Annotated in this window: 50 protein-coding genes, 4 tRNA genes and 1 pseudogene (1 of these 55 running past the window's edge); 33 read left to right on the top strand and 22 right to left on the bottom strand. The window is 45.1% G+C overall.

Annotated elements, in window-relative coordinates:
- Positions 1–645: 645 nt before the first annotated feature.
- A complete protein-coding gene (locus L0660_RS14255; protein WP_310589635.1) occupies positions 646–948 on the bottom strand; it encodes a cupin domain-containing protein in 303 nt (100 codons plus the stop codon).
- A complete protein-coding gene (locus tag L0660_RS14260) occupies positions 846–1,175 on the bottom strand; it encodes a hypothetical protein (protein WP_235160081.1) in 330 nt (109 codons plus the stop codon). The genes L0660_RS14255 and L0660_RS14260 overlap by 103 nt, the downstream gene beginning before the upstream one ends.
- 363 nt (positions 1,176–1,538) lie before the next feature.
- Between L0660_RS14260 and L0660_RS14265 the strand changes: the two genes are divergently transcribed.
- From L0660_RS14265 to L0660_RS14295, 7 genes are all read left to right on the top strand, one after another.
- A complete protein-coding gene (locus L0660_RS14265; RefSeq protein WP_255712343.1) occupies positions 1,539–2,018 on the top strand; it encodes a (2Fe-2S)-binding protein in 480 nt (159 codons plus the stop codon).
- A gap of 49 nt (positions 2,019–2,067) precedes the next feature.
- Positions 2,068–2,685 carry a hypothetical protein gene (locus L0660_RS14270; RefSeq protein ID WP_235160082.1) on the top strand — a complete coding sequence of 206 codons (618 nt, stop codon included), beginning with the start codon at positions 2,068–2,070 and terminating at the stop codon, positions 2,683–2,685.
- Positions 2,686–2,703: 18 nt separating this feature from the next.
- Entirely contained in the window at positions 2,704–4,959 is a 2,256-nt protein-coding gene (locus L0660_RS14275; RefSeq protein WP_235160083.1) for a xanthine dehydrogenase family protein molybdopterin-binding subunit, read from the top strand.
- A 256-nt stretch (positions 4,960–5,215) separates the two neighbouring features.
- Positions 5,216–6,190, top strand: coding sequence for an aldo/keto reductase (locus L0660_RS14280; protein WP_235160084.1), 975 nt, complete (start codon positions 5,216–5,218; stop codon positions 6,188–6,190).
- A 46-nt stretch (positions 6,191–6,236) separates the two neighbouring features.
- Positions 6,237–7,223 (top strand): aldo/keto reductase, encoded by a 987-nt coding sequence (locus L0660_RS14285; protein ID WP_235160085.1) that lies wholly within the window; start codon positions 6,237–6,239, stop codon positions 7,221–7,223.
- 25 nt (positions 7,224–7,248) lie between these two features.
- Positions 7,249–7,956, top strand: a complete 708-nt coding sequence (locus L0660_RS14290; RefSeq protein WP_235160086.1) for an NAD(P)H-binding protein — start codon at positions 7,249–7,251, stop codon at positions 7,954–7,956.
- Positions 7,957–8,011: 55 nt separating this feature from the next.
- Complete coding sequence (locus tag L0660_RS14295) at positions 8,012–8,857, top strand: aldo/keto reductase (protein ID WP_235160087.1); 846 nt, start codon at positions 8,012–8,014, stop codon at positions 8,855–8,857.
- A gap of 89 nt (positions 8,858–8,946) precedes the next feature.
- On the opposite strand, the gene L0660_RS14300 is transcribed toward L0660_RS14295, so the two are convergent.
- Both L0660_RS14300 and L0660_RS14305 read right to left on the bottom strand, forming a co-directional pair.
- Positions 8,947–9,570 carry a flavodoxin gene (locus L0660_RS14300; protein WP_235160088.1) on the bottom strand — a complete coding sequence of 208 codons (624 nt, stop codon included), beginning with the start codon at positions 9,568–9,570 and terminating at the stop codon, positions 8,947–8,949.
- Positions 9,571–9,597: 27 nt separating this feature from the next.
- A complete protein-coding gene (locus L0660_RS14305; protein WP_235160089.1) occupies positions 9,598–10,494 on the bottom strand; it encodes an AraC family transcriptional regulator in 897 nt (298 codons plus the stop codon).
- Positions 10,495–10,655: 161 nt separating this feature from the next.
- On the opposite strand from L0660_RS14305, the gene L0660_RS14310 reads away from it, so the two are divergent.
- The 3 genes from L0660_RS14310 to L0660_RS14320 are packed head-to-tail and all read left to right on the top strand — an operon-like array spanning position 10,656 to position 13,469.
- Positions 10,656–11,756 (top strand): aldo/keto reductase, encoded by a 1,101-nt coding sequence (locus L0660_RS14310; protein WP_235160090.1) that lies wholly within the window; start codon positions 10,656–10,658, stop codon positions 11,754–11,756.
- Between the two features lie 47 nt (positions 11,757–11,803).
- Positions 11,804–12,379 carry an NAD(P)H-binding protein gene (locus L0660_RS14315; RefSeq protein WP_235160091.1) on the top strand — a complete coding sequence of 192 codons (576 nt, stop codon included), beginning with the start codon at positions 11,804–11,806 and terminating at the stop codon, positions 12,377–12,379.
- A 34-nt stretch (positions 12,380–12,413) separates the two neighbouring features.
- Complete coding sequence (locus L0660_RS14320; RefSeq protein WP_310589634.1) at positions 12,414–13,469, top strand: NAD(P)-dependent alcohol dehydrogenase; 1,056 nt, start codon at positions 12,414–12,416, stop codon at positions 13,467–13,469.
- A gap of 78 nt (positions 13,470–13,547) precedes the next feature.
- Here the strand turns inward: L0660_RS14320 and L0660_RS14325 are convergent, their stop codons facing one another.
- Complete coding sequence (locus L0660_RS14325; protein WP_235160092.1) at positions 13,548–14,003, bottom strand: nuclear transport factor 2 family protein; 456 nt, start codon at positions 14,001–14,003, stop codon at positions 13,548–13,550.
- Positions 14,004–14,258: 255 nt separating this feature from the next.
- Here L0660_RS14325 and L0660_RS14330 point away from each other — a divergent pair, with 255 nt between their 5' ends.
- The 6 genes from L0660_RS14330 to L0660_RS14355 all read left to right on the top strand — a co-directional run bounded on the left by L0660_RS14330 (position 14,259) and on the right by L0660_RS14355 (position 20,385).
- On the top strand, positions 14,259–15,104 hold the full coding sequence (locus L0660_RS14330) for an SDR family oxidoreductase (protein ID WP_235160093.1): 846 nt from the start codon (positions 14,259–14,261) through the stop codon (positions 15,102–15,104).
- Between the two features lie 2 nt (positions 15,105–15,106).
- Positions 15,107–16,321, top strand: coding sequence for an MFS transporter (locus L0660_RS14335; protein WP_235160094.1), 1,215 nt, complete (start codon positions 15,107–15,109; stop codon positions 16,319–16,321).
- Between the two features lie 744 nt (positions 16,322–17,065).
- The gene (locus L0660_RS14340) at positions 17,066–17,497 is read left to right on the top strand and encodes a response regulator (RefSeq protein ID WP_233796357.1); all 432 of its coding nucleotides are present in this window, start codon (positions 17,066–17,068) and stop codon (positions 17,495–17,497) included.
- A gap of 48 nt (positions 17,498–17,545) precedes the next feature.
- A complete protein-coding gene (locus L0660_RS14345; protein WP_235160095.1) occupies positions 17,546–18,022 on the top strand; it encodes a hypothetical protein in 477 nt (158 codons plus the stop codon).
- A gap of 84 nt (positions 18,023–18,106) precedes the next feature.
- Entirely contained in the window at positions 18,107–19,141 is a 1,035-nt protein-coding gene (locus L0660_RS14350; RefSeq protein ID WP_235160096.1) for a fatty acid desaturase, read from the top strand.
- 341 nt (positions 19,142–19,482) lie between these two features.
- Positions 19,483–20,385 (top strand): manganese catalase family protein, encoded by a 903-nt coding sequence (locus L0660_RS14355; RefSeq protein ID WP_233797586.1) that lies wholly within the window; start codon positions 19,483–19,485, stop codon positions 20,383–20,385.
- 266 nt (positions 20,386–20,651) lie between these two features.
- On the opposite strand, the gene L0660_RS14360 is transcribed toward L0660_RS14355, so the two are convergent.
- Positions 20,652–21,074 (bottom strand): response regulator, encoded by a 423-nt coding sequence (locus tag L0660_RS14360; protein WP_235160097.1) that lies wholly within the window; start codon positions 21,072–21,074, stop codon positions 20,652–20,654.
- Between the two features lie 234 nt (positions 21,075–21,308).
- On the opposite strand from L0660_RS14360, the gene L0660_RS14365 reads away from it, so the two are divergent.
- The 3 genes from L0660_RS14365 to L0660_RS14375 all read left to right on the top strand — a co-directional run bounded on the left by L0660_RS14365 (position 21,309) and on the right by L0660_RS14375 (position 26,064).
- Positions 21,309–24,494 (top strand): CheR family methyltransferase, encoded by a 3,186-nt coding sequence (locus L0660_RS14365; protein WP_235160098.1) that lies wholly within the window; start codon positions 21,309–21,311, stop codon positions 24,492–24,494.
- 69 nt (positions 24,495–24,563) lie between these two features.
- A complete protein-coding gene (locus tag L0660_RS14370) occupies positions 24,564–25,583 on the top strand; it encodes a chemotaxis protein CheB (RefSeq protein WP_235160099.1) in 1,020 nt (339 codons plus the stop codon).
- Positions 25,584–25,629: 46 nt separating this feature from the next.
- Positions 25,630–26,064, top strand: coding sequence for a response regulator (locus L0660_RS14375; protein ID WP_235160100.1), 435 nt, complete (start codon positions 25,630–25,632; stop codon positions 26,062–26,064).
- A 554-nt stretch (positions 26,065–26,618) separates the two neighbouring features.
- On the opposite strand, the gene L0660_RS14380 is transcribed toward L0660_RS14375, so the two are convergent.
- Positions 26,619–28,157, bottom strand: a complete 1,539-nt coding sequence (locus L0660_RS14380; RefSeq protein WP_235160101.1) for an IS1182 family transposase — start codon at positions 28,155–28,157, stop codon at positions 26,619–26,621.
- A gap of 305 nt (positions 28,158–28,462) precedes the next feature.
- Between L0660_RS14380 and L0660_RS14385 the strand changes: the two genes are divergently transcribed.
- Positions 28,463–28,744: a hypothetical protein gene (locus tag L0660_RS14385; protein WP_235160102.1), complete on the top strand. Its 282-nt coding sequence runs from the start codon at positions 28,463–28,465 to the stop codon at positions 28,742–28,744.
- A gap of 463 nt (positions 28,745–29,207) precedes the next feature.
- Here L0660_RS14385 and L0660_RS14390 read toward each other — a convergent pair whose 3' ends face one another.
- The 12 genes and pseudogenes from L0660_RS14390 to L0660_RS14445 form a co-directional block, all read right to left on the bottom strand.
- On the bottom strand, positions 29,208–30,428 hold the full coding sequence (locus L0660_RS14390; protein ID WP_235160103.1) for a site-specific integrase: 1,221 nt from the start codon (positions 30,426–30,428) through the stop codon (positions 29,208–29,210).
- A gap of 252 nt (positions 30,429–30,680) precedes the next feature.
- A tRNA-Ser gene (locus L0660_RS14395) sits at positions 30,681–30,767 on the bottom strand.
- Between the two features lie 88 nt (positions 30,768–30,855).
- A complete protein-coding gene (locus L0660_RS14400) occupies positions 30,856–31,929 on the bottom strand; it encodes an asparaginase (protein WP_235160350.1) in 1,074 nt (357 codons plus the stop codon).
- Between the two features lie 36 nt (positions 31,930–31,965).
- Positions 31,966–32,718, bottom strand: a pseudogene (locus L0660_RS14405) (TatD family hydrolase); the annotation flags it as partial.
- Between the two features lie 5 nt (positions 32,719–32,723).
- Positions 32,724–33,725, bottom strand: a complete 1,002-nt coding sequence (locus tag L0660_RS14410) for a glycosyltransferase (protein ID WP_233797635.1) — start codon at positions 33,723–33,725, stop codon at positions 32,724–32,726.
- Between the two features lie 52 nt (positions 33,726–33,777).
- Positions 33,778–34,401 carry a polysaccharide deacetylase family protein gene (locus tag L0660_RS14415; protein ID WP_233797636.1) on the bottom strand — a complete coding sequence of 208 codons (624 nt, stop codon included), beginning with the start codon at positions 34,399–34,401 and terminating at the stop codon, positions 33,778–33,780.
- 119 nt (positions 34,402–34,520) lie between these two features.
- Entirely contained in the window at positions 34,521–36,029 is a 1,509-nt protein-coding gene (locus L0660_RS14420; protein WP_235160104.1) for a glutamate synthase subunit beta, read from the bottom strand.
- 64 nt (positions 36,030–36,093) lie between these two features.
- A complete protein-coding gene (gltB, locus tag L0660_RS14425; protein ID WP_409013404.1) occupies positions 36,094–40,677 on the bottom strand; it encodes a glutamate synthase large subunit in 4,584 nt (1,527 codons plus the stop codon).
- Between the two features lie 386 nt (positions 40,678–41,063).
- A complete protein-coding gene (locus tag L0660_RS14430; RefSeq protein ID WP_235160106.1) occupies positions 41,064–41,486 on the bottom strand; it encodes an STAS domain-containing protein in 423 nt (140 codons plus the stop codon).
- A gap of 56 nt (positions 41,487–41,542) precedes the next feature.
- Complete coding sequence (locus tag L0660_RS14435) at positions 41,543–42,475, bottom strand: phosphoribosylaminoimidazolesuccinocarboxamide synthase (RefSeq protein ID WP_235160107.1); 933 nt, start codon at positions 42,473–42,475, stop codon at positions 41,543–41,545.
- A 16-nt stretch (positions 42,476–42,491) separates the two neighbouring features.
- On the bottom strand, positions 42,492–43,211 hold the full coding sequence (locus tag L0660_RS14440; RefSeq protein WP_235160108.1) for a hypothetical protein: 720 nt from the start codon (positions 43,209–43,211) through the stop codon (positions 42,492–42,494).
- A 38-nt stretch (positions 43,212–43,249) separates the two neighbouring features.
- Positions 43,250–44,212, bottom strand: a complete 963-nt coding sequence (locus tag L0660_RS14445) for a VWA domain-containing protein (RefSeq protein ID WP_233797641.1) — start codon at positions 44,210–44,212, stop codon at positions 43,250–43,252.
- Positions 44,213–44,341: 129 nt separating this feature from the next.
- Between L0660_RS14445 and L0660_RS14450 the strand changes: the two genes are divergently transcribed.
- The 6 genes from L0660_RS14450 (at position 44,342) to L0660_RS14475 (ending at position 46,229) form a co-directional block, all read left to right on the top strand.
- Positions 44,342–44,428: transfer RNA gene (locus L0660_RS14450), tRNA-Ser, on the top strand.
- A 77-nt stretch (positions 44,429–44,505) separates the two neighbouring features.
- Positions 44,506–44,579, top strand: a tRNA-Pro gene (locus tag L0660_RS14455).
- Positions 44,580–44,651: 72 nt separating this feature from the next.
- A tRNA-Arg gene (locus L0660_RS14460) sits at positions 44,652–44,725 on the top strand.
- A gap of 140 nt (positions 44,726–44,865) precedes the next feature.
- The gene (locus L0660_RS14465; protein WP_235160109.1) at positions 44,866–45,291 is read left to right on the top strand and encodes a hypothetical protein; all 426 of its coding nucleotides are present in this window, start codon (positions 44,866–44,868) and stop codon (positions 45,289–45,291) included.
- A 321-nt stretch (positions 45,292–45,612) separates the two neighbouring features.
- Positions 45,613–45,825: a hypothetical protein gene (locus L0660_RS14470; protein ID WP_235160110.1), complete on the top strand. Its 213-nt coding sequence runs from the start codon at positions 45,613–45,615 to the stop codon at positions 45,823–45,825.
- 128 nt (positions 45,826–45,953) lie between these two features.
- Entirely contained in the window at positions 45,954–46,229 is a 276-nt protein-coding gene (locus tag L0660_RS14475; protein ID WP_235160111.1) for a hypothetical protein, read from the top strand.
- Here the strand turns inward: L0660_RS14475 and L0660_RS14480 are convergent.
- The gene (locus tag L0660_RS14480; protein WP_235160112.1) at positions 46,226–46,384 is read right to left on the bottom strand and encodes a hypothetical protein; all 159 of its coding nucleotides are present in this window, start codon (positions 46,382–46,384) and stop codon (positions 46,226–46,228) included. The genes L0660_RS14475 and L0660_RS14480 overlap by 4 nt on opposite strands.
- A 177-nt stretch (positions 46,385–46,561) precedes the next feature.
- The gene (locus L0660_RS14485; RefSeq protein WP_235160113.1) at positions 46,562–46,777 is read right to left on the bottom strand and encodes a hypothetical protein; all 216 of its coding nucleotides are present in this window, start codon (positions 46,775–46,777) and stop codon (positions 46,562–46,564) included.
- 299 nt (positions 46,778–47,076) lie between these two features.
- Here L0660_RS14485 and L0660_RS14490 point away from each other — a divergent pair, with 299 nt between their 5' ends.
- Entirely contained in the window at positions 47,077–50,211 is a 3,135-nt protein-coding gene (locus tag L0660_RS14490; protein WP_235160114.1) for a glycoside hydrolase family 9 protein, read from the top strand.
- A 16-nt stretch (positions 50,212–50,227) separates the two neighbouring features.
- On the opposite strand, the gene L0660_RS14495 is transcribed toward L0660_RS14490, so the two are convergent.
- Entirely contained in the window at positions 50,228–51,031 is an 804-nt protein-coding gene (locus L0660_RS14495) for a hypothetical protein (protein ID WP_235160115.1), read from the bottom strand.
- Between the two features lie 242 nt (positions 51,032–51,273).
- Here L0660_RS14495 and L0660_RS14500 point away from each other — a divergent pair, with 242 nt between their 5' ends.
- From L0660_RS14500 to L0660_RS14525, 6 genes are all read left to right on the top strand, one after another.
- Positions 51,274–51,642 carry a hypothetical protein gene (locus tag L0660_RS14500; RefSeq protein WP_026629875.1) on the top strand — a complete coding sequence of 123 codons (369 nt, stop codon included), beginning with the start codon at positions 51,274–51,276 and terminating at the stop codon, positions 51,640–51,642.
- 120 nt (positions 51,643–51,762) lie between these two features.
- A complete protein-coding gene (locus tag L0660_RS14505) occupies positions 51,763–52,116 on the top strand; it encodes a response regulator (RefSeq protein WP_235160116.1) in 354 nt (117 codons plus the stop codon).
- Positions 52,117–52,354: 238 nt separating this feature from the next.
- Positions 52,355–53,998: a TldD/PmbA family protein gene (locus L0660_RS14510; RefSeq protein ID WP_233797650.1), complete on the top strand. Its 1,644-nt coding sequence runs from the start codon at positions 52,355–52,357 to the stop codon at positions 53,996–53,998.
- 142 nt (positions 53,999–54,140) lie between these two features.
- Entirely contained in the window at positions 54,141–55,457 is a 1,317-nt protein-coding gene (locus tag L0660_RS14515) for a TldD/PmbA family protein (protein WP_233797651.1), read from the top strand.
- Between the two features lie 137 nt (positions 55,458–55,594).
- A complete protein-coding gene (locus L0660_RS14520) occupies positions 55,595–57,232 on the top strand; it encodes a TldD/PmbA family protein (RefSeq protein WP_235160117.1) in 1,638 nt (545 codons plus the stop codon).
- A gap of 6 nt (positions 57,233–57,238) precedes the next feature.
- A protein-coding gene (locus L0660_RS14525; protein ID WP_235160118.1) for a TldD/PmbA family protein crosses the window boundary here: on the top strand, positions 57,239–57,671 show its beginning. The gene runs 905 nt beyond the window's last position; only the first 433 of its 1,338 coding nucleotides appear in the window; it begins with the start codon at positions 57,239–57,241; the stop codon falls past the right edge of the window.

Here is a 57,671-nt window from a genome sequence, read left to right on the forward strand (position 1 = left end):
TTGCCAGAATCCAATTCTTTTAGGATTTTGACGATCTGAGTTTCTGTGAATGTGTTCCGTTTCATAGCAGATTAAAATTAGAAAATTTGTCTAATTCATCACCACTCTGTTTTTAGGGAAGCGTACAGGTATTTGCAACCCAAGCACCTTCACGTTTCTAAAATAATAAGCGTAAATCTTCAAACTTCTTATCCATAGACAATTTGCCATTCTACGTTTAATGGAATGTGGCAAATTGACAAGGTGCCTTGTATTCTCGCAATATATATTGAGTTATAAATTATATCTATGCAATTCTAGGTGAAAAAATTCGGTCGTTAAAGCGTAATTTGGACGATAACCTGAATCTTAGCTTTCAAGCTGATAGACCGTATATTTCAGTTCGCTAAACAGCAGGAGTACACCTTAATTCGTAATTCAACCTTCGAATCGCAGCATAGCCGTCTCACTTGAAGCTTGCAATATCATTTTTAACCGATAACTACTCGCTCAAAACAAATATCCAAGGGCTGCCAGTCTCACTAAACACTGAGATAGTTGGGTTTATAAAAAAAGCCTGGCCAAATACTGGCCAGGCTTTTTAAAGTATGTGTAAGTTTTAATCCTTGGGCATGGATGTGCCAACTTTTGACGGTCAAAGCCAAATCACTTTGTTTTCGTGTATTCAGCAGCTGTTACGGGTTGTAGCCACTGGACCCTTCCGTTAGCATGATTAGGCGTGACAGCCATTTGAACAAAGCCGGTTTTGGGAGAAGCGCCGTGCCAATGCGGCGTGTCAGGCGGACATTTCACCGCATCCCCTTTTCGAAGTATCTGGATCAGCTTACCTTTTTCCTGATAATAGCCTACACCATCAATGGCAATAATGCCCTGAACACCTCCATGTGAATGCCATCGGACCGCCGATGCCAGAATGTTCTGGCGCCTGGCTCGAAGGTGACGGATGATACGGGGATGTTGAAGACACTATCCGCTGAAATCAAGGGGTGAACCCATGCTTTTCCAGTAAAATTGCTAGCTGGGGCCAGCTGTCCTTTGGGAAAGATCGAGCTACTACTTTGTGATTCTGTGTTTTTTACCTGGGCGTTTACAGAAATATGAGCAAGCACCAGCAGCAATGCTAACTGCAAACGTACCAGTCCACGTGATCGCCGAATTTTCCCTTGGAAGTTCATTTAATTTGGGTTATCTCCTTCTTTGACTTGCAGTTGACAATCAATCATATTTGCGAGCGGGTGCAACGTTTCCCACTGATCAAATTCAGTGTATTAATTTACAGTCTCGAAACAAGTGATGTCTTCCCTAGTCTAAGAATTTTGTTAACCCGAAGCTACTGATTTGACTACCCCCTAAAAAATATGGAAGGGCAAATCAGTAATATTGGTAGACAAAAAGGTAATCTGTATACCATTTTCTCCCAAAGCAACGCCGAAATTTACGATTCAAATAACCTGTGGAAATGCCAACAGAGGGTCACCAATTCGAAAGCGAATAAATATAGTAACATCAACTCACCATCAATGTAAACACTATTCACCATGGCGAAAATCACATTAAACATTAACAAAAAGGATTACCCGCTGGAAGCTGATCCGCAAATGCCGCTTTTGTGGGCGATCCGCGATCTGGCTGGCCTGAAAGGGACGAAGTATGGATGTGGCGTAGCGCAGTGCGGTGCTTGCGTGGTGCATTTGGATGGAGAAGCAGTCCGTTCATGTGTGACCAGAGTGAGCCGCGCGGCAGGAAAAAAGGTAGTGACGATCGAAGGTTTGTCAGAAACAAATTCACACCCTGTCCAAAAAGCTTGGCAGGAAATTGACGTGCCGCAATGCGGTTACTGCCATTCGGGGCAGATCATGTCAGCTGCTGTGCTGCTGCGCGAAAAGCCAGAGCCCACCGACCAGGATATTGACGATGCGATGGCTGGTAACATTTGCCGCTGCGGCACATACCTGCGCATTCGTGAGGCGATCTATACAGCTGCCGAGTTGCAGAAGAAAACCAGTACGAAAGGGTAATATCATCCATTTTCAAATTCACTTTATGAAGCAAAAACCAGAAAATAGGATGAAGCAATTTGTTTCGAAAAAGGCCGCTGCAATGGTGTCTTTCTCCATTTTTATCATCGCCGTCGGAACATCCGCATTCAGAAAGGATGTGCCGGCAAAGGAGATTACATTCAATATTGTTAATCGTGATAGCGTGGCGTCTGTACAGGCTTTTGAGATCGTTTATAAAACGCTGATGAGCCCGCGCTGCATGAACTGCCACCCGGCGGGCGACGTGCCCCTGCAAGGTGACGACAGCCATTTGCATGCCATGGGACCCAAACGCGGCCTGGATGGGAAAGGCGTTTATGCCATGAAATGTTCCAATTGCCACCAGGAAAGCAACATCGCAGGCCTGCATATGCCTCCCGGAAACCCAGATTGGCACTTACCACCTGCTGCCATGAAAATGGTTTTTCAAGGAAAAAGTGCGCATGAGCTGGCCAAACAGCTGGTTGATAAAAAGCAAAATGGCAACAAGGATATGAAAAAGCTGATCGAGCATGCAGATGACGGACTTGTGCTGGCAGGCTGGAATCCTGGGGAAGGCAGAACATTACCGCCGGTAACGCACGCAGAATTTAAAAAAGCCTGGATCACTTGGCTACAAAGTGGCGCTTTTGCTCCCAAAAAATAACCTTAAACCGAAATCATCATGAACCAAGATAAAACAGGCCTGGACAGGCGCTCATTTTTGAAGGCTTCACTCATGTCCGGTGGTGGGCTGATGCTGACCGTTAGCTGGTTATCCAGCTTCAAATCTGCTGATAAAAGCGAAGTGCTGAACTTGCCTGAGCAGTGGGCGACATTGAATGGTTACATACATATCCTGCCTGATAATAAGGTAAAACTGATTTGTCCCAACCCTGAATTTGGACAGAATGTAATGACTTCATTGCCGATGATGCTGGCCGAAGAACTGGATGTTGATTGGAAAAATGTGAGCGTCGAAATGGGGCCACACGATCCGGCCAAACTCGGGGCGCAGTTTACAGGCGGAAGCAATTCCGTTCGCATGTACTGGAAACCGCTTCGCGAAGCCGGGGCCGCAGCCAGACAAATGCTGCGTGAAGCTGCCGCCCAAACCTGGAATGTAGCGGCTAGCGAAGTGACGACCAAGGCAGGAATCTTGTCGCATTCAAGCGGCAAATCAGCCAAGTATGGCGATATGGCCAGCAAAGCTGCCAGCGTGCCGGTGCCGAAAGATCTAAAATTGAAGGAGCCGAAGGACTTCACGATCGTCAGGAAATCTAAAAAGAATGTAGAAATACAGAAAATTACATCAGGCAAGCCGCTTTTCGGGTTGGATTATAGTGTGGACGGCATGCTCATTGCCATGATCCAGCACCCGCCCGCTTTCGGGATGAAACTCAAATCTTTCGATGCCGCCGAAGCATTGAAGATGCCTGGCATTAAAGATGTCTTCACCCTAAAATTATATGGGGATGATTTTGAACAAGGCGGTTTTGATACGCGCACGTTCAATGATCTGCTGGTGATAGTTGGTAATAGCACCTGGGAAGTGATCAGTGCGCGTAAGAAGCTCACTGCTAACTGGGAAGCCGCAGGTGATCGGAAAGAAATGATGGCAGGAAGGGACGGTAAGAAAAGAGAAATCACAGTCCCTGGTGCGCTGGAAAGTACAACCACACAAATGCAGCAAATGCAGGAATACGCAGCCCGACCGGCACAAGAATTGAGAAGGGACGGCGATCCGGAAGCCGCATTTAAGAATGCTGCCCAGGTGATCGAGCGGACATACAATGGGCCGTTCCTGGCGCATAATACCATGGAACCGATGAATTTCTTTGCCCATGTGACCGATGAAAAAGCCCTTTTGGTCGGGCCATTACAGGCTCCTGGCTGGACGGAGCCAACCCTGGCTAAGCTATTGAACCTTCCTGCCGACAAAATCGAAATACAAATGACGCGCATGGGCGGCGGTTTCGGTCGCAGGGCTTATGGACATTATCTTTACGAAGCAGCGCTGATTTCAAGAAAAGTTAAAGCGCCGGTGAAGCTGATGTATACCCGCGAAGACGATATGACTTATGGCATTTACCGCCCTATGTACACCGCTACTTACCGCGCGGCTTTGGATGCCAATAAAAACCTGATTGCATTTCATGTAAAAGGAGGCGGCATTCCCGAGCATCCGATACATGCAAACCGTTTTCCGGCCGGGGCTGTTGACAATTATCTGGCAGAAGGCTGGCAGATTGCGTCTAACATTACCATCGGCGCTTTCCGTGCTCCGCGTTCCAATTTCAACGCAGCTGCCGAGCAGTCGTTTTTGGATGAAGTGGCAGAAGCAGCTGGCAAAGATCCAATCGCATTCAGACTGGAACTTTTGAAAAGGGCAAAGGAAAAGCCCGTAGGCAAAAACAATGAATATGATGCAGACCGCTACGCGGGGGTGCTGAACCTGGTGCATGACAAATCAAACTGGGGCAAGCCTGGTAATGAAAAGTATAACCGTGGTGTGGCTGCTTATTTCTGCCACAATTCCTATGCAGCGCATGTGGTGGATATGGTAACGCGCGACGGCCAACCTTATGTGGAGCGGGTATTTAGTGCGATGGATTGCGGCATTGTTATAAATCCGGATGCTGCCACCAATATGGTCCAAGGGGCGGTTGTTGATGGGATCGGAAATGCATTTTACGGTCAGCTAACTCATAAAGAAGGTGCCGCCCAGCAAAGCAATTTTCATAATTACCGGATGATCCGGATTAACGAAGTTCCCAAAAGCATTGACGTTCATTTTGTCCAAAACGACCTAGACCCAACCGGGCTGGGGGAACCTCCGTTTCCACCGGTTTTTGGGGCAGTAGCCAATGCGTTATACAAGATGAAAGGCAAACGTTACTATAACCAGCCTTTTAAGGATGAAACGGAAAAGGTTATTTGACCGGAAAGGAATCAAAAGTTGGCGTCTAGTTTGGCAAGTGTAAAAGTAGAATTTTAGTTTACCCATAAAGCGCGATCGTATAATTATGTACGTCGCGCTTTTACTTTGGATTACATCTCACCGTTTTTTGAAATTATTTGCCCAGTAATATTGGTAGACATACCCGTAATCTGTGTAAGTCCCATCTGCGGGATAAGCCTGAAATTTGTGTCATCAAATTGAAATTTAAAAGGCTCAAACAAAAGACAATCATCATATGGAAACGCGAATATTAGGTAGTAGTGGACTGGAAGTTTCTGCTATCGGCATGGGATGCATGAATTTAAGCTTCGGCACTGGTCATGCAGTAGCGGTCAGCGAAGGCGTTAAAGTGATACGGGCGGGTTACGAAAAAGGCATTACTTTTTTCGATACTGCCGAAGCTTACGGGCCCTTAACCAATGAAGAGTTAGTCGGTGAAGCATTAAAGCCTTTTCGTAAAGAAGTAATCATCGCTACCAAATTTGGAATGATTTCCGACACAGGTATCAATAGTCAGCCTACTCACATCCGCAAGGTGGTTGAAGCTTCATTAAAGAGGCTCCAAACAGACTATATCGATTTACTTTACCAGCACAGGGTTGATCCCAATGTACCCATCGAGGATGTGGCAGGCACGGTGCGCGACTTGATTGCCGAAGGTAAGGTGAAGTATTTCGGGCTTTCAGAAGCGGGTGCTGATACGATCAGAAGAGCCCACTTGGTTCAATCTGTCACTGCTGTACAAAATCAATATTCAGCCTGGACGCGGGAACCGGAAGCTGCGGTAATTCCAACATGTGAAGAACTTGGCATTGGTTTTGTGCCATGGGGGCCGCTAGGAACCGGATTTTTAACGGGCACAATATCGCCGGACGCAACATTCGATGCTGCAACAGACCTTCGGGCGTCATTTCCCAGGTTTACAAAAGAAGCCATGAAGGCTAATATGCCATTAGTGACGATGCTGGCCGAGATTGCCGCACGGAAAGGCGCATCTACTGTTCAGATCGCACTTGCCTGGTTACTAGCTCAGAAGCCCTTTATTGTACCCATTCCTGGAATGGATAAGATCGCCTACATTGACGACAACATTAAATCCGCAGAAGTGTCGCTTACCGCAGAAGATTTGCGGGAAATCGAAAACGGGCTTTCACAGATCAAAATTCAAGGTGAAAGACTCAATAAGGACCTACTAAACTTGTCAGAATAGCAGTAATTAATTTCATCAATTCTTATCATTAAACTTAAAAATCAACATGAAAACCAGGAAGTTAGGAAGCAACGGATTAGAAGTATCCGAGATAGGATTTGGTTGTATGGGTCTGAATTTCTCATATGGTCACAGCATCAGTAAAGAAGATTCCATCTCCTTGTTACGGGCAGCCGTAGAAAAAGGAATCACCTTTTTTGATACCGCCGAAGTGTATGGTCCATATACCAATGAAGAAATCGTTGGCGAAGCATTCGCTCCAATGCGTGAGCAGGTGGTGATCGCGACAAAATTTGGCTTCAACATTCAGGACGGCAAAATGGCAGGCACCAACAGCCACCCCGAGCAGATCAGAAAGGCGGTCGAAGGGAGCCTTAAACGGTTGAATACTGATTACATTGATCTTTTGTATCAGCACCGTGTTGACCCAAATGTTCCTATCGAAGATGTCGCAGGAACTGTGAAAGAATTGATTGGCGAAGGGAAGGTAAAATACTTTGGACTCTCCGAAGCAGGTGCCGACACAATCCGAAAGGCGCATGCCGTGCAACCCGTTTGTGCTCTGCAGAATGAATATTCACTCTGGTTCCGCAAACCGGAAGACGAAATTATTCCGCTACTGGAAGAATTGGGTATTGGCCTGGTGCCTTATAGCCCGCTGGGCAAAGGCTTTTTGACCGGCGCGTTTGACGAAAAGACAGAGATTGCAGCCAATGATTTTCGTCAGAACTCTCCTCGTTTTAGCCCGGAAGCAAGAAAAGCAAACCTGGCTTTTGTTGACCTGCTCAAAGATTTTGCATCTACAAAAAGCGCCACACCAGCTCAAATTGCATTGGCTTGGCTGATAGCCCAGAAACCGTGGATTTCTCCAATCCCAGGCACGACGAAATTGCACCGGTTGGAAGAAAACATTGGCGCTGCCAGTGTAGAACTTACGCAGGAAGAAGTGAAGGCCATCACCGGGGAAGCAAACAGATTACAGGTAACAGGTGGTCGTTATGTCGAAAGCATTGAGAAAACGACCGGGCTCTAATATTCTTCCGACGGCTCAAATCCAAATGATAATATTCCTTAAAATTCAATCTCTGATAAAGCCCATTCTTAGTTTGGGCTTTATCTTCTTGTCACTGTTATCCTTTGCCAGTTCAGCCGGCCGGCACGATCAGTCAGTAAGCCAAACCAATTCAAAGGTCAGGACGAAAGTTCTTGTCATTGGGGCTAGCGGAAGCCTTGCCAGGTTTGTGATTGATACGCTGCAAAAGCGAAGCGATCTGCATCTAACGCTACTGGCACGCGACAAAAGCAAGATCAATAATAATACGTCCGGATGCACAATCGTGGAAGCGGATGTTTTTGATTACCCCAAGCTTAAAGCCGCCATTGCTGGTCAGGATGTAGTGTATATTAACCTGGCTGGCGAGCTGGAAGCAATGACAAAAAACATTGTAAATGGTATGAAAGAGACAGGCGTAAAACGGGTTATTGCTATCAGTTCAATAGGTATCTATCAGACGCCCCTGAAACCAGTTCTGGTACCGTACCGGAAGTTGGCCGATGTCCTGGAAGGCTCGGGCCTGACATACACCATTCTACGCCCAAATTGGTTTACAAATGGGAATGAAATAGATTATGTCCTGACGAAAAAGGGTCAACCTGAGATAGGTACAGCAATTTCCAGAAGAAGCATTGCTGCCTTCATTGCCTGGTTAGTTACAAATCCAGAAAAACATTTAAACGAAAATCTTGGGATTAGCAAGCCTAGGTAGGGTAAAGAATGGCAATCGTGTATGATTGCTAAATTGACAGATAAAACAAAACCATATGAAAACAGTAACATTAAACAACGGCGTAGAAATGCCAATATTAGGTTTGGGTGTTTATCAAATTCCTAACCATTCAGAGTGTCAAAAAGTAGTTACCGATGCTCTGGAACTTGGCTACCGCTCGATCGACACCGCTGCTGGTTATCAAAATGAAGAAGCAGTGGGAATAGCTATTAAGGATAGCGGCGTGAACCGGGAAGAGCTTTTTGTGACTACGAAATTGTGGATTTCAGACAATGGTTACCAAAAAACCAAAGCAGCATTCCAGACCTCATTAAACAAACTACAACTCGACTATTTGGATCTGTACCTGATTCATCAGCCCTATGGCGATGTGCATGGCTCATGGCGGGCAATGGAAGAGCTGTATGAGACTGGAAAAGTCAGGGCGATCGGCGTAAGTAATTTCTTTGATGACCGTGTGATGGATTTGATCGTCAACAACAAGATAGTCCCGGCAGTCAACCAGGTCGAAACACATCCTTTTTACCAGCGGGAACAGGATCTTGCATTTTCAAAGGAGAATGGTGTACAGCTGGAATCCTGGGCTTCATTTGCGGAAGGGTGTAATGAAATGTTCACCAATGAACTGCTTTCTTCGATTGGGGCAAAATATAATAAGTCAGTTGCCCAGGTTGTTTTGTGCTGGCTCATTCAACGCGGCATCGTGGTGATACCTAAATCGGTCCGCCGCGAAAGAATGAAGGAAAACTTCGAAGTTTTTGACATTGAACTGACCGCAGAAGATATGCATGCAATTGCAACAATGGACACAAATGAAAGTCTGTTTTTCAGCCACCGTGATCCATCAATCATCAAATGGTTTTCGACAATGATTAGGTAAGAGAATTATCGCCTGAAAACCAAAAACAGCCCGTAAGCATTTGGCTTACGGGCTGTTTGCATTACTGTACATATTATTCATTAAACGTATCAGGGCAGCTTTAAGCCCTGCAGCCATCGTGCAACCTGTCCATCAACCTGCACTTGCTTGTCACCCTGCATTACAAACAAGACGCCATCCCGCTCGATACCACCCTGCGTAGAGAAACCATCAAGCACATTGCTTTCAGCTGCAAGGCTCTTGACCTGATCGAAACTGGTACCGATACCATAGCCGGCATTGGTATTGAAGGGGGCGATCGTTTTTCCTTTAAGGTTATACTGGGCCAGAAAGCTCCTAATTGGCGGCGGCAGCTGCATTCCCCACGTAGGAAAGCCCAGGAAAATCATTTCATATTTCTCGATTGAATCGATCCTGGTCGCCAGTGGCGGCAAAAAGCCTGACGCATTTTCCCGGGCAACCTGATCGACCGTAGTCCTGTAATCGGCTGGATACGGGTTTTGTAATTCCAATGTAACCAGTTTTCCGCCCACCTTTTGCTGGATGATCTCAGCGACTGCCTTTGTGTTTTTTGTACGGGAAAGGTACACGATCAGGATCCGGTCCGCAGATACATTCATTGTCGGCGCTTGGGTAACGTCCGGCTGTCCGCTGGTCGAACATGAAAGCACCGCGAGCAGCAAAACGATCGACATTAAGAAACTACTTTTCATACAATTGTCAGCTCACACTTCTTTCGTTTAATTCAGCACCCGGTACTCATTAGGCGTACAGCCCACACGCTGTTTAAAAAGCCGCGTGAAATGCTGCGGATACTTAAACCCCAGATCATAAGCCACCTGAGCCACAGATTTTTCCAGATCAAAAATCCGTTCTTTGGCAATATCAATTACTTTGGCCTGAATGTACTCCTGGGCCGTTTTGCCGGTTTCTTTTTTAATAACATCACCGAAATAGTTTGCCGAAAGATTGAGCTCGGCCGCACACCAGGCTACGGATGGAAGCCCGTTTTCGTAAGGCTTTTCTGAGGAATAATAGCCATTCAATACACCTTCGAAGCGCTCGATGATGCTGTTGTTTGAATGATCACGTGTGATAAACTGCCGATCATAAAAGCGGGTGCAATAATCCAACAGCAATTCAATATTAGACGAGATCAATTTGCGGCTATGTTTGTCGATAGATTGGTCGAGTTCATGCTGGATTTTTCCGAAAAGGTCTAGAATAATCTGTCTTTCCTTGTCTGAAACGTGTAGGGCTTCATTGACGTCGTAGGAAAAGAACGAGTAATCCTGAATTTGCCTTCCCAGCGGTGTTCCCTTAATAAGGTCGGGATGGAACAATAGTGCCCAGCCCTTCGGCTCAAAAGTTTTGACACCAGGCAGCACGCCCATCACCTGACCTGGCGCGATAAATACAAGCGTACCTTCCTGATAATCATAGTGGCTGCGGCCATATTTCAATTCTCCACAATCCAGCTCCTTCAAATACACCGCATAAAGCCCAAAATTGAAGGTCTTTGCTGGCATGGGCTCTGCTTTGGACAAGTCCAGCAGGGTTACCAGCGGATGCTGCGTTTTTACTCCACGCATGTTATTGTAGGCAGCAACACTATCAAGCTTAACAATCTCTTCCATAATCTTTTATTGTTTACTGACTTAAAGTTACGCAGTAGGCTTGCTATCAAAAAGTCCAGGCATGCGAATCGGTAATAATGGTAGCTAAAACCGTAATCTGTATCCTACTTGACTAGCCGGAGCGAGTGAAATTTGCATTATCAATTCATAGCAACGAACAAATGGAAAGCAGGAGAAATTTTATCAAAGCTACGACGGCGCTGGGTGCTGGGCTTTTCGTGCCGTCCATACAGTCAAATGCACAACCGGCCAAACCGGCCGCCAAACTTAAAACAAGGACGCTTGGCAGTGGAAAGAATAAAATCGAGGTTTCTTCGATCGGGCTGGGTTGCATGGGCATGAGCTATCACCGCAGCTTTATTCCCGACAAAAAATACATGGTTTCCCTTATTCATAAAGGACTGGATATGGGCGTTACTTTTTTCGACACCGCAGAAGCTTACGGACCTTACCGGAATGAAGAGTTGGTGGGCGAGGCGCTAGGTGCGAAACGCAAGGACATTGTGCTGTGCACCAAGTTCGGTTTCAACATTCAGGATGGAAAGCTGGCCGGCACCAATAGCGACCCAAAGCATGTTCGTGCCGTGGTCGAACAATCTCTAAAACGACTGAAAACAGATTACATAGACCTTCTTTATCAACACCGGGTAGACCCGAATGTGCCGGTTGAAGATGTGGCCGGAACAGTTAAAGACATGATCAAAGAAGGAAAGGTTAAGCATTTTGGGATGAGTGAAGCAAGCTCCGAATCCATCCGAAAAGCACACGCCGTGCAGCCGCTCACCGCGCTGCAAAGCGAATATTCTCTAATGACCCGCCAGCCAGAGCAAGATGTGATCAAAACCTGCCAGGAGCTCGGGATTGGATTTGTTCCTTACAGCCCGTTAAGCCGTGGTTTTCTTTCCGGGTACATTACCCAGAATACCAAATACAATCCAGCCAATGACAACCGTCCATCGCTGCCCCGCTATCAGGCCGATGCGATTAATGCCAACTGGGTGATGATTGATACACTCAAAACTTTCGGCGACCAGCGGGGACTTTCCGCTGCCCAAGTCGCATTAGCATGGCTGCTGGCGCAGAAACCTTGGATCGTGCCCATTCCCGGAACGACCAAGCTCGCGCATTTGCAGGAAAATCTTTGGGCAATGGATTACCAGTTCACGCCTGACGAGCTTGGTGAATTAACTGCGGATCTGGACAAGATCACGATCGTAGGCGACCGTTACAGCGGCCAGTCCGCCGAGCGGGTAAATAAATAGGAATACACTTTGCATATTATGCAGAAGGAAGCTTTAAACAAATGGGAATGAAGAAAGTACTTATAATCGGTGCGAGCGGAAGCCTTGCCCGATTTGTAATCGATGCTGTTAAAGCGCTCGATGAGACCCGACTAACATTATTTGTTAGAAACCGCCGCAGATTGCACCAGGGTGCCGAGCAAGGAACCACCGTTATTGAAGGCGATGCGATAGATTTCCACAGCGTACGCCAGGCAATCAGCGGACAAGATATTGTATATGTGAACCTGGCGGGTGATCTGGAAACCTTGGGGGCCAATATTGTGAAAGCAATGCAGGACACCTATGTAGAGCGCATTATTGCAATCAGCTCTATTGGAATTTACCAAACGCCTTTACGTCCGGTCCTGACACCTTATAGAAAGTTGGCAGATATAGTCGAAAACTCCGGGTTGACCTACACGATCCTTAGACCCGATTGGTTTACCAGCGATAATGAGGTCGACTACAGGCTAACCCAAAAAGGCGAGCCTGAATCAGGCACCGCTATTTCCCGAAAAAGTATTGCTGCATTTGTTGCGAAAATTGTGGAGAACCCCGATTTGCATCAAAACGAAAACCTTGGAATCAGCAAGCCGGAGTAGCATTTCTGGCTTGTTAATCAAAACTTAAACTAATATGATCATGCAACAAGTAAAAGCATACGGAACAGAAGATCCTTCGACTCCACTACACGAGCTAACCATTAAGCGTAGAGCGCTTCAAGCCCACGACGTTCAAATGGAAATATTATTTTGTGGCATTTGCCACTCCGATCTGCACCAGGTAAAAGCCGACTTTGGACAGTATCCCCCGCCCATCGTACCAGGTCATGAAATATTGGGTAGAATAACGGCAGTCGGTGATCATGTCAAAAACTTCAAAGTGGGCGACCTGGCTGGTATTGGTTGTATCGTTGACAGCTGCGACCATTGCGAGTATTGTAATGAAGGCATTGAGCAGTTTTGCCAACAGGGTGTAACATTCTCTTTCAACAGTCCCGACAAAGTTTCAGGCGGGCACACGTTCGGTGGTTTTTCTAAGAGCTACGTTTGCAACGAGAGATATGTGCTGAAAATGCCTGCGTTCGAAAATTTAGCAGCTGCGGCCCCGCTGCTCTGCGCGGGAATTACTGTCTACTCGCCGCTGAAACACTGGGGTGCCGGGCCAGGCAAAAAGGTAGGCGTGTTGGGCATTGGTGGTTTGGGCCACGTGGCTATCAAAATTGCAAAAGCAATGGGTGCCGAAGTGGTTGTTTTTACCACATCAGAGAGTAAAGTGGAAGATGCCAAACGTCTGGGCGCTGACTTCGCTGTGTTATCGAGCGATGCCGATGCGATGGCGGCCTACACAAATAAGCTGCATTTCATCATTGATACTGTTTCAGCTAAACATGATGTGAACACATACCTTGGTCTTCTTCGCCATGATGGAACAGTCGTGCTAGTCGGCCTTCCCCCACAACCGCTTGAAATCGGTGCATTTAATGTAGTGATGGGAAGAAAGAGCTTCGCCGGATCCAATATTGGGGGCATTGCCGAAACACAGGAAATGCTTGATTTCTGCTTTGAGCACAACATCACTGCTGATAGAGAAATTATTAATATTCAGGACGTAAACACAGCGTTCGAGCGTCTTGAAAAGGGTGATGTGAAATACCGATTTGTGATTGATATGGCATCTTTGACCCAATAGCGGACCCAACAAATCAAAGCGGGGAAGAACCAAAATGTTCCCCGCTTTAAAAAAATACAAAACGATTATTCTAATATGTCAGAAAGTGGAAGCAATCGATTGTAAAATAATCCACTTGCCATTACGTTTTTCCAGCTTCATTTGCTGCTGCAAACGCCATGTATTCCTGCTGCCCCATATACGGGCGTCAACCATGTTCTTTACGGTTACGTCGGCATTATTACCATTTAACGTTATCTGATGGTCAACCTCTTTGGCAGAATAATACTTCATAGTCTCTTTTTGTACTTCGCCAAACCATTCTAATTTCGGTTGCACGTAGCCTGTCATGTGGGTCAGCGTATAATGCTCGTCCAAAATATTATTCATTGATGCCGTATCCCTTGCTACCATAAGCTGGCCTAATTGCCTCACTGTGGCAAGGACCGCCCCTTCTTCGTTTATTGTATTTTGCAGCATTGCTGGTTTTTTGTTTTGAGCTGGCACCTGAATTGAGCTGCCTAGTATGAATGCTATTAAAAGGATGTGTTTCATAAAACAAAAGTCCCCTTTTTACATCGCGTAGCTTATACTGATTACTTGAATCGCTACCATTTTTACTGGTATTCTGCCGGTATCTCGTACCCCCGACAACAATCTGATAATCTGGCAGAACCCCATAAATCTCACAGGTAATAATGGTAATTCAAACCGTAATCAGTATAACCATTTCGTTAAGGAATGCCTCGAAATTTGTTCCAGGATATTTGCTGAATTGTCAGCAAAAACATGATAAGCTTAAAACATAAAATGATGAGCACAACAAAAGATATTATAGTACTTACTGGTGCCGGCCAGATTGGAATGGCGATCGCCAGAAGAATGGCTTATGGAAAGAGAATTCTTGTAGCCGACTGGAAATTAGAGAATGCCCAGGCGGTTGTAAAAACATTGAATGAAGCTGGCTTTGATGCGGTTGCTTTCAAAGTAGATATCTCTTCCAAAGAATCCATTCTCGAATTAATTGAAGCGGCAAGCAAAGAAGGGGAAATCGCTATGCTGATCAATGCGGCGGGATTATCGCCTAGCCAGTCTACAAAGGAGCACATTCTTGAAGTAGACTTGTACGGAACTTCCGTATTACTCGAAGAGTTTGGCAAAGTGATCAAAAAAGGTGGCTCGGGCGTCACAATCTCCAGTCAATCCGGCCACAGAATGCCAGCACTTACCCCACAAGAAGATAGATTATTAGCATTAACTCCTGCCGACGAATTGTTAGAGCTCGAAATGCTCAAACCTGAAAACATCAAAGATACGCTTCATGCCTATCAGATGGCCAAGCGCTGCAACGCCAAACGCGTGATGGCCGAAGCTGTCAAGTGGGGCGAGCGAGGTGCCCGGATTAATTCAATTTCGCCAGGAATTATTGTCACACCGCTGGCCCTGGACGAGTTTAATGGTCCGAGAGGCGATTTTTACAAAAATATGTTCGCCAAATCGCCAGCCGGTCGCCCAGGCATTGCTGATGAAGTTGCCAACGTGGCCGAGTTACTGATGTCAGAAAAAGGTGCATTTATAACTGGTGCCGACTTTCTCATTGATGGCGGTGCCACCGCATCGTTCTTCTACGGCCCCCTACAACCTGAAAACAATTAAACATGCCTGGTAAACCAAAATTTCACTACGGCTACGTAATCGTAGTCTGCTGCTGCCTGATTATGGGCATTGACATTGGACTGGTCATGAGCTGTGCGGGTGTTTTCTACAAACCTGTAAGCTCCGACCTTGGCGTTTCAGTCGGGGATTTCGGACTTTACATGACTTTCATTTATGCTTTATCCTTTTTGATGCTCTCTCTTGCGGGGAAGATGATGGAAAAATTCAGCGCAAGGTGGCTACTCACGATCAGTTCCGGGATTTTAGGACTCGTATATATCAGTATGTCAACATTCCAGGCAGTGTGGCAGTTTTATGCTGCGGGGACGTTGATCGGTGTGGCACTTGCTTTTCTTTTATATCTGAGCTATCCCGTTTTAATCAATCGATGGTTTAAAGTTAGGGTCGGTTTTTTCATCGGCCTGTGTAGTGCTGCCTCGGGTGTGGGTGGGGTATTATTCAATCCACTCGCTGGTCGTTTAATCGCGGAATACGGTTGGAGAAATACCTACCTGATCTTTGGGATTGCCATTTTATTAATAGTAACCCCACTGCTTGCATTATTGCTTCGCAGCCATCCCCAGGACATTGGTTTAGCTCCTTTTGGAAGTGATCACCAACAAAACAGCGGAATGCCTATGGGAGTCACCTTTCAGCAGGCTACCAAGAGCCCCGTTTTCTATTTGCTGCTTGTGTTTGCTTTTTTTATGATTTCAGTCTCAACATTGAATTTGTTCCTGCCCACTTACATTACTAGCTCCGGATATTCGGTTCAGCAGTCGGCCCTGGTAGCTTCCTTGGTCATGTTGGGCGTCACCATTGGAAAGGTAGCACTAGGTTGGATAAATGACATAAGCCCTCTGAGGGGTGTTTTAACTTCTACAGGACTTGGAATTTTAGGATTAGTCTTCTTGCTAACGGGGCAAAGTAACATCGCATTCATGCTTGTTGGCGCTTTCCTGTTTGGCTGGGCATATGCGGGTGTAACTGTGGAAACAGCTCTGCTAGTCCGTTCAGTTTTTGGCAGCAAAGATTATGCTCGTATTTTTTCCATCATTTCCATAGCGCTGGCTGCAGGTGGGGCGGTTATGGCTGGGGGGTGGGGTTACCTTGCTGACTTTATTGATTTCAAATTTATCCTCATTGCTGGCATCGGGTGTTTAGTGATTTCAGCTTCAATCGGCCTTTACGCATTATTTAATAGAAAGATGTATTGAATAAATAAATGAGCTTATTTGAAAGCCAATCCGCCACGGGATCATTCATCGTCTCATAGTTCTTCCATTGTAGAAGCTGTATCCCCGGTATGTAATCACTATAAGGTGCATAAAAAATCGGTGGTTTAAACGAACTATTCTCCTTGACTGTTGATATAGTATTTGCAAGCTGTGAGAGCCCTTATTAGTTTAATCAATGAAATATGTGACACGTTTAACTGTAATCTTTCCCATTTAGCTTTACTGATAATTGATCTAAAATCCGTGCAACTTCCTTAATCCGCTCCACAATCCGGATATTCTTTTCTTGCAAAACAACCAATCGTTCGAAATTGTCGCTATTCCTAATATGCAGGGCCAAAATTCGGTCTTGTACTAAGGATAATCTCTCATTGTTGAAAGAATGGTATCTGGTTGAAGGGGTTGATTGTTTCATCTGAGATCTGGTGATAGTTCCCTGGAAGCTTCCAGGTTACCCTGATTACAGTGGTTTCCACTATCAGGAATAATTTTTTACTTGGCTCCGGCTTTGAATTATTCTTAATAGAATGGGACCAAACATACCCGGATTTGATAAACCTAATTTGGATAAACTTGAATTTAGAAGTATTGAAGAGTTAGAAGCCTATGAACAAATCCTTAATGGAAATAGGTTGAAATGTCAGCTTCAAATTGATCAGCTGACAAAAATGCTGTATCGGCTTTACAAGATCAAAGTCATGGATTAGCTGACCATTAACAGGTATGGATTTAAAAGGCCCGTTTTTTTACCAATCTGAATATATGGGCAATAAGCAACTTTTAGTGATGATCGACGATGATACCGACGATCATGAAATATTTAAAATGGCCATCAACGAGCTTAATGAACCATTGCAATGCCTGTTTTTTTTAGACTGTGAATCTGCAATAGCACATTTTTCAATAAACACGTCAACACCTCCCGGATATGTCTTCATCGATCTGAGGCTGCCCAGGATAGATGGTGACGAGTGTTTGGAAGAGTTGCAAAAGTTAAAACAGTTCGATGGGCCGTGGCTTGTGGCATATTCTTCTTCTATCCCGACGGAATACCGCAGCAAGCTATCCCGAATTGGGGTGGACCAGTTTATCGAAAAGACAGGGTCGATACAACAGCTTACCAGTCAAATACAGAATTTGCTCTTAACGAGCTAATTACAATTGATGTTGGATCATTCTTACACCAGCTGTTTACTCTTACAAATGGACAAAACAACCAATTCAACATGGCCGCAGGCCGATATCAAGTTGACAATACGAGAATTTTTGAAAGTTTATCAAAAAAACCCGTTGGCAATGGCTAAACTGCAGTCGCTTATTGAATCGCAACCAGCTCTTAAAGAAGGGTCACATCACTGGCGGCCCACCTCTGAGGACGGAAGGGAATTTACTTTACAAAGACCCCACACAGACAATCTTCCATACGTTCTGGCCTGGTCGCAAATATTAGATGATCGCGAAGTCTTATGTGCGATAAATTTGGACCAGCGTAAGCAAGCCGCATTGTATGTGACAATAGATCAAGCCATGTATGCCCAAGATGAAAAACTGTACCGCTTTTTAGGACCTGGACAAATCCCAGCGGAATTAAATATAGAGGATAGGAATGGAAAATCGGTCCGGCTTACCATACCGCCTAATACACTTGTCATTTATGGGAAGCGATCAATGCTTTTGTAGTTTTCAGAGAAAGTAAATGCTCACGGATGGATCGATAATTGCTAGGGCACCGCTTCGCAGAAATATTGGACATCAAAAAACTTTATGGCATTTATTGATAGAGTATTACAAACCCCATCATATGGGTGGTCTGATCAGGCAGGTGAGCTGATCAAACCAAAGGCAGGACAGATTTTAACGGAATTTTTTACCAGGTTGAATGTCTTTGCAGACCGCAGGAACTGGCTTCCCTTAATGAGCTGGGTCAAGGTGCTGTGCACAATACCATTACTGATGCTATTTCTTTTTAAGTTTATCAGCTTACCCTTATTTGCCGCAGCCTTTGTATATAGCATGATTATTATGGGCACGCACGGCACGATTTGGCATCACCGGTATTGTACCCATGGCGCATATAAATTCCGCAACAAATTCTGGCGGATTGTCACGCAAAATCTGACTGTCAGCATGATTCCAGAAGAGATCTATGCAATTTCCCATCATGTCCATCATGCCAAATCTGACCAGCCAGGCGATCCCTATAATGCACGGGCTGGTTTCCTTTACTGCTTTCTGGCCGATGTCAACCATCAGCCCATTGCAAAAGAGCTGAGTGAAGCGGATTACAACCGTGTAAGGCTGCTTATGAAACATACAGGCGTTGAAGGCAATTCCTACAAGCAATATCAAAAATGGGGCTCTTACGTTCCCCTAGGTCAGGCACTTTTTGCCTGGCTGCTAAACTGGTCGTTTTGGTACTTTTTATTCTATGCTGTTGGGGGGCATGCACTGGCTTGTTGCCTTTTTGGTGCTGCCGGCTTTTGGGCCGTTGGCGTACGTACGTTTAACTATGAAGGGCATGGTAAAGGCAAGAATCTGCAAGTTATCGGCGTAGACTTTAACACAAAAGATCAATCTATAAACCAGGTTTGGCCCGGTATCGTTGCAGGCGAATGGCATAATAACCACCATTTGTACCCCAAGAGTGCACGTAGCGGTTTTAAGCCTTACCAGGTTGACTTAGCATGGTACTATATCAAATTTATGTATATGATTGGCGCAGTTACCAGCTACAAGGATTCAAAGCAGGATTTTTTAAAGCGATACCATACGCCATATTTGCAAAATCAAAAGGTTTAACTTGCTCCGCATAGCATTTAATGCGTTGCTTATATACATCTGAGCTCAGTTCAACTGAATTTATGGTAGGATTAGAGCAGTAAGACTACAGTTGACATTTCAAACAACGTTTGTTAATGTGAATCAGCAAATCTATTCTTAGTATCACATCAATAATTGATTTTTCAATATCGGGGAAGCGATTGCCGATATCGGGGAAGTCAAAAATTTTAAATTTATACATATTTTATCTTTCCAGAATACTTAGGATACGTATAAGTGTTAGGTAATCCAGAATAGGCACGGTTTTTATGTATGGCGTTGACTTTCAAAAACTTATCGTACACTAAATTCCGCTGTTTATGATTTTAAAAATGGACAGGTTGCCCATCGAGCTGCCAACACCCAACAATCCATCACCCAATGATGCCGCCGCTCTTCAGGAATTGCTAGGAGGCAAGTTTGGAGAAATGTCTACTTTGATGAACTACACTTTTCAGTCGTTCAATTTCAGGGGAAAGAAACGTTTAAAGCCTTTTTACGACGTTACAGCCAGTATTGCAGGTGAAGAGTATAGCCACATTGAAGTCGTTTCCTATGCAATCAATCTGCTTCTGACGGGAACAACCAAAAGAGGTTTTGACCCTGAGCCTGGCCCATTGAATGAGAGCGTCAATGCGCGCATTTCCCGCCATTTCTTATCCAGCGGACAAGCGTCGCTGCCGATGGACTCTATGGGTGACTGGTGGACCGGACAAAATGTGTTTAGTAGTGGTAACCTTAAGCTGGATTTACTTCACAATTTCTTCCTGGAATGTGGTGCCCGTGCCAACAAAATGCGCGTTTACGAAATGGTCACCGATCCTACGGCACGAGAAATGGTCGGTTTCTTACTGGTTCGTGGCGGGCTACACGTAGTGGCATATGCCAGGGCACTGGAAGTGCTTACGGGTGTAGCAGTAACGAAACTTGTTCCTGTTCCCGATTTAAGCAACAAGGCATTTAAGGAAACTAGGAAATACGAAGAGAATGGTGTACACCGCAAACTATATACGTTTAGCAAAGAAGACTATCAGACTGCTGGCTTAATTTTTAACGGGCCGCATCCGGAAGATGGTCAGCCATTAGAGGTGATTTTTGGTTCCCCCGAAGGATACCCAATGCCAGACCTAGAGGAGGAGCCACAACTTAATTCACCTGGTGAAGACGGCATTGATCCTGAAATGTTTGCCGATATCGCCAAAAAGCTAGGTATAAAAATCTAAATGGTGCCAGATCCGAGAATAAATAAAAGGGGTCTAGTTATAACGAGGTTGCAAAAAGTAACCTCGTTATTTTTTATAAAATATACAAAGCTCTTTTACTAATGAATATTTATAAAGAAGTCTAAGTGTACTTTGTTAAAACTTCGATTTTTAAGACGGCCAAGTCATCAAGACGTGCGCTACCGGTATTGTTGTAAATTGCTTAAGCGGGTTATTTTACAAAAGACTTGCTGGATAGACAAAGCCAAGTTTTTTGGGTATTGCAATCAGAAGTTATTTGGGGCTGCACACCTTTTCCAGTAGTCGATCATCACTTTAATTGTTTCTTTAATTTCACCAAATTTACCGGGCTTAACAAAAAAGCCTTGTGCAGATGTGCTATATGCGTCGATAACTACCTGCTGGTTAATCGCAGTGGTAAAGTAAACGTAGGGAATGCATTTAAGGCTAAGTTCTGCATCGGTCTGCAGCTTTCTTCTAAGCTCCAGTCCATTTAGCTGTGGTAGGTTGATATCTGAAATAATAATGAAAGGTCGCTCTTGGCTTGAATAAAGGTAATCCAATGCGGACTGGCCATCTGAAAAATATATCCTTTGGTTAGGGTACCCGAGCTCATTGAAAACTTCTTCTAATACATACTGGTCATCTGCATCATCTTCTATGATGATAATTGGGCCATTTTTATCCATTGGGTAGTATCAGAAATTAAGGCTTAAAGTAGATGCAAACATATATACGCAGCTTGTCATTTTTAGATCACACTCACAAAAAGTAACATTTAAATAGGCGAGTGGTAAGTCACCGCTTGATTCCTTTAATGTTAAATACTGTGCTACCCTCAATAACTTTCTTTAAATTAAGCAACAATTATTTGGAAATGGGGCACTTACAGCCCGCATCCTGTACCTTACCTAACCTTTTTAATGAATTCAATTGAACCACATCATATTGTTGCCATCGGCGCATCGGCCGGGGGCCTTGATGAGCTGGTTGCCTTTTTTGAAAATACACCCCTGGATGGCGTCGCCTATGTTGTAGTCCAGCATTTATCTGCTGATTATGAAAGCAGGTTGGCAGAAGTCTTGTCCCGGTACAGCAAGCTGGCCATGGTTCAGGCGGTAGAAGGGATGGACTTGCGCTCCAATTTTGTCTATGTAATCCCCGGAGATAAGTTTATGACCATTGAAAGGGGCCACTTACATTTAAGCGATAAATCCAGTGTGCGCAGCCCGCACATGACCATCAACACCTTCTTATCTTCCCTTGCTGCGGACTGTGGTCCCAAGGCAATTGGCGTTATCCTGTCGGGCCTTGGCTCTGATGGCAGCGATGGCGTGAAAGCCATCAAAAAGGCAGGCGGGATGGTAATCGCCCGAAACCCGGATACCACCGAATTCAACAGCATGCCTTCCAATGCGGTTGCAACGGGAATGGTAGATTTTATTGTCGAGCCCCAGGCCATGCCGGCTACGATTCAAGATTACGTCCAGCGGGAAATTGATTTACTGGCGGCCAGCATTTCGGATGGAGAGAATATGGCCAGTTTGATTGAGCTTATTAGCCAGCAGCTTCCACTGGATTTCTCAGATTACAAGCAGTCTACTATTCTGCGCCGGATCAAAAGAAGGGCTGCCTATAATAACTTTGAGCAGCTCGAAAATTACCTCGAATTCGCCAAAGGTTCTCCCAATGAAATAGACGCGCTTGCCAAAGATTTCCTGATCAGTGTGACCGCTTTTTTCAGGGACACCGAAGCATTTGATGCGCTGGAAAAACGCATTCTGCCTTCCATCATTAAAAGTCTTTCTACTGGCCAGGAAATCCGAATATGGGTTACTGGTTGTGCTACTGGCGAAGAAGCCTATTCGATGGCAATCCTTCTGCGCGAGCTTTTAGCAGACAAGATCCAGGACCATGAAGTAAAAATCTTCGCTACCGATATTGACAGCGCTGCCCTTACGCATGCTGGTAAAGGCATCTACACTGCTGCCGTGGTGTCCAAGATGCCACAACCTTACCTGGAAAGGTACTTTGTGCAGCAAGGGGAAGATTACAAGGTAAGTGCTGCATTACGGAAGATGGTCATCTTTTCCAGGCATGATCTGGTAAAAAACCCGCCATACTGCAATATGCACCTGATCAGCTGCCGCAATTTGCTAATCTATATGACGCCTACCTTGCAGCAGAAAATTTATCACATGCTTCTTTTTGGACTTAAATCCGAAGGATACCTGTTTTTAGGGTCTAGTGAGAACCCTTCGCCCATATTGAAAAGCCTTAAAGTCATTGATAAAAATGCAAAGATCTATAAGAAACTGGATGCAGTCCCATCAGTAAACTTTGAAACATTTACCGTGCCGGAATATACATATCATAAGCCGGCCAGCTTAGCGGTTTCTCAGCCGGAAGCAAATAAAACCCCCGACCGCACCCTGGATAGTGCAATCCATGAAACGGTACTTAATGAAGAGCAGCGCCTGCTTGTTTGTGTTGATGAAAACAACAAGGTGCTTAAATCTTATGGTCCTACTGATAGGTTTCTTACCCAAAAGATCCTGACATCAGATTTGACAGAACTTCTGCCTGGCCCCTTAAACATTGCATACAAGACAGCCTGCAAGAAGGTGAGCGAAACCCATAAAAAATCGGTGGTAACAGGTGTTGTGATCCAGCAGGGACAACAGGCAATCCAAGTAAACCTGTCGGTTAGCCCGATGGTCTTCAAAGGAAGGCCTAATGGGTTCTTGGTTGTACAGTTGACCGAGGATGAAGGTCCCGGCCTGCCAGCAGGTGCAATGCAGTTTGACGAGAAGCTTTATCTGGACGATTATACCAGGTTTTTAGAACAAGAAAACAGAGACCAAAAAGAGCAATTGGCCGCTGCCAGCGAAAAGCTGTTTGCACTCAACGAAAATATGCAGTCCTTTAATGAGGAGCTGCTCTCAGCCAACGAGGAGATGCAGAGTACCAATGAGGAAATGCAGTCCATCAATGAAGAGCTGCACACAATCAATGCGGATTACCAGTTAAAGAATCGGGAGCTATTAGAGCTTAACGATGATCTGAACAATTACTTCAAAAGCAATATTAATGGCCAGCTTTTTATTAGCTCGGACCTTCGGCTACTGCGGTTTTCGCCAGGAACAGTCCGACATATCAACTTGCTGGAAAGCGACATCGGGCGGCCCATCAGTAATATTTCGACCAATTTCAGGTTTGAAACCCTCTCTGAGGATATCAACAATGTACTGGAAAACGGTTATTCCATTACCCGAGAAATCCAGGCAAACGACGGCAAGTGGTACCAGGTCATGACCATGCCTTATATTCAGCAGGTCAGCAATAAAAGGACCGGCGCAATTATTACTTTCAATGACATTACCAGCCTAAAAGAGATACAACACCAGCTGGACAAAAAGAATGAAATCCTGGTCCGCATAAACGGCGACCTGGATAATTTTGTACATACGGCATCTCATGACTTGCTAGGACCACTGAGTAATATAGGTGTAAGTGTCGGGTTATTGAGTGAAATGCGGGCAGACGATGAAGAGCTAAAACCAATTTTAAACATTATTGACAATTCAGTCAATAAGTTCCAGGCCCTGGTCAAGGACATCGGCAGAGTTGCCAGAATTGAAGACGAAGCCATTTTGACCGAGATGGTAGAGCTGAATGAAATCCTGGACAGTATACTGTGGAGCCTGGGGGACAAGATTAGGCAGACCGGAGCGGTAATTACAAGCGATTTTAAAGTAGGTCAAATACTCTTTTCTAAAAAGAATTTGCGAAGCATCTTATTCAACCTGGTATCAAACGCTATCAAGTACCGATCAGAACATACACCTGTTGTCACCATCCAGACTGCTACGGTAGGCGAATTCACTGCGCTGACAGTCCAGGATAATGGGAGTGGGATGGCCGAAAATGATATTGATAAAATCTTTCATAAGTACCATAGGCTCCAAACTGACCATGAAGGCCAGGGGATCGGGCTTTATTTGGCTAAAAAAATAATCGATGCTGCCGGTGGCAGTATCCGGGTTGAAAGCACGCCTGGCAAGGGGAGCAAATTTGTGATCTATTTTCCAGTAGCCGTGCTACAATAACAGATAGCCAGTGCGTGCTACCTGTTAAGTGGCTTACCCAGATTGTCCACGCTTCATCACCAAATTATTATGGCAAAAAACAAAAAAGCCTTACCTGGAAAGGTTGTCGTCATTGGCACGTCTTCCGGTGGCCTGAATGCACTGAAAACATTGATCAACCAGCTGCAAGATAACTTTCCAGCACCCATACTGGTTGTCCAGCATATTTCAGCTGATGCTACGGGCAGCGTTCTTTTGGACGTGCTTAACAAGCAAACCAACATCCACTGTCAGCATGCTATAAATGGAGATAGCCTTAAAGACGGACATTTGTACCTGGCACCTTCTGATCACCATCTAATGATTGGTGATGACCAGAAGATCCTGGTTACCAAAGGGGCGCAGGAAAACCGCTCCCGGCCTGCGATTGATCCATTGTTTCGCTCTGCTGCTGTTGTTTTTGGCAGCAATGTGATTGGGGTCTTGCTCACGGGTTACCTGGATGATGGAACAGCCGGGATGATTGCGATCAAGCGGTGCGGCGGGACTTGTATAGTCCAAGACCCAACAGATGCAGAATATCCTGATATGCCTGCCAATGCGATTAAGCAGGTAGACGTGGATTTTTGTTTGCCCATTATGGAAATGGGCGGTTTGCTGTATCAGCTTCTGGCAGCAGAACCAGAAAAAAGCGGGCCTGTCCCAAAGGATATATTGATCGAGGCAAAAATTGCCAAACGCGTACTCAGTGATTTACCTGCTGTCAATTCGCTGGGCGACCAGGTGCCTTTCAACTGTCCAGGTTGTGGCGGTGTTTTATGGAAAGTGGACAAAGGCCCCTTGACGCGTTACCGCTGTCATACAGGTCACGCCTATACAGCGCAAGCCTTGATCGCCGAGCAAACTTTGAAGATCGAAGAAACGATGTGGACAGCCCTTCGCATGTTTGAAGAAAGAAGAAACCTTTTAACAACGTTTGCAAAAGAGCAAACCGGGGCAATTAAAAAATCGGCACTTGAAAGGGCCGAGCTTTCACAGGTGCACATTGACCGGATCAAGGCCATCCTGCTTGCAGATGACAAGGGAACTGCTCAGGATACACCCGCTTGATGCAGACTATTTTTAGTACTTAATTAACATCGAAAAGTAAACGGTTATGAATAAAAAAGGACCTATTGTAATTATAGAAGACGACATGGACGACCAGGACATCCTGTCGGAAATCTTCAAAGAACTGAATTATAAGAATGAACTGGTTTTTTTTGGAGACGGTGTACAAGCTTTGGAGTACTTAACACATATAAATATTGAACCTTTTCTTGTCCTTTCTGACATCAACATGCCAAAATTAAATGGGATGGAACTGTATGAAAAAATTCATAACAACGAAGATTTGAGACTCAAATCCATACCCTATCTTTTCTTTTCTACAAGTGCCGAACAAAAGCATGTCATCGAGGCGTATTCAAGGTCGATCCAGGGATTCTTTATCAAACCGAGTAATTATGATAGATTAAAAAAAATGATAGTAAAAATTGTGGAGTATTGGCAAGAATGTGAATCACCAAACTATATCAAAAATGCTCAGTAGTAAATGTTTGATATAGTATGGGAGCATTTTACGAATAAGCTCCATAGATGGCAGAATTAACGGTAGGTGTTTACCGTTTGCCGGATTATAAGGTGGGTATCTTCAAAGGCTGATAGGGTTGGCAAGTCTGATTGCCAGCTCACTAATGCGCTCACTTATACGGTTGTGCCATTGTCCGACAACGGCTAATCTTTCCAAAATGTCGCTATGGCTGGCTTCTAAGACTAGTATTCGCCTTTGAAGTAAAAGATAATAGTGTGATGAGCCTGTTAAAGGTAGTTTCCTAATATGTGATGTGTGGCTTGATTGATCCAAAAGAAAAAGGTCAAGGAGTGGCTTGACCGAATAGCTTTAAACAGGGCGGAGAAGAAACTCAGATTAAACTGATTATATGTAAGTTAGGTATATTTTAGCGATCAACAACATTTTTGGGTTGCAGAAGAGTCCTAATGTTTACATCAAAGATCTGAATCCAGGCCCATCAGGTATGTAATAAAACGAACGTGGCTGTTGCAGAAGTGGTCCGATCAACTAGGAAATTGGGGAATCAACAATCAAGTATTTGCATTGACTGGCAAAAAGAGAGAAGAACTTGCTAAAAAAGTCGCAAGACGAGCGTATTTGTTGATTTTAGTACAACTAGGTTCCATGGCAGCATTTATAACGACTTTTCTTTTTGTCGTTTTGAGATATTTTTTGATATTAAACGCTATGGCAGCCATCAGCATGTTCTTGTGTGCGCCCTCTTTGCCTAGTACGTTTATCTTATTGAGTCCATAATACTGAACCAGACTACCAAAGACTGGCTCTACTGTACTCTGGCGCACCCGTTTCATTCGTTTTCCCCGTCTGCTGTGTTGCCTGATATAAGCCCTTTGATACTCCGGATCAAATGCTGTCCTTACGATCCTTTTACAGCCTGTATTTGGCGCGCACGTAGCCTTAAGTATGCAGCTCATACAATCCTTTCTCGATGCCCAGTAAGCTTTCATGGGTTTACCATCGGCATTATATTCCAATGCCTTAAAGGAAAGTAGCTTGCCCATTGGACACGAAAACTGATCAATTTCATTGTCATAAAGAAAACCTTCAACTTCTGGCTTATACATACCGAATACCGGTATCCAGGCTGATATATTCTGTTTTTCAAGGAACTGATAATTATAGCCATTGGAATAGCCCGCATCTGCAACTAAATCAGTCATTATAAGCTCGTCTTTAGTTAGCCTGTCTTGTATTGAGCTTGCTAAGCCGGGCAAATACTGACTGTCACGACCATCGGCAAAATCTGCTTGTATATGACTGATTACGCCTGCTGCTGTGTCTACTGCCATGCTACAGTGATAATTGAATTTTCTTGCCTTACCAGGCTTAACTGAAATACGCGCGTCCGGATCATGCGGATTGTAGTGCGTTTTGTTACTAACTAACTGCGCTTTCTCATGTGATGCACCAACCGAAGCCACGGGATTGTCACGTAATTTATCCTGGTGTTTTTTTACCCTACTCAGTTGATGCTGTGGAGCTGTGATTAATCCTGTGGGAGGAGTGAGGGCTGGTGGCTGGTTTTCAATATCTACAATCTCAAAGTGGCGCTCAATAGATTGAAAAGGCTTTTTCAGCTTAATACTTTCCATTGATGCGTTTGCTTTCACGGGTGCGGAATCTACGGCTTGGGTGTGACCTGATACCATGCGTTTTTGGACACACATTGTAAATACTTTATTAAAAAGCATCTCAAATACTTCAGCCGGATATAACTGCCTGGTCCGACTGATAGTGGAATGCCATGGTAACGGCTCATCAATATCGTATCCCAAAAAATAAAGAATGTCCATGCGCATCGAGCAATGCTCTACCAGTTTTCGATCAGAGGTTATATTTTCCAGATAACCCGTGAGCATCAACTTAAAAAATACAACAGGATCTATGGATGGGTTTCCGGTGCTCCCATAAAGCTCGCTGGTATCCTTATAAATGGAGTTTAAATCCAAGGATTCTCTCAGTCTTCGATAGAAATTATCCTTCGGCACCCGGTCAGATAATTGAAAGCTGGTGAACAGTTTTTCCGTGTAATTTTTTCTTCCTTGCATTCCTGAAGTTACAAAAAATCAAGGTATTCCGGAAGAAAATTGAGCTGTTTTTGTCCGAGTTCTGCAACGCCCACGAACGAATTTTTACACAATCTAGAATCACCCCAATGTTTTTATGCACCGCCGGGTTCATGCAAACCGTGGTTAAAGCGTATACTCCTGTAACTTCACCGCCCTACACGAACCTGACTCATGGGTGAAAGGCCCTAGTTGACCAGACCATCCGGAGCGAGATGCTATACAGCATTGCCGTTAGTTAAATCAAGCCGACCGAAGGCTAACTGCTTTTTCCTTTTAGCCCCAGTATGTCTTACCTAAGTGGAAAATTCACTGAAATGACAGATTATCAATTTATCGGTGAGATCAAGAAATTTAAGCTTGACAACTTTATGCCTTATATGGGATGGATTGGCAACAAACCCCACAAGATTTATACTCACAAAGACCCATTGTCATTCTTTGTTTATGATGAATCCACTGACAGGCTCTTTGAATTCGAACTTAGAGACCAGGACAGGTTGAATAAAGCTACCATTTACGATTGTCTCGTCAATGCTTATAAGACTTTGCCTGAAACACAAAGCTAATCGGCACGTTAGCATTATCTGCCAAAGTCAAAAATGTGGTATCACTTGGTTGTCGGGAATACTACATGTAACATGTTGGGCAATAAGATAGATTTCCCGAGATCCGTTCGTACACACCAGAAAATCTTCGGTTTGTGAAGTTATCTATATTCCTACATAATCTGTATGGCCAACAGTGAGCTTCGTTTCGTTACTACTTCTCCCATTTGTCGTTTAATCAGGGTACGCGGAAACGGTGGTATAATAGTACTCTAGCGCCCTTCAGTTTGCCTTCCCTTTTAGATCCAAAGATGCTTGATTTTGCCACTTTCAAATTACAGAATAGTCGTACGCCAAATCAAATTACAATAGTCTTCAAAGGGACACGTTAAAACGTACTCAACTCACCCAGATTTTAAATGTTAGCGCTACCGAATGATATCAGTTAGGAGGAAGTTTCGGTAGCGCTAAATCTCTGTATAATCTATTTTTGTTCAAGAACTGCCCTCAAATTCCTCATGTCATCACTAATCTTCTTATCAACGATCTTCGCATACTGCTGAGTCGTTTTGATGTTGCGATGCCCAAGCATCTTAGATACACTTTCGAGCGGCACGCCGTTGGTAAGGGTGATCGTAGTTGCAAAAGTGTGCCTAGCTAGGTGAAAGGTAATGGGCTTCGTGACCCCACAAACATCACCAATCTCCTTTAAATAGGAATTCATTTTCTGATTTGAAAGTACAGGAAGCAACTTATCTTTGGTTACACATTGTGGATGTTGCTGATACTTATCAAGCACCATCATTGCCATTGGCAAAACAGGAATCCTCGAAGGCGTATCTGTTTTTTGCCTTTTAATCGATAGCCATTTTTCTCCGTCTATTCCATCAATAATCTCCGACCTTTTGAGTTTAAACACATCCGCGTATGCCAAACCGGTATAGCAGCAAAACAGAAATATATCTCGAACCTGATCTAGTCTCTCGTTCTCAAAGTCTTTCTTGGAAATATTTTGAATTTCTATTGAAGTCAAAGCGTCTCTATCAACTTCTTTGATAGTCATTTTGAAAGCTATGAAAGGATCTTTTACAAGCCACCCATTTTTGATGCAGATAAAAACGATTTTTTTTAGGTTCGTGAGATATTTCATTGTGGTATTATGACCAATCTTCCGAACAGTTTTCATCCAGAACTCAAAACTTGAGATGAAGTCGTAGTCTAGTTTCAGTATGTCGATATCAGAGGTTTTGTATTTCCAGAGTATGAATGTCTTTGTGTGGTCGTAAGTGGTCTTGTACCGTGTTAACGTACCAAGCGCGTAGTCGCTTCCTACAAGTTGTTCCAATTTTTTATTGTGATCTCGAAACACTTCCAAAATTCCCTTTGACTTGTCCGCTACTCCATTTATCTTGTTTCTGACTAATTCAGCAGTTAAAAATAAATTTGATTCGATGATTTGCCTTTGTATTTCATAAATTTTGAATTGAAGGGCATCTAGGTAGGCGTTCAAAGTCCTCGTATCATCCTTTGTCCCGTTTTTTCGTCCAGTTTGAGAATTCCACTTTTCTGGTTCACACTCCCTCTTGGTTGATATTTCCATTCGCTCTCCTTCTACGGTAATGCGGATGTAAATTGGCAGTTTGCCGCTTTTGTAGTTGCTACGTTTTTTCAAATAAAAAAACATAGTCAGATTTCTTGATAACATAACATTCGATATTTAGTGGAACAAAACTACTACCGATGCTTCCAAAAAATCAAGATGTTTATCTGATGAACAGGTTGTAATTCAGATTGTTACAGCAGTTTAGGTGAGCACTTTTTTTGCTATTTCGAAGTGCTCACCCGATGCTCACCTAGATATTGCGAATATTTGCATATTTTGACAAAATCTGAAAAACAAAAAAGCCTGTAAATGTATGATTTACAGGCTTTTGATGCTTTTTGGTATTCTTACTTGCAGAGAGGAAGAGATTCGAACTCTCGATACAGTTACCCATATACTACCTTTCCAGGGTAGCTCCTTCAACCACTCGGACACCTCTCTGTGTTGTGGTAAGGGGTGCAAAGATAGCTTTTATGACTTTAAATGCAAATACAATGGTGCGTTTAATGAAGATCAGTTGCGAAATATGTTAGATACTCATTTCGCCTCTTAATGGCATTGCCAGCATTTCCTTGCATTTTTCTACGTCTTGTTCTTTTCCAAACACATACATCATTTTGGTGATGGCGGCTTCGGGGGTGATGTCGGAGCCGCTTACTACGCCGGCTTGTTTAAGGAAGCGGCTGGTTTCGTAGTGGCCTTGTGCGACGCGGCCGCCGTCGCATTGGGAGACGTTGAAAATGAGAATGTTTCTGGCAATGGCGGTGCTGATGGCATCGAGGAACCATGGCGCGGTGGTGGCGTTGCCAGCTCCGTATGTTTCCAGAACGATGCCTTTTAAGCCTTTGATATTGAGGATGGAATCGACCACTAACTGACTGATTCCCGGGAACATTTTCAGGAATGCGACATGATTGTCCATGTGTTTGTGGACCGTCAGTTGCTGGTTGGGTTCGTAAGACTTAATGTAGGGTAAATTATATTCAATCCTCACGCCGGCGTTAGCGAGTGCGGGATAGTTTTCGGAGTGGAACGCATTGAAATCGGAGCTTTCGCGCTTTTTGCTGCGATTGCCGCGGAGCAACATTGAATTGAAATAAATACAAACTTCCGAAATCATTGGCTGGCCGTTTTCATTTTTGGCTGCGGCGAGTTCCAATGCGGTGATTACATTCTCCCGGGCGTCCGAACGAGCGACGCCGATGGGCAGTTGTGCGCCGGTGAGAATGACGGGTTTGTTGAGATTGTCGAGTAAAAAACTAAGTGCGGAGGCTGTATAGGCCATTGTGTCCGTGCCGTGCAGGATAACGAAGCTGTCGTACTGCGCATATTCCTGTTCAATGATCGTCGCCAGCTCGATCCAGATTTCAGGGCTCATGTTTGATGAGTCGATGGGCTCGGACAGGGAGAGGAATGTTATGTCAAAATTAAGCCTGCTGATCTCAGGAACGCGGTCGATGATCTGGTCGAAATTGAATGGGACGAGTTGCTTTCCTTTGGTTTCGTAGACCATTCCCAATGTTCCGCCGGTGTAAATGACTAGCACGGAGCCTACGGTTGGCTCGGGAGAAATGGGATTAATGTGGATTTTGCTGTATGACATGCAAATTTGCTTTTGGGGAATGCTGGATGCTTTTACAAGCATTTTTCTGGCGTTTTCACTGGTGGCAATAATGGCTTCCTGCTTGGTAATCTGTTTCAAATCGGCCACGCGCTGGGCAACGAGATCGATGTAAGCAACCTCATTTCTTTTGCCACGGTAAGGAACGGGCGCCAAATAGGGCGCATCTGTTTCCAAAACTAAATGTTCAATGTCAACAAAAGGAATGACTTTATCCAAGCCGCCGTTTTTGAACGTCGAGACGCCGCCTATGCCGAGTTTGAAACCGAGTTCAATGGCTTTGTTGGCTTCATCCAATGTTCCGGTAAAGCAGTGGAAAATGCCTTTCAGGTTGGGATCTCCAAATTCTTCAATGAGTTTTACAGTTTCCCAAAATGCGCTTCTGCTATGAATGTCGATCCAGAGATTGTGTTTTCTTGCCAGTTTGCATTGATATAAAAAAGCCTTTTCCTGCTGTTCCTGGAATGTTTTATCCCAAAATAAATCCATCCCGATTTCACCGATGGCTATAAAGCTGGCTTTTTCGAGCCATTCTTCGATGATGGTAAGTTCTGTCTCAAAATCATCTTTTACATACGTCGGATGCAAGCCCATCATCGGCAGGCATTTACCGGGGAAGCGTTCGGCCAGTTCCATCATGCCGGGAATGGTAGCGTGATCGCAATTGGGCATCCAAATCTGCTCTATGCCTGCATTCCAGGCGCGATCAAGCATGGCATCGCGGTCCTCAGCATAATCGTCACTGTATATATGAGCGTGGGTTTCAATCATCTGTATTAATATTCACGTCCTTTCCAGACGGTTTTTCCAGGTAAAAAGTAATTGGCCAGCATAATCCACCCGATCAGCGTCATATGAAACCAGAACAGCAGCGCGGCTTTCCAAAGGTCAAATTGCCGCAGCAACACAATGGAAATCAGCGAGATAATCGTGATCAGCACGTAATAGCGCCCTATTCCGATCCACGGCTCGATAGGAAACCATATGGAGAGAATCAGAAATATGGGAACGATCAAGGATGACAAGATCAGGCTCCATTTGGTCACCCAAAAGGACTGCATAACGCCCTGCATCCAACGTTTCCGCTGTTTCAGCAACTCTGCAAAGCTGGTAACGGGTTCGGAAACATTCAGAATGTCCCTGTGATACGCCATTTTAAAATCATAGCCGCCTTTTGCGATGCCCATGAATAGCGTGTAATCCTCCACAATGGAAAACCCAAGCTTTTCATAACCGCCAACGGCGAAATACGCTTCCCGAGCCACGGCCATGTTGTTACCCATGCCGGTCATAGGAATTTTGAACAAAGAAAAAAAGCGTGCGACACTCAGTGCAAACAGCCATTCGGTGGACAAAAGATCTGCTCGTAAATGGCTTTTTTTCATGCGCGTCAGGCCGACTACGACGCCGGTTTTTTCTTTAAAATGCCTTAGCATGCCCTTTACCCAGGTCGGCGCAACGGTAATGTCGGCGTCACAATAGAACAGATAATCACCTTTGGCTTCGTGCGCAAGCTGCGCCAGCACATTAGCTTTTCCCTTTAATCCTGCAACTTGCTTCGTGATTTTAAGGCATTTAAACTGGTGTTTGTCCCAAATAAATCCGGCTATAAGCTCTTCGGTAAGGTCTTCGGAATCGTCGTCGCCGATAATGATTTCAATATTTTCTTTCGGAAAATCGAGTTCATGCAGCGATTTGAGACATCTTTCAATATTATTTTCTTCGTTACGTGCCGCGACGAGCACGCTCACTTTAATGCGATTGCCGGTTTGAAGCATGTAATAGTATAAATTTTGCGATCATAAAGTGTTCATTAGTAATGTCATAGCGTCACTTCATCGCCATTGCTTCGAATGTAAATCCCTCATTACTGAAATGCTCCAAAAACCTCGGAAGCGCGTATTGCATATTAGGTGCGGCTTTGACGCTGTCGTGGAACAAAACAATTGAGCCAGGCCGGGTGTATTGAATCGATTTTCGCAGACAAATTTCCTGTGTAATTTCTTTGGAAAAATCCCCGCTTAAAACATCCCACATGATAATGTCGCGCTCACTTTTAACAACACGCGACTGGCTTTTTTTGATCCGTCCATAAGGTGGCCTGAATAGATTCGTCGGCACATTCAGCTGCTTCTCACATTGCTTAATGTTGTCGAGATACACTGCATCCTCAGTCTTCCAGCCGTTCATGTGATTGAATGTGTGATTGCCTATGGCATGTTGATTATCAAGCAGTTGTTTGTAAATCTCCGGATGTTTCTCCACATTATTTCCAATGCAAAAAAAGGTCGCTTTCGCCTTGTAACGTGCCAATGTTTCCAGAACAGACTCGGTAATGTCGGGAATAGGGCCGTCGTCAAAGGTCAGGTAAATCTTTTTTTCCTGCGTCGGAACGCGCCAGATAAAGCCCGGAAAAAACGCTTTCAGCCAGAAAGGCGAATGGTGTAAAAACATTATTTTAAATGGTGTCGGCCAATATTTGTGGTCAAATATAAAGGGATATAAAATAAGAAGCTGCCCATTTGGAGCAGCTTCTCGCTTAATATAATATGTAGCTTTTATAAAATCACCGATCAGGCATGCGCAAATGCGGGGTTGAACATGGAAACCGCTTTCGCTTCCAAAAACGACTGTCCCATCAAATATTCATCCACCGATCTCGCTGCTTCACGGCCTTCGCTGATCGCCCACACAACCAAAGATTGTCCGCGGCGGCAGTCACCGGCTGCAAACACTTTTTCATTGGAAGTTGATTGGTAACCGTTTGTTTTAATGTTGCCGCGCTCGTCAAATTCTACTTCCAGGTCGTTCAAAAGGCCTTCTTGTTGCGGGTGCAAGAATCCGGCTGCCAAAAATGCCAGGTCGCAAGGAATGTTTCTTTCGCTTCCCGCCACTTCTTTCATCTGCATACGGCCCGTTTCAGGATCTTTTTGCCAATCGAGGTCAACGATTTTCAACTCTTTCAAATTGCCGTTTTCGTCGCCAACAAATTCTTTTGTATTGATAGACCAATGTCTGTCGCAGCCTTCCTCGTGCGAAGTTGAAGTCCGCAACATCATCGGCCAGTTTGGCCAGGGCGTACTTGCATCGCGTTCCTTCGGAGGAATAGGCATTAATTCAATTTGTGTAATGGAAGCTGCACCATGACGGCCGGATGTTCCCACACAGTCAGAACCCGTGTCACCGCCACCGATTACCACCACGTGTTTGTCTTTCGCAATGATCTGTCCGTTTGTGTAAGGCGCTCCGCGGTGATCCACTTCCGGGTTAATGCCCGCCACGCGTTTGTTTTGCTGGCTCAGGAATTCCATCGCAAAGTGAACACCTTTCAAATGACGGCCTTCGATTTTCACATCTCTTGGAACCGTCGATCCCATTGTCAATAAAACTGCATCGAACTCATCCAGCAATTCGTTTGCTTTCACAGTCACACCCACATTCACATTCGTGCGGAATTCAACGCCTTCGGCTTCCATAACCGCCAAACGACGGTCAATAACGGCTTTATCCAGCTTAAAATCAGGAATTCCGTAACGAACCAGTCCACCGATTTTATCAGCGCGTTCCATCAAAACCACCGAATGTCCGGCTTGGTTAAGCTGGTAAGCAGCGGCCATTCCCGCAGGTCCGGAACCAATAACAGCGACTTTTCTGCCAGTGCGGAATTTCGGAATTCTTGGTTTTACAAGGCCTAGTTCGAACGCTTTCTCAATGATCGCTTTTTCAATGTATTCAATCGCCACTGGTGGCTTGTTGATGCCGAGCACGCAAGATGATTCGCATGGGGCAGGGCAAATCCGTCCCGTAAATTCTGGGAAGTTATTGGTCGAAGACAAAATTTCGTAAGCCAGCGCCCAGTTTTCATCATACACCGCGTCGTTGAACTCGGGGATAATGTTGCCTAGCGGGCAACCATTGTGGCAAAAAGGGATTCCGCAGTCCATGCAACGGGCTGCCTGCTGTTTGGAATGAGAGTCGGTTGGGGCAGTTTCAATCTCGCGGTAATCCGAAAGACGTTCGTCAACACTTCTTTTCTTTGGCAACTCCCTTTCAAACTCTAAAAATCCGGTTGGTTTTCCCATTCTTATATTTCTTATTAAATCGTTATTCTAATTAAAACAACTTCAACAAAATGTGGGTAATCGCTTATTGATGAACTACATCCACAACGATGTCTTTGTAAACCACATTCTTATCGGCAATCTGCTGCGCCAATGTAATGTTGCGTCCTTCCAGCGCTTTTTTGAAATCGGCAGGCAACACTTTCACAAATTGCTTCACAGATTGTTCCCAGTTTTGGATTAGCTGGAATGCAATGTTGCTGGTTGTATACTGGAAATGTTTGTCCAGATATTCGCGCAAAATACCCTGATCTTCTTCATTAAGCGGATCGAGTGAAACCATTTCCATGTTCACTTTCTCTTTGAATGTGCCGTTTTTGTCCAAAACATAAGCCACTCCGCCCGACATTCCGGCCGCGAAGTTTCTTCCTGTTTCACCAAGAATCACAGCCAAACCGCCCGTCATGTATTCCAGACCGTGGTCACCAACGCCTTCAACAACCACTTTCGCACCTGAGTTACGGACGCAGAAACGTTCTCCGGCTGTTCCTCTGATATAAGCATCGCCCGACGTTGCGCCGTAGAATGCAACGTTACCAATGATAATGTTCTCTTCCGGTTTGAATTTCGAGTCGCGGTCTGGGTAAACAATCAGTTCCGCGCCGCAAAGTCCTTTTCCGAAATAGTCATTGGCGTCGCCTTCCAGTTCCAGACGAAGTCCGGCTGTGTTGAATGCACCAAAGCTTTGTCCGGCCGTTCCGCGGAATTTGAAATGAATGTTGCCTTTTGCAAGACCAGCACCGCCGTATTTTTTGGAAATTTCGTTCGATAACATTGTTCCCACCGAACGGTTCAGGTTGTTCAATGCAAACTCTGCATAAATTTCCTCCTGGCTGTCCAATGCAGGTTGTGCCGCCTTGATCAGATCCCAGTCGATAATGCTGTCGATGCCGTGATCCTGCTCTTCTTGTTTGAACTGAGCCACTGAAAGATCGCCTTCTTTATAAAGGATTGCGTCGAAATTTAGGTTTTTGTATTTCCAATGTTTGATATCGTTACGCAGTTCGAGATATTGAGCCTGGCCAACCATCTCATTTACAGTCCGGAAACCAAGTTGAGCCATAATCTCGCGCAACTCTTCGGCCATAAAATGGAACATGTTCACCACGTGCTCAGGCTTACCCGAGAACAATGCGCGCAATTCTTTATTTTGGGTTGCTACGCCGACAGGACAAGTGTTCAAATGGCATTTGCGCATCATAATGCAACCTGCCGCAACCAATGCAGCCGTCGCCACGCCCCATTCTTCAGCGCCCAACATCGCCGCAATCGCAAGGTCTCGACCTGTACGAAGCTGACCGTCAGCCTGAACGGTAACCCGTCCACGCAATTTGTTTTTAACCAAAGTCTGGTGCGTTTCCGCAAGACCAAGTTCCCAGGGCAAACCAGCGTGACGGATCGAGCTCAATGGTGAAGCACCTGTTCCGCCATCATAACCGGAGATCAGAATGTGGTCCGCATGCGCTTTCGCAACACCCGAAGCAACCGTTCCGACACCAGCCTCAGAAACCAGTTTTACACTGATGCGCGCCTGACGGTTTGCATTTTTAAGGTCAAAGATCAACTGAGCCAAATCCTCAATCGAATAAATATCGTGGTGGGGCGGGGGAGAGATCAAGCCTACGCCCGGCGTCGAGTGACGCGTGCGGCCGATCCAGTCGTCCACTTTAAAGCCTGGAAGCTGTCCACCTTCACCTGGTTTTGCACCTTGTGCCGTTTTGATCTGTAACTCGCCAGCATTGCTCAGATAATGGCTGGTAACCCCGAAACGTCCCGAAGCAACCTGCTTAATCTGCGAGTTCATGCTGTCACCATTTGCCAAAGGCGTGTAACGCAATTCATCCTCACCGCCTTCACCGGAGTTGGATTTTCCACCGATCCGGTTCATGGCAATGGCCAATGTTGTGTGCGCTTCCCATGAAATAGAACCAAATGACATGGCTCCCGTAGCAAAGCGTTTGAAAATGCTCTCAACCGGCTCCACTTCTTCAATTGGAATGCTCGTTCCTTTCTTGAAACGAAGCAATCCGCGAAGCGTTAATGCCTTATGGCTTTGATCGTCAATCAATTTTGAATACTTCTTGAATGTTTCGTAGCTGTTTGTCTTCGTAGACTGCTGCAACAAATGCACAGACGCCGGGTTGAAAATGTGCGCTTCGCCGCGTTGTTTCCATTGGTAAAATCCACCCACTTCCAGCTTCGGTTTCGAATCCGGCGTTTCGTGGTAAGCCACTTTGTGACGCACCAAAATCTCACGTGCAATCTCAGAAATGCCCATTCCGCTGATTCGGGAAATGGTTCCTGTGAAATATTTATCAACCACATCTTTGTTCAGACCAACGCATTCGAAGATCTGTGCGCCTTGATACGATTGCAATGTTGAAATTCCCATTTTAGAGAAAATCTTCAAAAGCTCCTTATTAACAGCCTTAATGTAGTTGTAATGCAGTTTTTCGTCTGTAAACTCGCCTTCAATCATCTTCTTCCGATTCATGAAAGAAAGTGTTTCAAATGCCATGTAAGGGCAAATTCCCGCTGCACCATAACCGATCAACGCGGCAACGTGGTGTGTTTCCCAAACGTCTCCCGCTTCAACCAATAACCCTACTTTTCCTCTCAATCCTTCACGGATCAAATGGTGGTGAATGGTTGCAGTGGCCAATAACGAAGGAATTGGCGCGTGATCCGAGTCAATCGCACGGTCGGAAAGAATCAGGATTTCAAATCCATCGTCGATTGCGTCCGTTGCGTAGCGGCAAATCCGCTCTAATGCTCTTTCCAGCGCTTTTCCGCCTTCGTCAGCACGGAAATAGGTGTTGATTGTTTTTGCCTGGAAACCGTCTTTATCTACAAAACGCAGTTTATCAAACTCCTGCACCGACAAAATCGGGTGCGGCAGCGCGATCTGGCGACAATGTTTCGGCGTCTCTGTTAATATATTTTCTGTTCCACCCACGAAAGAAATCAGCGACATGATCGAACGTTCGCGGATCGAGTCAATCGGTGGGTTGGTAACTTGTGCAAAAAGCTGTTTGAAATAATTAGACAAATGCTGGCTTTGCTCAGAAAGCACGGCCAAAGGCACATCCGTTCCCATCGAACCGATCGCTTCCTGACCTGTTTGCCCCATAGGAGCCAGGATCATGCGCAAATCTTCCGATGTGTAGCCAAATGCAACCTGACGTTTCAGCAATGCATTGTCGTCATAAGCGCGGTAAGTCCGGATCGGGTGATCCAGCTGATCTACGTGCAACTTATTGTCATCCAGCCACTTCTGATAAGGCTGACCTGAACAAACGGCTGCCTTAATTTCTTCATCAGGAATAATACGGCCTTGCTCCATATCCACGACAAACATGCGGCCCGGCTGCAAACGACCTTTTGTAACAACTCTCGACTGATCGACATCCAAAACCCCAGCCTCAGACGCCATAATGATCGTATCGTCGTCCAAAACCCAGTAACGCGAAGGGCGAAGACCATTACGGTCAAGCGTTGCGCCGACCATTTTACCGTCCGTGAACGAGATCGAAGCAGGACCATCCCAAGGCTCCATCATAGCAGCATTGTATTCGTAAAATGCTTTGCGTTCCGGGTCCATCTGCTCGTTTCCGTCCCAAGCCTCAGGAATCAGCATCATCATCACGTGCGGCAATGAGCGGCCCGAGAGATGCAACAATTCAATGGCATTGTCCAGGTTTGCGGAGTCAGATTGATTTCTGTCGCAAATCGGGACGATCATATCCATTTCTTCTTTTGTAAAAAACTCAGAAGCAAATGATTTTTCTCCGGCACGGATCCAGTTTACATTGCCTTTTACGGTGTTGATCTCACCATTGTGCGCAATGTAGCGGAACGGCTGAGCAAGCTCCCACGACGGGAATGTATTGGTAGAAAAACGCGAGTGAACGACCGCAAGGGCCGAAACAACCGATTCGTTTTCCAGATCCGGGAAGTAATATTTTAACTGGGCAGTTGTAAGCTGGCCTTTGTATGAGATCGTGCGGCAGGAAAGTGAAGAATAATAAAAGCTCCTTTCCACACCCTTAACCGTATCTCTGATAATCCGCGCAGAAACCTGGCGCAGGATGTAAAGTTTTCTTTCAAAACCAAGATCGTCCGTTACTTCGTCCGGACGTTTGATAAACAATTGCTCAACATGCGGTTCAACAGACAATGAGCCTTCGCCCAATGTGTTGTTCAATGTTGGCACTTTTCTGTAACCTAATATATGCAATCCAAGCTTTTTGGCTTTGCGGCTCAGAATGTCACGGCATTCCTCGCGCATGATTTCGTTGCCAGGAAAAAAGATCATCCCAACGCCGTATTCACCGGCAGGTGGCAACTGAAAACCAAGCTTTGAACATTCTTCAACAAAGAACTCGTGTGGAATCTGAATCAAAATGCCTGCGCCATCACCCGTGTTCGGATCGAAACCGGTAGCACCCCTATGCTCCATGCGTTCGAGCATGTGAATGGCGTCAGCCACGATCTGGTGTGACTTGCGGCCCTTAATGTTAGCCCGGAAACCTATACCACATGCATCATGCTCAAATTCCGGACGGTACAGTCCCTGATTTTCTACCATTGGTTCAGACATTTGCGACATTAATCGAAGATTCTAGAGTTGACAAATTCGTAAATAGAATTTGTTTAAATAAGCAATTAAAAATTTTTAAGAAACCGCCATCCCGTTATGAATTGGGTAAAGCCACGCAAGATAACCATAAAAGATATTTGGCCGAATACGGAAATGGCAAAATTTTCTATCTGTATGAGATTTTGATTTTTTTATCACAATTAATATAGAAATATTGATAAAACGATCAGTGCTTTTAGTGATTAGTTGTCAAATTCATAATCAAAAACCACTATTAAGCTGTCTTACCTAAATCCAAATACCGTCTTGTTAAAATAATAAATCTTTCTATTATGACCAAAAAAAGCCCAGCCTTTCAAGGCTGGGCAATTGTGTTTATGAATTTTTTGTGCTGGTTATGGCTCTTTGGATTCGCTTACATTGTCGTAATCTTCGTCATCATAACCATCGTCGCCTGCACCAAATTCATTCTCCAGACTATGCATGAAAACGGCGTCAATGGCTTCCTCTTTGGATGGTAAAACTTCCATATCCGGAATTTTCAGATCTTCCAGCAAGTCCATAAAATCATCATCCCGCGTCACGATCACGAGCAGGCCGAGATCATTGGCGCAAAGCCAGTTTATCTTTTTCAAAATTGCAGTTCCTGACGCATCCACCGATTTCACAGGCTGCATATTGACGATCAGATTGTGGTAACCTTCACGAAAAATTTCGCGCGCCGTTTCCTCAAATGCCGCCGGGACGTCACCAGCAAATGCGGGCTCTTCCAGCTCTATATATACGAATTGTTCTTTCTTTTCCAGTTTATAGTTCATTTCAATTTTTTGTTTTGTTCAAACAAGATTTTTAATAAAATATCAACAGAATGTGATTACAGCGCTCTCAAAATGGCGTTTTCTATTCTTTTCAATGGATCGTCCAGATTGTTTTTCTGGAATTTATTGCCTGTTACTTTTTCAAATAACTCAATGTAACGGTCGGAGATTAGCTGAATGCGCTCATCGTCCATTACCGGAACAGTCTGGCCTTCTTTTCCCTGGAAACCATTCTGAATGAGCCACTCCCTTACAAATTCCTTGCTAAGCTGTTTTTGGGGAAGTCCTGCCCGCTGGTTTTCCGCATATACGTCTGCATAGAAATAGCGCGATGAATCCGGCGTGTGGATTTCGTCAATGAGGTAAATGATGCCATCCAGTTGGCCAAACTCATATTTTGTATCCACCAGGATCAGTCCCTGATCGGCAGCCATTTCAGTTCCTTTGGCAAAAAGCGCAAGCGTATATTTTTCCAAATGCTCGTAATCATCTTCGCTTACAAGCCCTTGCGCAAGGATTTCTTCACGCGAAATGTCTTCGTCATGACCTTCGTGCGCTTTCGTGGTTGGCGTTATGATCGGCTGGGGGAGTTTGTCATTTTCTTTCAAGCCATCTGGCAACGAAACGCCGCATACCGAGCGCTTTCCAAGCGAATATTCCCGCCACGCATGTCCTGCCAAATATCCTCTTACCACCATTTCAACCGGATAAGCCTGGCATTTCAAACCAATGCTCACATTCGGATCTGGCACTTCTTCGAGCCAGTTGGGCACGATGCCCGACGTTGCATTCAGGAAATGCGCCGCTATCTGGTTCAAAACCTGTCCTTTATAGGGAATAGCGCGGGGCAAAATCACGTCAAAAGCCGAAATGCGGTCGCTGGCGACCATCACAAGTTTTTTCTCGAAGGAATAAACGTCGCGGACTTTGCCTTTGTAAAAACCTGTCTGGCCAGGAAATTGAAAGTTGGTTTCTGGAATGCTATTCATCTTTTTATAGTAAAAATTACCACTCTATTTCGTCTTGTTTTGCTGTTTTAGACTTGTATTGCTTCCTTCTGAGCTGGTAAATATATTGCGATTCGTTTGATTTCATGGCATCCAATATCGCACGGGCCTGCTCCTCAGACATATTCATTTCCCGCAAACTTCGCAGCAGCTCCTCTTTCTGCACATCTTCGGCCACTTCCCGCGTCTCCGGTTTCGGCTCCGGCGGCGCAGGCTGGTTGCGCTCCGCAATGGCATCCCGCTCAGATTTTTGTTTCTTATTATTCTGGTCAGAAGGCTTGTCGACGCCTGAAAATGCTTTTTTCAAAACAATGTAATTGCTCCTTGCCAGGCTGTTTCCTGGTTCCAGCCGCAGCGCTGTTTTCAAATGATCGAGCGCGTTCACTGTGTCCTTTTGATTCACTCGAATTAATGCGATTTGGCTGTTTGCAATGGATGCAATGGTGTTATCATCAATGTGATCCAGCAGTTCGTAATGTTTCAACGCCAATTTGTAATTGCCCATCTGATAGTAGGAGTGGGCCAGATTCAGGCGCGCCGCCGGGTCGGAAAAAAGGGAGCCGTACGTAATTTGGTAATACAAATCGGCCGACTGCTTGTATTGTTTGTTGTTGTATGCCTGCTCCGCGCCCAGTTTCCGCTCATTGGCCTTGGTAATGGAGTCAAATGTCCGATTATCCCAGAGCCAAAGCAGAATATAAAGAATAATGGCGGTCATAGGCGGTCGATTTGTGTCGCAAAAATAAGCATGAATCCTTATAGTCGGAACGTTCCTATCGTAATTAAAACGTCCAGCAGAATCAGGATCAGTGCCGCGCCCAGGAAATAATAGTATTTGTTACTCACCACCGTAATTGTCCGCGAATCGACCAATGTTCCCTCCGCCTGGTTGACGTCATTGATGAGTTTCAACATGTCATTTTTGGTATTATTAAGCTCATAGTAAGTTCCTCTCGCCGCGGTTGCCATCGTTTTCAGGAAATTTTCATCCAGTTTGCTGATCACCAGTTTGTCGTTTTTATCCATCAGCGGCTTGCCGTCCTGCTGGATGCTGATGCCCACTTTCGTCCCCACCGCCACCGTGTAAACGCCTATCCCAAACCGACGTAAATTGTTGTACAACGGCCCGCTGCAAGATGAATTGTTCTCGCCATCCGTAAAAAGGATCATCATTTTCGAGCGTCCGCCGGGATCGGCAGCATTCATTAATTTGTTGTAAGCCAGTTCGGTTGCATCGCAAATGTTGGTCCCGCCCGTCGCCAGTAAATCCGTTTGTAAAGATTGTATAAACAATTCCAAAGCAGCGCCATCATAAGTCAGCGGCACGTGTATGAATGCTTCATTGGAAAAAATAATGATCCCGATCCGGTTTGCCCGCTCATTCTGCACAAATCTGTTCATCTCAAATTTCACTTTTTCCAACCGCGACGGCGTGACATCCGCTGCGTCCATGGATTTGGAAAGGTCCACGATCAGAAAAATGTCCTTGCCTTTGGACTGGATCTGCCGGTCGGCCTCCCCGAACGACGGTCCGAGCAAACTGATGATCAATAATGCGAATGTAATGGATCGTAAAAATAGTTTCAGGATGAGGGTTCTTGCGGTGGTTTGCAACTGCCGGGCGATGCGGACGGTGCGGATAATGTAGGCTGTGTAGATTAAAATGAAAAAAAATATGAAAAAAAATTCAGTGGTGTCAAAGGGGTAATTCCAGTTCATAATGAACGCTTTGGGTAATTTAAAATTTTTCAAAAATAGGGAATTGTGGCTTCTGATAAAGTTTTTTTAGTGAAATGTTTGTTTTTCTGAACGGCAACCTTCTATATTTGCAACCCAGAACGGAAAGAAGGAGGGATGGGTGAGTGGCTGAAACCAGTAGTTTGCTAAACTGCCGTACTCGCAAGGGTACCGCGGGTTCGAATCCCGCTTCCTCTACACCGATCTAAAATAGAGTAAAAAGAGGGGCTGACCTTTGACGAAATCGAGACTCAGCCTAGCAAGTAAGAATAACTCGGGGAGTGGCGCAGCCCGGTAGCGCATCTGGTTTGGGACCAGAGGGTCGCAGGTTCGAATCCTGTCTCCCCGACACAAAAGATTTAGGCAGTTAGGCCGTTGCAGATAAAACTGCGAATCGCTGACTGCCTATTTTTTTGACTACGGTCCGGTAGCTCAGCTGGATAGAGCAGCTGCCTTCTAAGCAGCAGGTCATGTGTTCGAATCACATCCGGATCACGCAAGCACTTAACATTTGTTAGGTGCTTTTTTTATGCGCCGACAAATAATTCATACTGACCGGAAAATTTGTAAATTGTGTCTAGTTGAGTCCTGGGTATTTCTTTGTGAAATAACATCAAACATCTCCCAGCAAACTCATGAAAACAAAACTTTCGGACATGACGACCTTTGAACTGCGAGAAGTTAGCCACTGGGATGAAGCTGAAAAATGTCAGTCAGAGATTCTCACTTTGGCCGAAGACGAAATCGAAGGCATTCTTATTGTCTACACGGGCCAGCAGGGCGACCATACATTAAGTATCATACCGTCCCTGAATGTTTCCGGTTATGGCATTGATGAGGAGGATTCCGTAAACGCGTTAAAGGAAAATTTAGAGACGCTTTTTGAGGATCTGTTCGGTATCAGCGAGTCCGAGCGAAAAGATGAACTGTCCAGGATGGGATGGAATCCACAGCCATCGTCGGACCAGCCGCTTGCCTGGCTCCACTTTGAAGAAAAAGAGATATTACAAAATTTCGATTTTCCTGAGCAAGTAAAAACCTCCATCTTACAAGCTGCATAGTTGGGAAATAATCGGCCTGTTAAGCTTAAAGACTGGATACGTTTCCTTGAAGCGCACGGATGCCATTATTTACGTATAAAAGCATCTCATGAACATTGGAAATGCCCAAGATGTCTTCGAACCATTACCCATAGACCTGCGTATAAAGATATTCCCGCACTTCATTTGAAAACCAATCTTGCCACAATGGGGAAATCGTTGGAGGATCTTTATGATTGGATTGAGAGAAATTGACAAATAATGCGGCTTCTTGAATAAAGCCTAACAAATGATATTTGTAATTTTTTGTCGGAAATTCGGACTTGTTTTCTATCTTTGGCTATGAAGAAATTCTCAACGATGAAAGAGGCCTTTGACTGGTGGGCGAAGCACATTTATCCAACTTTGCCGCCGGACGTGAAGAAGGGTAGGTATACAAGTGCTTGGAAGGATTATACTTATCAGCAAGGAATTTCTGAAAAGAGAATGGAAAACATTTTGTCAGACTTTGGTAAAATCGATGTCAAAATTGAGGTAACATTCACACCAAACTAAAATTTTTGACTGATTTTTGTCGGAAAACTCGACTTATATCCAGTAATAAAAAACCCGGAGCTTCTAAGTTTCTGAGGCTGCGATGCTCCGGGGGAGTTTAATCAGTAATAATTAAACATTGTAAATGTATGACAACGACGCAAGATTCAAAAACAAACTGTGAACTAACATTACTAAACCGGCAAATGAGTGCACTAAGGCAAGAAATGCTCAATGTTCAAAAAGATCAGTTAGTTGATTGCATCAGAGGATTTTTTGATGAAGGTGATGCTTGCGGGCCGGTCTGTTATTTGAATGTGTTGATGAAAAGTAATGCAAATCATGCAGAGGGTCTCAGGATATCAACATTCTTAATGCAGATGGAAAGGTTTGATCGATGTATTAAGTTGCTCCAAAAACGTTAGACACCCTCCGTCCGGCTCAATCGCTTGTTCAAAGCAACGATCGAAATCCAAATCACGGTTGCTCCGCCGTAGCCGGTGTAAAACTTATCCATTTCCAAGGTATGCAGCTCGATCAGTACGCGAATGACGAGCTTACAGCCGCTTATAACGGACATGATTTGAAAACCCGTTCCTATGAAGCCGGGAAGATTTGTTTGCCCGAAGCGATTTTGACACTTGTAAATAATCAGGTACAAAATGCTAGCAAGAAACGCCAGCATGAATATAATCCGTCGAACCAGAATTTCGTCCAGAATAAGTTGCAGAGAATTCACAAACCCAGAAGCAATTAATTATAAGCTTTCACTTTGAGTTCGTGGATTTTGCGATCGCATATAGAACCAGATTTCAACAATTATCCCCAATGCTCCGCCAATAAGCGCGCCTGTCATATTAAACAAGCTCCCGCCTAAAAAGGCACCACCGCAGGAAGATGAGATGACTGCCGACACAAGTGGGTCCCAGTCGTTTATCTTATGATGACCAGCCTTGCAATTTGTAGTTTCCATGGTTAGCGTGTTGAATGATTTGAAAAATTGAATGGGTAAAGCTATGCATTTGCTACCAGACTTCCATAGGATTTTTAGTAAATCTTTTGTGTTAACTGTCTAATAATGTGCATTATAAGTTTAGCTTATAATTTAGCTGGCCCGGTATCGAGAGTCGGTCTGCTTGAAATTTACCGATCAATCATTCAAACCCGCCTCCTGAAAACTCTCTGCTTAAAACCAATTGGTATGGCACCGATTTAGCGCTTGTGTGTTGCAAACATTCAAGTGCTATTATGTACAAAATATTCTTTCTCTTCATGGCAGTCATTGCTGTGCCATGCTTTTCTCAAACAAAAACACTCTGGGACGGTGAAGCAAATCCGGCTAGTTGTAATAAGGCATACGGGTCCGTAATTTCGGGATCCGATGCTTTTACTGGCGACGCTTGTTTTCGGGCGGAGCCGGATAAGTTTCATATGCCGAAAATCGGGTTTAATTGCAGCAATGCCTGGCGAGCGGATATTTCGGGATTTGATGAGCTTCGTTTTTTTATAAAGTCAAATCAAAACGCGCAAATCACTTCCATACGGCTTACCACTTACTTCGCACAGAGCAATTGGGTCGATATTGGCACCTATATACAGGGTGCGGGCGGGATTACTACGGATTATAAGGAAGTCAGAATTCCGCTGACATTGTTCAAAAAGCAAGGTTATGACCTCACTTCTATTGAATATCTCGAATTTGCAACTACAACTTCAAACCAACTTTTCTACTTTATCGATGACATTCAGGTTGTCGACTTAAAATCGCCCAAGCTCTCATTACAACCGGTTTCCAGCCGGGTTTTAAAGCTCAGCGTTAGTGAACGATTCGATACGACAGGATGCTATGAAACTGCCAATTACAGTTTGGCGAGCCAGGCAGATCCGGCGTATCTGCAACAGCAACACCCCATTAAAATCGGACGGCATCATTATGTTAAGGGGTTACTTCCGACGTCCGGAGTGCCATTTGTTGCGTATGAGCTGTATCTGATTTTTGATAAACCATTGAATAATGCTGGCTTATACAATTTGACAGTCACTGACATCAGGGACCTATCTGGTAATGCAGCTGCACTGGACACGACATTTGCTTTCGGAGACCTTACAATTTATGGAAACGTAAAGGCCAATCAGGTTGGGTATTTGCCCGACAGCCCGAAGCTCGGCAAGCTGGGCAGCTTTCTGGGCGATGCCTGGTTTATGCCCGTTGATTCGGTCAATACACCTGTTTTTGAGGTTCGAGACGAGGCAGATCAAGTTGTTTATAGCGGCGTAAGTACGTTTTTGAAAGCTGATTCATCATTCAGCGGCGAATTGGTTTTTGACCTGGATTTTTCGGAAGTGACCATTCCCGGCACATACTATTTGTATGTAGAAGGTTATGGCCGTTCTGAAACATTCACCATTGCTGATGAAGTGTACGATGACTTACATAAGCACACGGCCAGGAGTTTGTATTACCAAAGATCGGGCAAGCTGGATTCGCAGCATGCCGGCAATTGGCATCGTGGCGGTCTGCCGGCGTTGGTGGCGCAAATTCATTCTTCTCACGCATCATCTCCGCTGCATAGTGCCTCCGATCCTGCTGTCGGCAGTAAAATTCCGATGATCCAGGGCTGGCTGGATGCCGGTGACTACGGACGGTATGTTCCCACGGCGGCGAGTGCTTTGTTTATTCTCTTTACTGCTTTTGAGCTGTATCCGCAAAAGTTTCCGGACAATTATTACAACATTCCCGAAAGCGGCAACAGCATTCCTGACCTGCTCGATGAGATCAAATATGAAACCGATTGGCTGAAACAAATGCAGGCACCAGATGGTGGCGTGTATTTCCGCGTTACACCTGCCACCTGGTCAACTGGATTGCCGGAAGATGAGGTGAGTACACTTTTTGTTTCTGAAAAAATAACGCAGTCCACAGCACTTTTTGCAGCAGCGATGGCCATGGCGGCTCGAAATATGAAAGCCTATTTCCCCAATTACGCCCAGAATTGTCTCGATATGGCGAAAAAAGCCTGGGCTTTCCTGCAACTGCATCCGCAAGCATCAGCTCCTGTGAATTTTCCCGGCATTTCGGCTGGACCTTATCCGGATCCTATTGACCTGGATAACCGCGCCTGGGCGGCTGCCGAGCTCTATAAGACGACGGGCGAAGTCATGTATAACAATGCTTTTCTGGATTACTATGCCAAGATCCCTCACGAGTTCCATGCTACGATGAGCTGGGCACACCATACTTTCAAAGCGGCGTGGGCTTATTCTACAACCAAATTTCCAGTCAGTAATGCTCCTGTCGCGGAGTTTAAGTCCAAGCTGAATACTGAAGTGCTGGTTAATTACAACCATAGGACAATGAACATTCATGCGTATCATGGCGCATATCATCCTTTTAAGGGTTACGTAGGCTACGGAACTTTTGGCATGGCCCAGAGCTATGCATTTGACTACATTATGTTCAGTTATCTGCTATCCAAGCCCGAACTGCTGGATCTGGCAAAAATTCAGCTTGATATTCCTTTGGGCAACAATCCGTTGTCTAAAAGCATGATTACCGGCGTTGGCAAAAATGCTCCGAAATTTCCTCTTCATTGGTCAACGGTTCCAAACAAATACACCGAGCCAGTTCCCGGCATCCCGGTATTTGGCCCTGCTGCGTCGCTGGTTATGAACAGGCCGTCCAGCTTTGCAATCCAGGACTCGGCAAACCGATATCCCTATGGTTTCAAAAAAGAAGACCCTTATCCTGTGCTTCGTCGCTATACGGACGCGCGTGAGGCTGTTGAAATGTCGGAATTCACGATCCAGGAAATCGCTGTCACAATCGCTCCGTTTGCGTTTTTCAGCACTGCCATCAATGACGCACTTCCGGTTCATTTTGCAAGCTTTGAAGCACAGGCCGAACAATGTCATGTAAACCTGCACTGGACAACCAGCCAGGAAGTCAATGCGGATTATTTCGTTATTCAGCGCAGTGCCGATGCGAAAACGTTTGAGGATATCGGCCGGGTAAGCGCAGCGGGATCAAGCAGCATATCTAAGCAATATCGTTTCACAGATTCCCTCCCTAATCCGCGTAATTATTACAGGCTCAAACAAGTCGATTATGATGGACGATATCAATTTACGCGTATCCTTTACGCTCCGGACGCTTGCAATGGAATGAAAATAAATGTTTTGCAAAAGCAGCAAAACATTTATGAAATACAAACCGAGTCGGCAGAAAATACGGATCTGCTCACAGGTGAGGTCGTTAACAAACGTGGGGTTCCCCGGAAGCGATTCGATATAAATCCAGGGATAGCCACGCGTTTCGACACATTCGATCTTCCAGCGGATATTTATATTTTACAAATAAAAAACCAGCAAGGATATCGATTGTACACGCAAAAATTGTTGGTTCACTGACCGGTTCATGGCAACATTACTGCCAGTTGCTTGTCCAGTTATAAGGATCAGGTCCGGTGACACTGCCGCTAGTCGGATAGCCGGAAGCATTCAGTAAGTATGTGTAATGCGTGGCAACAGGGTTTTTGGCCGGTTTTTTCAGATACTTGTTTTCCACGAGGTTCAATGTCTTCGGAGGAAACAATTTTGCGTCCATTTTGAGATTGAACTGGCTGAAATGAGCAGACTTATCTGCATGTTTCAGATAGTATTCGTAGCTCACTTTATTCACAATCGCGCCGTCCGCATCATAGCGCTCCTGGAAAGAAACATTTTGGTCGTCATAGTAATACACCAGATGGCCATCAGGGAGATTATTTTCCCGGTAATATTCCTTAACCACCTTTCCGGCCTGATAAATGTAATCGGTCTGTATCACATCCGTAATGTTGCCGCCGCTCGTATAAAATGTTTCAACTTTCCGGGTTGCGTATTGATTTACAAGATCATACACAATGTCGGAGCTCTTTTTGCCGCCGTAAACGGTTGTGTAGATCACTTTGTCAGGGGCATAAGTCAAAGTTGTGACATAAGCTCCGCCTTCGGTCCGGTAACTTTTGAGTGAATTATTCGCATTGTACTGAATGTCCGTTATGTCATAGCCGGGCATTGTGGTTTGTAACAGAAGCTGCCCCACAACGAATGCATTCGCATCCGTTTTTACGTTTTTAGTCATGGCAGGATCGGGCATTTTCTCACTTTTTTCACAAGAGAAAATAGCAATGGACAGGAGCAGGATCAGTCTCGCCGAGAGGCTGCAAGGGAATAGTTGTTTTGTCATAATAGCTTTACTTTTTCTGTAAATAGATGTTGCAATAAGGTGAAAACAGTTGTGAGGTTATTACCAACGAGGACGAACAGCCGGGGCCATTTATCAGGCGGCAACTGCCTTTTATCATGCGGTTGCCGACAATCTCAAATCAATTGTCCTGTTTCCCCTGTTTTTTAGCTTTTGGCAGATATTAATCGTATCTTACAAGATGGGCAGCCGAATGTCCAGCGCATGCTTTATGAGACTTAGCAATGAAACCAACCCCAGAGCAGTTAAGAGACTTTTTCAAGTCTAATTTTTTCCAGGCTGATCAATCGTTTGAATATAACCAGGAGGCGGCGATAGCCGATTTTTACAGGCGTTTTTACGGAGCCGGCGACGTGGCGGATCCGATCCCTAACCCGCGTAAATGGCAGACAACCTATGTCAGGAAGTATGCTGTGAAGGCATTCATGCGCACGAAGGATGGAAACATTCATCACGTCATCTTTAAACAGGATTTAGATAATAACCTGATCACTAATTTTGATGGCTCGGCATGGCAGGGAGATCCCAATCTGGTAGATGTTTGGCAGGAGTACTATGAGTCAGACAATAACCTTGCAGTGAGTGGCTGGTAGCAATTTTTGGGGACTTTTGTGGAGGTAAACAGCAGGAGTGTAAAGTATTGTTTTTAAAACTATTCGAGAAAAGTAAAAAGTTGTATTTTAGCGACAACCGTAACCCACTATCAGAATATTATGAGCATACTTTACATTGATCATGAGATCAATAATCTCAATTCCTTTAAAGCTTCCTTCCGGAGAGACGCGACAATTTACCTCGCCGACACCTTGGATAAGGGCCTCAAAGTTTTAGAAGAAGAACAAATCGATGTCATTTTCGTCGATCACCAGATGCCTGATATGACGGGTCTGGAATTCTTGAAAATGGCGTCCAAACAATATCCTGAAAGTATCCGCGTCCTGCTCACAGGACAGGCTTACAATGCTGAATTCAAGCATGCGGAAGTGAAAGGTTATCTCCACAATTTTGTAACAAAACCGTGGGATGAACAGGATTTAAGACGGCTGATCATCACCAATATGATGTAAAACATTTAAGAAGCAGTGAGTGAGCGTGTTCCGGCAAGGGGCACGCTCATTTTTCTTTGAGGGGTGCCAGTTATTGAAATGCTAAAAAAATTGCCACAGCAATATTTGTTGGAAATATTTTTTACATTGTGTTTTCAATATCAACATTCCTCATGAAGTCGCCGTTTCGGTCCAATTAGGCTGTATTCGGCCATTTCATAACCCGGTAATCTTCCATTTTTATTTCCTGAAATATTCGATGAAAAGACGAGATTTTATGCAAATGACAGGAATGGGCGCAGGAGCTTTAATGCTTTCGTCCGTGCCAGTTGTGGGAAATCCTGTGAGCGCCGCGCATCTGCTCGAACCCTGGATTGATGTCGCTGCCAAGAAAAAATTTGCAGAAATCGCTCTCAATGCGGCCAAAAGCAAAGGCGCAACCTATACCGACGTCCGGATCGGGCGCTACTTACAGCAATATTTATTTACACGTGAAAAACAGGTTCAGAATATCGTGAATACGGAGTCCTACGGCGTTGGGATCCGGGTAATAGCGAACGGAACCTGGGGTTTTTCGGCCACCAGCGATGTAACGGCCGAGGGCATTGCCAAGTGCGCTGCAACGGCTGTGGAGATTGCGAAAGCGAATTCTAAATTTCAAAAAGAACCGGTCGTGTTGGCTGAACAGAAAGGAGTTGGCGACAAAACCTGGAAGACGCCGATCAAGAAGAATGCATTTGAAATACCCATTCAGGAAAAGATTGATCTGCTCATGAATGTGAATGGTGAGGCCATGAAAAACGGTGCGGGCTTCGTCACCTCCAACATGTTTTTTGTGAATGAACAGAAATATTTTGCTTCGTCCGACGGCTCATTTATCGACCAGGACGTGCACCGCATATGGCCTACATTTACGGTAACAGTCACCGATAAAGCTGCCGGTAAATTCAAAACCCGCGATGCCATCAGCTCGCCCATGGGCATGGGCTATGAATATCTGGATGGCTTAGCTTCGGAAAAAATCGCCGGCCCGAATGGTCTGGTCGGTTACCGGAACTCTTACGACATGGTGGAAGATGCGATCAATGCAGCGAAGCAGGCTAAGGAAAAAATGACTGCAAAATCGGTGCTTCCCGGCAAGTATGACCTGGTCCTGGATCCCAACCATCTTGGCCTAACCATTCACGAATCCGTTGGGCACCCCACTGAGCTGGATCGTGTGCTGGGTTATGAGGCCAATTATGCAGGGACAAGTTTTGCAACATTGGATAAATGGGAGTCTAAAAACTTCGCCTATGGCAGCAAACTCGTAAACATTGTGGCGGACAAAACGCAGCCGAATACGCTTGGGGCTGTCGGTTATGACGATGAGGGCGTGCCGTGCAAGGAGTGGGATATTATCAAAGATGGCGTTTTGGTGAATTACCAGGCCATTCGCGATCAGGTGAAGATCATTGGTGAAAAAGAATCGCACGGCTGCTGCTATGCCGATAACTGGAATTCCGTTCAATTTCAGCGGATGCCGAACATTTCGTTGAAGCCAGGCACTGAGAAACGGAGCGTAATGGACATGATCAAAGGTGTGGAAAAAGGCATTTATATCATTGGCCGGGGTTCGTATTCCATTGATCAGCAGCGTTATAACTTCCAGTTTGGCGGTCAGGTGTTTTATGAAATCAAGAACGGGGCAATCACAGGCATGCTGGATGACGTTGCTTACCAGTCCAATACACAAGAGTTCTGGAATTCCTGTACACAGCTTTGCGACAAGGACGATTACCGGACATTCGGGTCGTTTTTCGACGGAAAAGGGCAACCTGCACAAGTGAGCGCAGTGTCACACGGAAGTTCAACGTCCCGTTTTGACGGAGTGAATGTGATCAATACGGGACGGAAGATATAAGGATTGAATGACTGAATGAGTGAATGAGTGAATGATTTGCTAATGCATACCCTTGTTGGGCCGGCATGTATAGCTTCAATATCAATCATCTACTGTAACATTCAATCATTCACTCATTCACTCATTCAAAATTGAAATCAACATGGCTATTTTATCCAGAGACGAAGCGAAGAAAATAATTGATAAAGTATTGGCATTTTCCAAAGCCGATGAAATAAGCGTAGGCCTTTTTGGCAACCGGACAGGCAACATTCGCTACGCACGCAATTCCGTATCCACAAGCGGAGAAACGACTGATCTTTCCTTGTCCGTAACGTCTGTTTTTGGCAAGAAATCAGGCACGTCAACCATTAATGAGTTTGATGATGCTTCTCTGGAAAAGACAGTAAGACGAGCAGAAGAAATAGCCAAACTCGCACCCGACAACCCGGAATATGTCCCTATGCTTGGGCCCCAGCAATATCTTGAAACCAATTCTTTTGCGGAAAGCACGGCAGCGATCAATCCGGATTATCGCGCCAAAGCAGCTTTCGATAGCATTGATCCTTGCATTAAAAAGAATCTGACCGCGGCTGGTTATCTGGAAGATGCGGCCGGATTTAATGCAATGGGCAACAATAAGGGGCTTTTTGGTTATAACAGATCTACCTCCATTGATTTTTCTATCACTGTTAGAACGGCCGACGGCAAAGGCTCCGGCTATGCTGCGCGGGATTACAATGATGCCTCTAAGCTCAGCACCGCTTCGGCAACAGAGGTTGCGATGCAAAAGGCGATGGCTTCTGCAACGGCAAAAGCATTGGAACCCGGAAAGTACACCGTAATCCTGGAACCGACTGCGGGCGTTGATCTTTTGGATAACATGATGCGCAGCATGGATGCGCGTAATGCGGATGAAGGCAGAAGTTTTTTGGGTAAAAAAGGAGGTGGAACGCGGCTCGGTGAAAAGCTTTTCGATGAACGCGTGAACATTTATTCAGATCCTCAAAATCAGGAAATCCCCGGATCGCCATTCAGTGGCGATGGCAGGCCACAGGAGAAAGTGATATGGATAGAGAATGGTGTGGTTAAAAATATGTCTTACTCGCGCTTTTGGGCACAAAAACAAGGTGTTAAGGCCATTGCTCCTCCATCCGGATTTATTTTTCAGGGTGGAAATGAATCTTTGGCCGATCTTATCAAAGGAACTGAAAAGGGCATTCTGGTAACCCGGCTTTGGTATATCCGCGCTGTGGACCCGCAGACATTGCTTTACACGGGCCTGACGCGGGATGGCACATTCTACATTGAAAACGGGCAGATCAAATATCCGGTTAAGAATTTCCGGTTTAACGAAAGTCCGGTTATCATGCTCAATAATATAGAGGCGATTGGCAAGCCTGTTCGCGCGGGCGGCAACCTGGTACCGCCGCTGAAAATCCGCGATTTCACATTCACGAGTCTCTCGGACGCAGTTTAGCGCACATGACCACTCATGTATTTTTAATTTCCTTACATAAAAAGTGCATTGAATCTGTTGCAGCTTTTCGCTAGCTTATGCTGCATTACGCCTTTTATTCCAATGACCCAATTCGTCACTATTAGCAACCATATACTTTGAAACGCAGAGACTTTATACAATTGGCTGGACTCGGAACCGGAGCGTTCATGATGCCTGCTTTTGCAATGGGCAGAAATGTCTCCCCCGAAGCATTTCTTGAAAAAAGCGTGGATGTAGCCGTCAAAAAACGACTGGCTGATGCCGCGCTGAATGCTGCAAAATCCAAAGGCGCTTCCTATGCCGACGTCAGGATCGGACGTTATCTCAATCAGTTTGTGGTAACCCGTGAAGACAAAGTGCAGAACATTGTAAACACAGAATCCTACGGCGTGGGCGTGCGGGTGATTGCCAACGGATGCTGGGGGTTTGCCGCTGTTGTTGATGTAAATAATGAGGCTCAAATGGCAAAAGCCGCCGAAGATGCCGTGGCAATTGCGAAAGCGAATGCAAAGCTGATGAAAGAGCCTGTGCAACTGGCCCCGCAAAAAGGCTTTGGTGAAGTGAGCTGGAAAGCGCCGATCAAGAAAAATGCTTTCGAAGTGCCTATTAAGGAGAAGGTTGACCTGCTGCTTTCTGTAAATGATGCAGCGATGAAGAATGGCGCTAATTATGTGAATTCAGTGCTTTTTTTAGTCAATGAACAAAAATATTTTGCTTCCACCGATGGTTCCTACATTGACCAGGACGTTCACCGGATCTGGCCGATCTTCAATGTTACGGCCATTGATCCGAAAAGTGGAAAATTTGAAACCAGGAACGCATTAAGCGCACCAATGGGCATGGGTTACGATTATCTGCAAGCTAACCCGTCCGACAAAATTACCGGCGTGACCACGCGCTACAACAAAGGTTACGACATGCTGGAAGATGCTACTGCGGCAGCCAAACAAGCCAAAGAAAAGCTGACAGCAAAATCGGTGGAGGCAGGCAAATATGACCTTATTCTGGATCCGTCGCACCTCTGGCTGACTATTCACGAATCCGTCGGCCACCCGCTCGAACTGGATCGTGTGCTCGGTTATGAGGCCAATTTTGCAGGGACTTCTTTTGCAACATTGGATAAATGGAAATCCAAAAACTTCCAGTATGGCAGCAAACAAGTGAACCTGATCGCCGACAAATTACAGGAAGGATCTTTGGGAGCTGTTGGCTGGGATGATGAAGGTGTTAATACAAAGAAATGGGACCTGGTGAAGGATGGTGTGTTAGTCAATTATCAGGCAATCCGCGACCAGGCGCACATTATCGGTGAGAAAGAGTCGCATGGCTGCTGCTATGCCGATAGCTGGTCTTCCGTACAATTCCAGAGAATGCCGAATGTTTCGCTGGCTGCTGGCAAGACGCCGTTATCCGTGGACGACATGATCAAGGATGTCAAAAAAGGCATTTACATTATTGGCGACGGCTCGTTCTCGATTGATCAGCAGCGCTATAATTTCCAGTTTGGCGGACAGTTGTTTTATGAAATCAAGGACGGTAAGATTGTCGGCATGCTGAAAGATGTAGCTTATCAATCCAATACACAGGAGTTCTGGAATTCTTGCGTGCAGGTTTGTGATGAAAAGGACTATCGTCTCGGCGGCTCATTCTTCGACGGCAAAGGCCAGCCCTCGCAATCCAGCGCTGTATCGCACGGAAGTTCGACAACGCGTTTTAACGGGGTTAATGTGATCAATACAGCCAGAAAAATATAACCAGCCATGTCTATCATACTATCTGAATCAGAAGCAAAGGCATTAATGCAGAAAGTGCTGGCTTACTCCAAAGCGGACGAATGCGAAATTAACCTGCTGGGAGAGGAGCGGGGCAACCTGCGTTACGCAAGGAACGAAGTGTCCACAAGCGGATCGCTGGTCAACCAGAATTTATCTGTACAATCGGCTTTTGGCAAAAAAGTGGGTGTCGCCACCATTGATGAATTCAGCGATGAGTCGCTGGAAAAAGTGGTAAGGAGGTCTGAGGAGCTCGCTCAGCTTGCGCCCGAAAATCCTGAATATGTGAGCATTCTGGGTCCGCAGACTTATCTCAAATCTTCCGGTTTCTTCGAATCGACGGCTGGCATCAATGCTGATAAGCGCGCCGATGCCGTTGCGAAAAGCCTGGAACTATCGAGAGGAAAAAACCTGACGGCAG

Origin of the sequence: Dyadobacter sp. CY351 (genome assembly GCF_021502625.1) — a bacterium.
Taxonomy (GTDB): domain Bacteria; phylum Bacteroidota; class Bacteroidia; order Cytophagales; family Spirosomataceae; genus Dyadobacter; species Dyadobacter chenhuakuii.

Bases quoted from the DNA above. Each gene is read 5' to 3' on its own strand.
- L0660_RS14260 (WP_235160081.1), bottom strand. From the start codon at position 1,175: ATGAACTTCCAAGGGAAAATTCGGCGATCACGTGGACTGGTACGTTTG.
- L0660_RS14265 (WP_255712343.1), top strand. From the start codon at position 1,539: ATGGCGAAAATCACATTAAACATTAACAAAAAGGATTACCCGCTGGAA.
- L0660_RS14270 (WP_235160082.1), top strand. From the start codon at position 2,068: ATGAAGCAATTTGTTTCGAAAAAGGCCGCTGCAATGGTGTCTTTCTCC.
- L0660_RS14275 (WP_235160083.1), top strand. From the start codon at position 2,704: ATGAACCAAGATAAAACAGGCCTGGACAGGCGCTCATTTTTGAAGGCT.
- L0660_RS14280 (WP_235160084.1), top strand. From the start codon at position 5,216: ATGGAAACGCGAATATTAGGTAGTAGTGGACTGGAAGTTTCTGCTATC.
- L0660_RS14285 (WP_235160085.1), top strand. From the start codon at position 6,237: ATGAAAACCAGGAAGTTAGGAAGCAACGGATTAGAAGTATCCGAGATA.
- L0660_RS14290 (WP_235160086.1), top strand. From the start codon at position 7,249: ATGATAATATTCCTTAAAATTCAATCTCTGATAAAGCCCATTCTTAGT.
- L0660_RS14295 (WP_235160087.1), top strand. From the start codon at position 8,012: ATGAAAACAGTAACATTAAACAACGGCGTAGAAATGCCAATATTAGGT.
- L0660_RS14300 (WP_235160088.1), bottom strand. From the start codon at position 9,570: ATGAAAAGTAGTTTCTTAATGTCGATCGTTTTGCTGCTCGCGGTGCTT.
- L0660_RS14305 (WP_235160089.1), bottom strand. From the start codon at position 10,494: ATGGAAGAGATTGTTAAGCTTGATAGTGTTGCTGCCTACAATAACATG.
- L0660_RS14310 (WP_235160090.1), top strand. From the start codon at position 10,656: ATGGAAAGCAGGAGAAATTTTATCAAAGCTACGACGGCGCTGGGTGCT.
- L0660_RS14315 (WP_235160091.1), top strand. From the start codon at position 11,804: ATGAAGAAAGTACTTATAATCGGTGCGAGCGGAAGCCTTGCCCGATTT.
- L0660_RS14320 (WP_310589634.1), top strand. From the start codon at position 12,414: ATGATCATGCAACAAGTAAAAGCATACGGAACAGAAGATCCTTCGACT.
- L0660_RS14325 (WP_235160092.1), bottom strand. From the start codon at position 14,003: ATGAAACACATCCTTTTAATAGCATTCATACTAGGCAGCTCAATTCAG.
- L0660_RS14330 (WP_235160093.1), top strand. From the start codon at position 14,259: ATGATGAGCACAACAAAAGATATTATAGTACTTACTGGTGCCGGCCAG.
- L0660_RS14335 (WP_235160094.1), top strand. From the start codon at position 15,107: ATGCCTGGTAAACCAAAATTTCACTACGGCTACGTAATCGTAGTCTGC.
- L0660_RS14340 (WP_233796357.1), top strand. From the start codon at position 17,066: ATGGATTTAAAAGGCCCGTTTTTTTACCAATCTGAATATATGGGCAAT.
- L0660_RS14345 (WP_235160095.1), top strand. From the start codon at position 17,546: ATGGACAAAACAACCAATTCAACATGGCCGCAGGCCGATATCAAGTTG.
- L0660_RS14350 (WP_235160096.1), top strand. From the start codon at position 18,107: ATGGCATTTATTGATAGAGTATTACAAACCCCATCATATGGGTGGTCT.
- L0660_RS14355 (WP_233797586.1), top strand. From the start codon at position 19,483: ATGATTTTAAAAATGGACAGGTTGCCCATCGAGCTGCCAACACCCAAC.
- L0660_RS14360 (WP_235160097.1), bottom strand. From the start codon at position 21,074: ATGGATAAAAATGGCCCAATTATCATCATAGAAGATGATGCAGATGAC.
- L0660_RS14365 (WP_235160098.1), top strand. From the start codon at position 21,309: ATGAATTCAATTGAACCACATCATATTGTTGCCATCGGCGCATCGGCC.
- L0660_RS14370 (WP_235160099.1), top strand. From the start codon at position 24,564: ATGGCAAAAAACAAAAAAGCCTTACCTGGAAAGGTTGTCGTCATTGGC.
- L0660_RS14375 (WP_235160100.1), top strand. From the start codon at position 25,630: ATGAATAAAAAAGGACCTATTGTAATTATAGAAGACGACATGGACGAC.
- L0660_RS14380 (WP_235160101.1), bottom strand. From the start codon at position 28,157: ATGCAAGGAAGAAAAAATTACACGGAAAAACTGTTCACCAGCTTTCAA.
- L0660_RS14385 (WP_235160102.1), top strand. From the start codon at position 28,463: ATGTCTTACCTAAGTGGAAAATTCACTGAAATGACAGATTATCAATTT.
- L0660_RS14390 (WP_235160103.1), bottom strand. From the start codon at position 30,428: ATGTTATCAAGAAATCTGACTATGTTTTTTTATTTGAAAAAACGTAGC.
- L0660_RS14400 (WP_235160350.1), bottom strand. From the start codon at position 31,929: ATGTCATACAGCAAAATCCACATTAATCCCATTTCTCCCGAGCCAACC.
- L0660_RS14410 (WP_233797635.1), bottom strand. From the start codon at position 33,725: ATGCTTCAAACCGGCAATCGCATTAAAGTGAGCGTGCTCGTCGCGGCA.
- L0660_RS14415 (WP_233797636.1), bottom strand. From the start codon at position 34,401: ATGTTTTTACACCATTCGCCTTTCTGGCTGAAAGCGTTTTTTCCGGGC.
- L0660_RS14420 (WP_235160104.1), bottom strand. From the start codon at position 36,029: ATGGGAAAACCAACCGGATTTTTAGAGTTTGAAAGGGAGTTGCCAAAG.
- gltB (WP_409013404.1), bottom strand. From the start codon at position 40,677: ATGTCGCAAATGTCTGAACCAATGGTAGAAAATCAGGGACTGTACCGT.
- L0660_RS14430 (WP_235160106.1), bottom strand. From the start codon at position 41,486: ATGAACTATAAACTGGAAAAGAAAGAACAATTCGTATATATAGAGCTG.
- L0660_RS14435 (WP_235160107.1), bottom strand. From the start codon at position 42,475: ATGAATAGCATTCCAGAAACCAACTTTCAATTTCCTGGCCAGACAGGT.
- L0660_RS14440 (WP_235160108.1), bottom strand. From the start codon at position 43,211: ATGACCGCCATTATTCTTTATATTCTGCTTTGGCTCTGGGATAATCGG.
- L0660_RS14445 (WP_233797641.1), bottom strand. From the start codon at position 44,212: ATGAACTGGAATTACCCCTTTGACACCACTGAATTTTTTTTCATATTT.
- L0660_RS14465 (WP_235160109.1), top strand. From the start codon at position 44,866: ATGAAAACAAAACTTTCGGACATGACGACCTTTGAACTGCGAGAAGTT.
- L0660_RS14470 (WP_235160110.1), top strand. From the start codon at position 45,613: ATGAAGAAATTCTCAACGATGAAAGAGGCCTTTGACTGGTGGGCGAAG.
- L0660_RS14475 (WP_235160111.1), top strand. From the start codon at position 45,954: ATGACAACGACGCAAGATTCAAAAACAAACTGTGAACTAACATTACTA.
- L0660_RS14480 (WP_235160112.1), bottom strand. From the start codon at position 46,384: ATGTCCGTTATAAGCGGCTGTAAGCTCGTCATTCGCGTACTGATCGAG.
- L0660_RS14485 (WP_235160113.1), bottom strand. From the start codon at position 46,777: ATGGAAACTACAAATTGCAAGGCTGGTCATCATAAGATAAACGACTGG.
- L0660_RS14490 (WP_235160114.1), top strand. From the start codon at position 47,077: ATGGCAGTCATTGCTGTGCCATGCTTTTCTCAAACAAAAACACTCTGG.
- L0660_RS14495 (WP_235160115.1), bottom strand. From the start codon at position 51,031: ATGACAAAACAACTATTCCCTTGCAGCCTCTCGGCGAGACTGATCCTG.
- L0660_RS14500 (WP_026629875.1), top strand. From the start codon at position 51,274: ATGAAACCAACCCCAGAGCAGTTAAGAGACTTTTTCAAGTCTAATTTT.
- L0660_RS14505 (WP_235160116.1), top strand. From the start codon at position 51,763: ATGAGCATACTTTACATTGATCATGAGATCAATAATCTCAATTCCTTT.
- L0660_RS14510 (WP_233797650.1), top strand. From the start codon at position 52,355: ATGAAAAGACGAGATTTTATGCAAATGACAGGAATGGGCGCAGGAGCT.
- L0660_RS14515 (WP_233797651.1), top strand. From the start codon at position 54,141: ATGGCTATTTTATCCAGAGACGAAGCGAAGAAAATAATTGATAAAGTA.